This is a genomic window from Streptomyces sp. NPDC057617, from assembly GCF_042800555.1.
In the GTDB taxonomy this organism is placed as follows: Bacteria; Actinomycetota; Actinomycetes; order Streptomycetales; family Streptomycetaceae; genus Streptomyces.
On sequence record NZ_JBHVGV010000022.1, the window covers coordinates 1 to 57,671 of the forward strand.

General features: G+C 70.1%; 41 protein-coding genes and 3 pseudogenes (1 of these 44 running past the window's edge). 18 read left to right on the forward strand and 26 right to left on the reverse strand.

The genetic code is table 11. The features are described 5' to 3' along the window. Positions 1 to 65 precede the first annotated feature (65 nt). The 8 genes from ACFU9P_RS33765 to ACFU9P_RS33800 form a co-directional block, all read right to left on the reverse strand. Positions 66 to 509, reverse strand: a complete 444-nt coding sequence (locus ACFU9P_RS33765; RefSeq protein WP_376385853.1) for a TIGR03618 family F420-dependent PPOX class oxidoreductase — start codon at positions 507 to 509, stop codon at positions 66 to 68. Positions 510 to 697: 188 nt separating this feature from the next. Beyond that, a complete protein-coding gene (locus ACFU9P_RS33770) occupies positions 698 to 2,320 on the reverse strand; it encodes an FAD-dependent monooxygenase (RefSeq protein WP_384088422.1) in 1,623 nt (540 codons plus the stop codon). Beyond that, positions 2,317 to 3,417 carry an alcohol dehydrogenase catalytic domain-containing protein gene (locus ACFU9P_RS33775; RefSeq protein ID WP_384088425.1) on the reverse strand — a complete coding sequence of 367 codons (1,101 nt, stop codon included), beginning with the start codon at positions 3,415 to 3,417 and terminating at the stop codon, positions 2,317 to 2,319. Before ACFU9P_RS33775 ends, ACFU9P_RS33770 begins: the two co-directional genes overlap by 4 nt. 29 nt (positions 3,418 to 3,446) lie before the next feature. Next, on the reverse strand, positions 3,447 to 4,433 hold the full coding sequence (locus tag ACFU9P_RS33780; RefSeq protein WP_384088428.1) for a hypothetical protein: 987 nt from the start codon (positions 4,431 to 4,433) through the stop codon (positions 3,447 to 3,449). A gap of 32 nt (positions 4,434 to 4,465) precedes the next feature. After that, positions 4,466 to 5,212, reverse strand: a complete 747-nt coding sequence (locus ACFU9P_RS33785) for a dienelactone hydrolase family protein (protein ID WP_384088431.1) — start codon at positions 5,210 to 5,212, stop codon at positions 4,466 to 4,468. After that, positions 5,209 to 5,949 (reverse strand): class II aldolase/adducin family protein, encoded by a 741-nt coding sequence (locus ACFU9P_RS33790; protein WP_376385863.1) that lies wholly within the window; start codon positions 5,947 to 5,949, stop codon positions 5,209 to 5,211. The genes ACFU9P_RS33785 and ACFU9P_RS33790 overlap by 4 nt, the downstream gene beginning before the upstream one ends. Then, positions 5,946 to 6,926, reverse strand: coding sequence for a TAXI family TRAP transporter solute-binding subunit (locus ACFU9P_RS33795; protein WP_376385865.1), 981 nt, complete (start codon positions 6,924 to 6,926; stop codon positions 5,946 to 5,948). The genes ACFU9P_RS33790 and ACFU9P_RS33795 overlap by 4 nt, the downstream gene beginning before the upstream one ends. A 327-nt stretch (positions 6,927 to 7,253) precedes the next feature. Next, positions 7,254 to 8,045: a FadR/GntR family transcriptional regulator gene (locus ACFU9P_RS33800; protein ID WP_376385867.1), complete on the reverse strand. Its 792-nt coding sequence runs from the start codon at positions 8,043 to 8,045 to the stop codon at positions 7,254 to 7,256. Positions 8,046 to 8,147: 102 nt separating this feature from the next. On the opposite strand from ACFU9P_RS33800, the gene ACFU9P_RS33805 reads away from it, so the two are divergent. The 3 genes from ACFU9P_RS33805 to ACFU9P_RS33815 are packed head-to-tail and all read left to right on the forward strand — an operon-like array spanning position 8,148 to position 11,199. Further along, positions 8,148 to 9,371, forward strand: coding sequence for an acyl-CoA dehydrogenase family protein (locus ACFU9P_RS33805; protein WP_384088436.1), 1,224 nt, complete (start codon positions 8,148 to 8,150; stop codon positions 9,369 to 9,371). A gap of 34 nt (positions 9,372 to 9,405) precedes the next feature. Further along, complete coding sequence (locus tag ACFU9P_RS33810; RefSeq protein WP_384088439.1) at positions 9,406 to 10,263, forward strand: fumarylacetoacetate hydrolase family protein; 858 nt, start codon at positions 9,406 to 9,408, stop codon at positions 10,261 to 10,263. Between the two features lie 15 nt (positions 10,264 to 10,278). Continuing rightward, positions 10,279 to 11,199 (forward strand): VOC family protein, encoded by a 921-nt coding sequence (locus ACFU9P_RS33815; RefSeq protein ID WP_376385873.1) that lies wholly within the window; start codon positions 10,279 to 10,281, stop codon positions 11,197 to 11,199. Positions 11,200 to 11,392: 193 nt separating this feature from the next. On the opposite strand, the gene ACFU9P_RS33820 is transcribed toward ACFU9P_RS33815, so the two are convergent. Next, positions 11,393 to 12,196 (reverse strand): IclR family transcriptional regulator, encoded by an 804-nt coding sequence (locus tag ACFU9P_RS33820; RefSeq protein WP_384088443.1) that lies wholly within the window; start codon positions 12,194 to 12,196, stop codon positions 11,393 to 11,395. Positions 12,197 to 12,276: 80 nt separating this feature from the next. Beyond that, a complete protein-coding gene (locus ACFU9P_RS33825; RefSeq protein WP_376385876.1) occupies positions 12,277 to 12,771 on the reverse strand; it encodes a VOC family protein in 495 nt (164 codons plus the stop codon). Positions 12,772 to 12,879: 108 nt separating this feature from the next. Here ACFU9P_RS33825 and ACFU9P_RS33830 point away from each other — a divergent pair, with 108 nt between their 5' ends. The 7 genes and pseudogenes from ACFU9P_RS33830 to ACFU9P_RS33860 form a co-directional block, all read left to right on the forward strand. Continuing rightward, positions 12,880 to 13,746, forward strand: a complete 867-nt coding sequence (locus ACFU9P_RS33830; RefSeq protein ID WP_384088447.1) for a fumarylacetoacetate hydrolase family protein — start codon at positions 12,880 to 12,882, stop codon at positions 13,744 to 13,746. A 235-nt stretch (positions 13,747 to 13,981) separates the two neighbouring features. Next, positions 13,982 to 14,353: an antibiotic biosynthesis monooxygenase family protein gene (locus tag ACFU9P_RS33835; RefSeq protein WP_384088450.1), complete on the forward strand. Its 372-nt coding sequence runs from the start codon at positions 13,982 to 13,984 to the stop codon at positions 14,351 to 14,353. A 47-nt stretch (positions 14,354 to 14,400) separates the two neighbouring features. Next, the gene (locus ACFU9P_RS33840; RefSeq protein ID WP_363086208.1) at positions 14,401 to 14,847 is read left to right on the forward strand and encodes a MarR family transcriptional regulator; all 447 of its coding nucleotides are present in this window, start codon (positions 14,401 to 14,403) and stop codon (positions 14,845 to 14,847) included. Positions 14,848 to 15,144: 297 nt separating this feature from the next. Then, a complete protein-coding gene (locus ACFU9P_RS33845; protein ID WP_384088453.1) occupies positions 15,145 to 16,224 on the forward strand; it encodes a pyridoxamine 5'-phosphate oxidase family protein in 1,080 nt (359 codons plus the stop codon). Positions 16,225 to 16,376: 152 nt separating this feature from the next. After that, entirely contained in the window at positions 16,377 to 18,134 is a 1,758-nt protein-coding gene (cofH, locus tag ACFU9P_RS33850) for a 5-amino-6-(D-ribitylamino)uracil--L-tyrosine 4-hydroxyphenyl transferase CofH (protein WP_384088456.1), read from the forward strand. Positions 18,135 to 18,138: 4 nt separating this feature from the next. Beyond that, complete coding sequence (cofC, locus tag ACFU9P_RS33855; RefSeq protein ID WP_384088458.1) at positions 18,139 to 18,792, forward strand: 2-phospho-L-lactate guanylyltransferase; 654 nt, start codon at positions 18,139 to 18,141, stop codon at positions 18,790 to 18,792. Positions 18,793 to 19,266: 474 nt separating this feature from the next. Beyond that, positions 19,267 to 19,893: pseudogene (locus ACFU9P_RS33860) on the forward strand (ATP-binding protein); the annotation flags it as partial. A gap of 111 nt (positions 19,894 to 20,004) precedes the next feature. On the opposite strand, the gene ACFU9P_RS33865 reads toward ACFU9P_RS33860, so the two are convergent. The 6 genes from ACFU9P_RS33865 to ACFU9P_RS33890 form a co-directional block, all read right to left on the reverse strand. Then, positions 20,005 to 20,910: an aminoglycoside phosphotransferase family protein gene (locus ACFU9P_RS33865; protein ID WP_384088461.1), complete on the reverse strand. Its 906-nt coding sequence runs from the start codon at positions 20,908 to 20,910 to the stop codon at positions 20,005 to 20,007. Between the two features lie 319 nt (positions 20,911 to 21,229). Continuing rightward, complete coding sequence (locus ACFU9P_RS33870) at positions 21,230 to 22,864, reverse strand: bifunctional 3-(3-hydroxy-phenyl)propionate/3-hydroxycinnamic acid hydroxylase (RefSeq protein WP_384088465.1); 1,635 nt, start codon at positions 22,862 to 22,864, stop codon at positions 21,230 to 21,232. A 193-nt stretch (positions 22,865 to 23,057) separates the two neighbouring features. After that, positions 23,058 to 23,720 (reverse strand): response regulator, encoded by a 663-nt coding sequence (locus ACFU9P_RS33875; RefSeq protein ID WP_376385892.1) that lies wholly within the window; start codon positions 23,718 to 23,720, stop codon positions 23,058 to 23,060. Continuing rightward, complete coding sequence (locus ACFU9P_RS33880; protein ID WP_384088469.1) at positions 23,717 to 25,000, reverse strand: sensor histidine kinase; 1,284 nt, start codon at positions 24,998 to 25,000, stop codon at positions 23,717 to 23,719. The genes ACFU9P_RS33875 and ACFU9P_RS33880 overlap by 4 nt, the downstream gene beginning before the upstream one ends. Before the next feature lie 36 nt (positions 25,001 to 25,036). Then, positions 25,037 to 27,298: an MMPL family transporter gene (locus ACFU9P_RS33885; RefSeq protein WP_384088472.1), complete on the reverse strand. Its 2,262-nt coding sequence runs from the start codon at positions 27,296 to 27,298 to the stop codon at positions 25,037 to 25,039. Between the two features lie 308 nt (positions 27,299 to 27,606). Continuing rightward, a complete protein-coding gene (locus tag ACFU9P_RS33890) occupies positions 27,607 to 28,443 on the reverse strand; it encodes an undecaprenyl-diphosphate phosphatase (RefSeq protein WP_384088475.1) in 837 nt (278 codons plus the stop codon). Positions 28,444 to 28,753: 310 nt separating this feature from the next. On the opposite strand from ACFU9P_RS33890, the gene ACFU9P_RS33895 reads away from it, so the two are divergent. Both ACFU9P_RS33895 and ACFU9P_RS33900 read left to right on the forward strand, forming a co-directional pair. Continuing rightward, a complete protein-coding gene (locus ACFU9P_RS33895) occupies positions 28,754 to 29,140 on the forward strand; it encodes a BlaI/MecI/CopY family transcriptional regulator (protein ID WP_384088478.1) in 387 nt (128 codons plus the stop codon). A 16-nt stretch (positions 29,141 to 29,156) separates the two neighbouring features. Then, on the forward strand, positions 29,157 to 30,089 hold the full coding sequence (locus ACFU9P_RS33900) for a M56 family metallopeptidase (RefSeq protein ID WP_384088481.1): 933 nt from the start codon (positions 29,157 to 29,159) through the stop codon (positions 30,087 to 30,089). A gap of 197 nt (positions 30,090 to 30,286) precedes the next feature. Here ACFU9P_RS33900 and ACFU9P_RS33905 read toward each other — a convergent pair whose 3' ends face one another. Then, entirely contained in the window at positions 30,287 to 31,519 is a 1,233-nt protein-coding gene (locus ACFU9P_RS33905; RefSeq protein ID WP_384088484.1) for a serine hydrolase domain-containing protein, read from the reverse strand. A gap of 1,182 nt (positions 31,520 to 32,701) precedes the next feature. Here ACFU9P_RS33905 and ACFU9P_RS33910 point away from each other — a divergent pair. Then, the gene (locus tag ACFU9P_RS33910) at positions 32,702 to 34,708 is read left to right on the forward strand and encodes a hypothetical protein (protein ID WP_384088487.1); all 2,007 of its coding nucleotides are present in this window, start codon (positions 32,702 to 32,704) and stop codon (positions 34,706 to 34,708) included. 76 nt (positions 34,709 to 34,784) lie between these two features. On the opposite strand, the gene ACFU9P_RS33915 is transcribed toward ACFU9P_RS33910, so the two are convergent. Both ACFU9P_RS33915 and ACFU9P_RS33920 read right to left on the reverse strand, forming a co-directional pair. Beyond that, positions 34,785 to 39,383, reverse strand: coding sequence for a DUF1524 domain-containing protein (locus tag ACFU9P_RS33915; RefSeq protein ID WP_384088490.1), 4,599 nt, complete (start codon positions 39,381 to 39,383; stop codon positions 34,785 to 34,787). A gap of 286 nt (positions 39,384 to 39,669) precedes the next feature. Beyond that, positions 39,670 to 40,128: a peptidoglycan-binding protein gene (locus ACFU9P_RS33920; protein ID WP_376385624.1), complete on the reverse strand. Its 459-nt coding sequence runs from the start codon at positions 40,126 to 40,128 to the stop codon at positions 39,670 to 39,672. 173 nt (positions 40,129 to 40,301) lie between these two features. Between ACFU9P_RS33920 and ACFU9P_RS33925 the strand changes: the two genes are divergently transcribed. Then, positions 40,302 to 44,060 (forward strand): helix-turn-helix domain-containing protein, encoded by a 3,759-nt coding sequence (locus tag ACFU9P_RS33925; RefSeq protein ID WP_384088494.1) that lies wholly within the window; start codon positions 40,302 to 40,304, stop codon positions 44,058 to 44,060. A gap of 421 nt (positions 44,061 to 44,481) precedes the next feature. On the opposite strand, the gene ACFU9P_RS33930 is transcribed toward ACFU9P_RS33925, so the two are convergent. Then, positions 44,482 to 44,787, reverse strand: coding sequence for a hypothetical protein (locus tag ACFU9P_RS33930; protein ID WP_384088497.1), 306 nt, complete (start codon positions 44,785 to 44,787; stop codon positions 44,482 to 44,484). A 332-nt stretch (positions 44,788 to 45,119) separates the two neighbouring features. Between ACFU9P_RS33930 and ACFU9P_RS33935 the strand changes: the two genes are divergently transcribed. Both ACFU9P_RS33935 and ACFU9P_RS33940 read left to right on the forward strand, forming a co-directional pair. Then, complete coding sequence (locus ACFU9P_RS33935; protein WP_384088500.1) at positions 45,120 to 45,806, forward strand: hypothetical protein; 687 nt, start codon at positions 45,120 to 45,122, stop codon at positions 45,804 to 45,806. A gap of 1,288 nt (positions 45,807 to 47,094) precedes the next feature. Then, positions 47,095 to 47,622, forward strand: a complete 528-nt coding sequence (locus ACFU9P_RS33940; RefSeq protein ID WP_384088503.1) for a hypothetical protein — start codon at positions 47,095 to 47,097, stop codon at positions 47,620 to 47,622. A 1,054-nt stretch (positions 47,623 to 48,676) separates the two neighbouring features. On the opposite strand, the gene ACFU9P_RS33945 is transcribed toward ACFU9P_RS33940, so the two are convergent. The 4 genes and pseudogenes from ACFU9P_RS33945 to ACFU9P_RS33960 form a co-directional block, all read right to left on the reverse strand. After that, on the reverse strand, positions 48,677 to 49,729 hold the full coding sequence (locus ACFU9P_RS33945) for a LacI family DNA-binding transcriptional regulator (RefSeq protein ID WP_384088506.1): 1,053 nt from the start codon (positions 49,727 to 49,729) through the stop codon (positions 48,677 to 48,679). A 26-nt stretch (positions 49,730 to 49,755) separates the two neighbouring features. Continuing rightward, entirely contained in the window at positions 49,756 to 50,736 is a 981-nt protein-coding gene (locus ACFU9P_RS33950) for an ROK family protein (protein ID WP_384088509.1), read from the reverse strand. Continuing rightward, positions 50,733 to 52,427, reverse strand: a complete 1,695-nt coding sequence (locus ACFU9P_RS33955) for a class I mannose-6-phosphate isomerase (RefSeq protein WP_384088512.1) — start codon at positions 52,425 to 52,427, stop codon at positions 50,733 to 50,735. Before ACFU9P_RS33955 ends, ACFU9P_RS33950 begins: the two co-directional genes overlap by 4 nt. A gap of 555 nt (positions 52,428 to 52,982) precedes the next feature. Then, a pseudogene (locus ACFU9P_RS33960) lies at positions 52,983 to 53,390 on the reverse strand (TetR/AcrR family transcriptional regulator); the annotation flags it as partial. A 214-nt stretch (positions 53,391 to 53,604) separates the two neighbouring features. Between ACFU9P_RS33960 and ACFU9P_RS33965 the strand changes: the two are divergent. Next, positions 53,605 to 53,835 (forward strand): annotated as a pseudogene (locus ACFU9P_RS33965) (Tn3 family transposase); the annotation flags it as partial. Positions 53,836 to 54,097: 262 nt separating this feature from the next. On the opposite strand, the gene ACFU9P_RS33970 reads toward ACFU9P_RS33965, so the two are convergent. After that, positions 54,098 to 55,609 carry a GMC family oxidoreductase gene (locus tag ACFU9P_RS33970; protein WP_384088515.1) on the reverse strand — a complete coding sequence of 504 codons (1,512 nt, stop codon included), beginning with the start codon at positions 55,607 to 55,609 and terminating at the stop codon, positions 54,098 to 54,100. Between the two features lie 482 nt (positions 55,610 to 56,091). Between ACFU9P_RS33970 and ACFU9P_RS33975 the strand changes: the two genes are divergently transcribed. Further along, entirely contained in the window at positions 56,092 to 56,511 is a 420-nt protein-coding gene (locus ACFU9P_RS33975) for a carboxymuconolactone decarboxylase family protein (RefSeq protein ID WP_384088518.1), read from the forward strand. Between the two features lie 65 nt (positions 56,512 to 56,576). Here ACFU9P_RS33975 and ACFU9P_RS33980 read toward each other — a convergent pair whose 3' ends face one another. Continuing rightward, positions 56,577 to 57,671, reverse strand: the 3' portion of a protein-coding gene (locus ACFU9P_RS33980) for a CocE/NonD family hydrolase (protein WP_384088521.1). It continues 576 nt past the right edge of the window; the window shows 1,095 of its 1,671 coding nt (coding positions 577–1,671); its start codon lies off the right edge, out of view; it ends in the stop codon at positions 56,577 to 56,579.

Consider the following 57,671-nt stretch of genomic DNA (forward strand, 5'->3'; position numbering starts at 1 on the left):
TGATCGGTCGGCAACGGCCCCGGCCGCCTTGAGGCCCCCTCTCCTTGGGCGGATGGTCCGAACGCCTAGGTACGGCGGTTCTGGAGCCGCTCGGGGCCCATGCGGCTGGGGTCCAGGTCGTGGTAGCCGATCTTCTTCGGCGTGACTCGGATCTTGACGACCGTCGCCTCGGGGGCGACCCTGCCCGCCTCCTCCGGCAGGTCGTACTTCTCGGCGTGGTCCTTGAACGTCTGGACGAGGTCGGCTCCCTTGGTCTCCTCGATGACCGCGGTCCCGCGCACCTCCACATACCGCATGGGGGTCTCGGGGTCGATCGCGATGATGTTGATGCGCGGATCGGCGCGGAGGTTGTCCAGACGGCGGGCGCCGGGGCCCGTGTGGGAGACGAGTTCGTCGCCCTCGATGACAACACCGGCGATGACGGAGTGCGGGCTGCCGTCGGGGAGCAGCGTCGTGATGACTCCGGTGACGCGCTTGCTGAGCAGGGCCACAACTTCTTCAGAGAACATGGCGGATCTCCTCCGGATGGCGACGCGCACGGCGTGCGCGAAGAAACGGGGTGCCCGCGGACACGGGGTGCGCGGGAACACGGGAATCGGGGCGAGAACACCGGGCGCTCACGGACCGGCCCACCCCGAGTGACCGTCCTGTTTTTCAGGGCCTTGCTATCGGAATTCGCAACAATCAGTGATCGAGATCAGTCCGGCAGGTCCTCACCACCGGCCACTCGCAGGCCTCGCCGGAGGACCGCCGCGACCGCCGGGATGTCGTCCGGACCCATGACGGCGGCGATGTAGCGGTCGGGCTTGACCAGGACGAAGCGGTTGCGCGCGGTGCCGAGGGCCTCCTCCAGGCCACGGTCGGCGTCCGCGACGGCGGCCCGCCGGCCCTCGGCCGACGGCAGCCGGTCGCCGAGGAGGACGTCCACGCGCCGTACGTCCAACGCGCTGCCGGGCCAGTCGCCGGTGTCGAAGCGCGCCCAGGCCTCCTCCGTCACGTCGACGCCCAGCAGGGCGTACGACTCGCCCAGCGCCTCGTCCAGGGGGCGCGGGCGCAGACTCGGCGGGACGAGGACCAAGGGCTGCGGCAGCTGGGTGCCGGTCAGCGGATGGTCCCCGACGACGAGCCCCGCCCGGTGCCGGGCGACGGGCCGGAACCGCATCTCGGTGAGATAGTCGCGCCCGGCCGGCACCCGCAGCAGCGCACGGACCGTCAGGTCCCGTACGAGGGCGCGGGTCCGCGAAGTGGTCATGACGACCTCGCCGAGCCGCTCGGAGTAGTTCACCACCGCCGTGGCGTGCGGCCGCCGCTCCGCCTCGTAGGTGTCGAGCAGGCTCGCCGCGGCGGTCCCGCGCCAGACCTGTTCGACCTTCCACACCAGGTTCGCGGCGTCCCGGATCCCCGAGTTCAGGCCCTGCCCGGCGAACGGCGGCATCATGTGCGCGGCGTCGCCCAGCAGCAGCACGTGTCCCAGGCGCCAGCGGTCGGCGACGACGGCGTTGAAGGTGTAGGCGGTACAGCGCTCGACCTGGTCCTCGTCGAGCGTCCGGTAGGGGGCGACGAGCCGGCGCAGCGTCTCGAACCCGGGAGTGGTCCCCTTCTCCCCCTCGCCGGGGTGCAGGAGGAACTCGTAGCGGCAGCGTCCGCCCCGGCCGGGCACGATCACGGTGGGCCGGTCCGGGGTGCCCCGGTGCATGCCGTAGCGCTCGTCGTGCCGGTCCCCCGTCAGGTCGGCCACCAGCCACACCTGCCGGTGGCTGGTCCCGGTCATCCCGATGCCGCACAGCTCGCGAACGGAGGACCGGGCGCCGTCGCACGCCAGGAGCCAGGAGGCGTCGAGGAGTTCGGTGCCGGGGTCGCTGCCGGTCGCCGCGAGTCCGGCGGTGACGCCGCTGCCGTCGGCCCGCTCCCGTACGGTGCGCAGTTCGGTGGCGAACCGGACGTCGGCCAGCGGATGCGACTTCAGCTCGTCCAGGAGGATCTTCTCCAGCTCGGGCTGGGCGAACTGGTTCTTGAACGGGTGGCCGAGGCGGTACGGCCGCGGTCCCCGGGCGTGGAAGAGGGGGCGCCCGCGGCGGTCGTAGTAGCGGGTGCCCGTGCCGGGGACGACGATGTCGAGCACCCGCTGGGCGAGGCCGTCGGGCTGGAGGGCGCGCAGGGACTCGTCGTCCAGGCTGATGGCCTTGGCCTCGTCGCTGGTGGCGGTGTTGCGCTCGACCAGGACCACGGGCACGCCCCGGGCCACCAGGAGGTTGGCGGCGGTGAGGCCGACCGGGCCGCCGCCGACGACGAGGACGGGTGCGCGGCGGGCCCCCGTCACGGGTTGACCACCGCCATCCAGATTGGATCGGTACGGCTCTGGAGCGCGGCGACCGCCTCGTGGGCCTCTGCCAGCGGGTAGCGGTGGGTGATGAGGTCCTCGGCGCGCAGGCTGCCGCCTCCGAGCAGGGCGAGGACCTCTTCGGCGTCGGTACGGGTACAGGCGCGGGTCCCCACGATGCGCCAGCAGTTCACCATGATCGCGGCGAGCGGCACCGTCAGCAGGGTCCTGTTGGCACCCATGTGGACGAAGGTGCCGCCGGTGGCGAGCGACGTCAGTGCCTGTACGGTCGCCGGCCCGTCCGGGATGTAGTCGACGACCGCGTCGGCTCCTTGAGGGGCGAGGGCGCGGATCGCCCGGGTCAGCCCGCGGTCGGCGGACCAGCTCCCCGGCAGCTCCTCCAGCGCGACGGTGTGCGTCTCGACGCCGTCCGCGAGGTGGCGTACGGCCGCGAGGCGTTCGGCGCTGCGGCCGACGAGGATCAGGCGGGAGACGCCGAAGTGGCGGGCGAGTCTGATGGTGGCGGTACCCATGGTGCCGGTGGCCGCGGTGACCACGAGGGTGGCCCCCAGGGGCAGGTCGGCGCACTTCAGGGCGCGGACGGCGTTGGCCAGGTCGTGGACCTTCGCTCCGACGTCGAAGGAGACGTGGTCGGGAAGCGGGTCGACCAGCCAGTGCGGCACGCGCAGGTACTCCGCGAGGCCGCCGTCGTGGTAGCGGTCGTAGAGCGGCATGGGGACGTCGCCGAAGGCGGCGTGTCCGATCATGGCCTGCTGCGGGCACATCATGTCGCGGTCGGACCGGCAGTGGCCGCACTCGCGGCAGTTGAGGTTGGGGTGGACCCGGACGCGAGCGCCGGGGGCGACCGTGGTGACGTCGTCGCCGACGGCGGCGACGGTGCCCGCGGCCTCGTGCCCCAGGGTGGTGGGCAGGTGTCCGAAGGCACCCTGGGCCAGCAGGGTCATCATGCCGGGGGCGAGTCCGGCGGAGGCGACCCGGACCAGGACGTCCGAGGGGCCCGGCTGGGGGACAGCTATCTTGCGCAGGTGCAGCGCGTCGGACCCCTGCTGGGCGCGCGCGGCGAGCATGGCGGTCATATGGGGCTCCTGATCGAGGGGCGAGGAGGTCAGGCGAGCAGGTCTGTCAGCTCGCCGGGCGCGGGGTACGCGGCGGTCCCGGTCGTCCGGGCGATCTGCGGCAGGTCACGGTCGGAGTGGAGGGCGAGGTGGCGGCTCTCCCCGGCGGCGCACAGGCTGGTGTGCGCGACGCCGAGCGGGATGCGCACGAAATCGCCGGGGCCCAGCTCGACGGTCCCGCGCTGGCTGACGAGGGTGCGCCGGCCGCTGATCTGGTACTGGATCTCGTCCGCGTCGAGGGTGCGGCGGTAGATCCGCGGGGTGTCGGGCAGTTGCCGTACGGTGCCGAGCCGGAAGGTGTCGGAGCGGTAGAGCCAGGTCGTGCCGGGCGAGTCCGGGAGCGCGAGCACGCTCAGCCGCCGCTTGTCCCGGTGGACGTGGTCGAGGAGCTGTTGTTCGTCGACGGGCGCCACGGTGATGTCGTGGCCGGGGGTGCCCATGCACTGGGTGATCGCTTCGTTGCGGTCGCTGGGTTCCCAGCCGGGGAAGGGCGGCAGCGCGGCCTCGGACCGGCGCGAGGGGCCGGTCTCCTCGGTGACCGGGGCGGGCGAGTAGAACAGCAGATGGCTCTCGCGACGGCCGTAGTTGTCGTGGGCGACACCCCGGGGGATGCGCGAGAACTCACCGGGGCGGTGCTCCACCACGCCGAGTTCGGTCATGAGTGTGCGGTCGCCCGCGATCTGGTACGAGATCTCGTCGACGTCGCAGTTGCGGTGGTAGAAGGGCTGGCGGTTGTCCATGGTCTGCCACTCGACCCGGATCTGGGCGCTCTCGTACACGCCGCGCGGCGGGGCGAACGGCACGGCCGCGTACTCCTGCGGGTAGTGCACGACGCTCAGCGGCTCCTGATCGCTCCACAACTTCACCGGGAACGGGTTGGGGTGCGGAGGGGAGAGCAGCAGTCGCTCGTCGCGTTTTATGTACACGTCCGCCTGTTCGGAGAACACGGTCGTGAGTACTTCGGTGACGTTCGGCATGACATGTTCTTTCAGTCGTGGGAGGGGGAGGGTCAGACGCCGTCGGGCAGGTGCCGGTCGAGGAAGGCGTGGGTGCGCTGCCAGGCGGTACGGGCGCTGTCCTCGACGTACATGTGCGGCCGGGCGTCGCAGGCGAACGCGTGGCCGGCACCCGGGTAGACGTGGCTCTCGAAGTCGGCTCCGGCGGCGGTGAGCGCGCCGTCGATGGCGGTGACCTGGTCGGCGGGGATGGCGGGGTCCGCCGAGCCGACGTGCAGCAGGACGGGGGCGTCGATCCGGTCGGCGCGGTCCACGACCGCGTGCGGTCCGGCTGCGATGCCGGGGCCGTAGAAAACGACGACGGCGCCGAGTCCGGTGATGCCGGTGGCGGCGGTGAAGGCGGCCCGGCCCCCGAAGCAGAAGCCGTTGACGGCGGTCCGGCCCGCGCTGATGCCCTCCGTCTTCTCCAGGTGATGGAGGACGGCCTGGACGTCGGTGACGATGTCGTCGGGTCCGATCGCGCCGATCAGGGGCATGGCCTCGGCGTGCTGCGTGTAGTCGAGCGTCCCGACACCGTTGCGGTGGAAGAGGTCGGGGGCCACGGCCAGAAAGCCCCGCGCGGCGAAGCGGCGAGTGACGTCCTGGATGTGCTCGTTGACCCCGAACGCCTCTTGGAGCACGATCACGGCCCGGTCCGCCGGGGCAGCCGGGCGGGCCGCGTACACGCGCATGGGTCCGTCGGCGGTGGCCACGGTGAACCAGTCGTCATTGCGAGGGGTGGCGCTGTTCCGGTCAGTCATGGTGCGGGGTCCTCACGGGAAATGGGCGGGTGGGAGGGTGGGAGGGTGTGGGCCGCTCGGCGCAGGAGGTAGTGCCAGCCGGCCTCCAGCTGGCTGTCGGGCCAGCACTCGGCGCGTTTGGCACGGGCCTCGGCCCGGTCGGAGTGGACGCGGATCGTGCCCGCCGCCGCGGCCCGGACCTGCATGGCACAGGCGCGCTCCAGCAGGACGGCGTGCATCACGGCGGACGGGACGGTGCGGCCCGCGCTGACCAGGCCGTGCTTGGGGAGCAGCGCGGCGGGCGCGGTGCCCAGGTCGACGGCGAGCGCCTTGCCGAGCTGAGGGGTGCTGACGAGGGCGCCGGTGGCGCGGAAGCGGGGCACGTCCTCGCCGCCGAAGAGGGCGCCCTCGTGGGACAGCGGGAGCAGCGGGGTCTCGAGAGCGGCGAACGCGACGGCGGCCGACGCGTGGGTGTGCACAGTACAGACCAGGTCCGGTGACGCCGCGAGGAGTCGCAGGTGGATGTGGCACTCCTTGTGCGGGGTGCCGGTGCCGTGCAGGACCGTGGCGTCCCAGGAGACGAGCTGGAGGCGGTCCTCCCGCACCTCTTCCAGGCCCCAGCCCGGGGCCTTGATCCAGATGCCTCGCCCCTGCGGATCGCGTACGGCGGCATGGCCCCAGACCATGTCGCCCTGTCCGGCGGCGGCCAGGGCGTGGGAGGCCTTGACGGCGAGCCGCTGGGCATGATCGGGCGTCATGGCCGGGGCAGGGCACCGTAGTAGCGGGCGGCCCCGGGGTGCAGGGGTACGGGTGACCGGCCCATGGTGACGGGGTCCAGCGGGTAGGTGATGGGGCTGCGCTCGGGCGGCAGGTGGCGGTACTGCCCCTCGATGAGGTGCCGGGTCTCTCCCAGTACCCAGGCGATGGCGTAGGCGACGTCCTCGGGGAGGTCGTCCCGGGTGAGGACCAGGAAGTCGGAGAAGTCGAGGGTGCGGAAGCCGTCCTGGCCGGCGAACCAGCCGTCGTCGACGTACGCGTCGGGCCAGCCGAAGTCGGCCCGCAGTCCGTCCAGCACCTCGTCCTCGACGGCCAGGAAGTTGAATGCGCGGCCGATGTCCTGCCAGGCGGGCAGCATGACCGCTTCGTGGACGATGGCGTTGGCCCGGCCGTCCCTGGCGTGGTCGAGGGACTCGAAGGGCCGCTCGTCCTCCAGCAGCACGCCTCCCCAGCCGGTCACGTCGACGCCCGAGCGCGTGAGGACCTCGTGCGCGGCGAGTCCGACGTGGTTGACGCCGTCGTGGACGGACGTGGCCAGCCGCAGGACGGGCTTGTCGGCCCGCAGTTGGGCGAAGCTGGTGATCTCCAGGTCCTTGTGTACGGCGACGACCAGGCGGTCGCGCTGTGGGACCACGCCGAGGGCACGCAGACCGGGGTAGTGCTCGTCGGTGAAGACACCCCGGCCGTCGAGGGCGGCGGCGGCGAAAGCGGCCGGGGTGGTGAGCGCGACCTGAACCTCGCCGCGGCCGACGGCGTGGACGGCGTCGCTGAAGCCGCGGCTGTTCCAGGTGGCGATCCGGGTGTGCGGGCCGCAGCGGTCGGCGAGTTCCTGGGCGATCCAGCCGCAGACACGGTGCAGGTTCGCGGTCCCCCAGTCTCCGCGCAGATGCAGCGTGAGGGAACGGCCGATACGGGGTTCGGCGGGGCGTCCTTGTCCCGGGTGAGTCGGATCCATCATTACCTCTGTCCTGAATATGAGGAGGCATGTCCTGCTTATCGGTCACCATAGGAGACCAACCGCAGGAAGGCGAGAGTCGATTCCGATTTAACTCTACGACTAGACCTATAATGGTAGAGTCAACCAACCGGAAGTCACCACAGGACGGACGGAGCAATCTGTACGGGCGACCGGGCCCCGGCCCGCGGTCGCATGAGCGGTCCCTCTGCGGCGGGCGCGACTCGCACCCCGACCGCAGCACCGCGAAGTCCTCCACCGGGCGGCCGACGCCGACCGGACACCTCAGCCCCCGACCACCCCGCGGTCAGCCACCGATCCAGCCACTGGTCACCCCTCGATCACCCCGCCGGCCGCCGAATCATGGTCGGCGACATGTCGCATCAGGGCGGCCTCGTCCCGCTTGTCGAGCGCGTCCACCATCGCCGCATGCTGCTGATAGCGGTCCAGGACGTACTCGTCGAGCGACAAGCCCGGACCGGGCCGGACGCCCACGGTATGACTCGCCACAAGATCGAGGAGGTTCGTGTACAGCGACCGCAGGAGCGCGTTGGGCGCGACGTCCGCGACCCGCCTGTGCAGGCTCCAGTTGGCCCGTACGAACGTGTCCGCGTCGCCCGCCTCGGCGGCCTCGCGCATCCCCTTCAGGATGACGCGCAGGTCGCGGACGTCCGCCGGGGAGGCGTGCCAGAGCGCGTCCTGCCACAGCAGCGGCTCCAGCGCACCGCGGATGCGCAGAGCCTCGGTCACGTCGGCCTCGGAGGCGTCCAGGGCCAGGACCGAGTTGCCGAGACGGACCATGGGGTTCTGCTCGGCGGCGAACAGGCCGCCGCCGGACCCCGGCCGGACCGTCACGACCCCGCGCACCAGCAGCAGCCGGAGCGCCTCGTTGAACGTGCCCACCGACACCCCGCACCGCGCGCGCAGCTCGTCCTTGGTACCCAGCCGGGAGCCGCGTTCGACGCTCGCGGCGAGGTGCGCCACGAACTCGGCGGCGCCCTCCGCCCGTGACTTCACGGACGCCTGCCCCCACTCCGCCCGCCGCAGCGCCGGAGGATCGAGATACCCGCCCGCCCCCTGCGCCCGTCCGCTCCGGCCGTCCGTTCCGCCTCGCGCCGCCACAACCGCTCCTGCCCGCAGTCCCCACAACCGTCCGTTCATTGTGGCGGACAGCGTCGCACCTCTTGACACCCGGCAAAATCACCCGACAGTATCACTATAATCATGATGATGAATGGAGTCCTGATGGCCGTCGACCTCGGTGAGCAGGAGTCCCGCGAGACACACGACGAACTCCTGGCCCGCGCCGTGGCCCTGCAACCCCTGCTGCGCGAGCACGCCGCCGCCGCCGAGGCGAACCGTCAGGTGCCGGACGTGGTGATCGACGCCATCGCCGAGGCCGGCCTGTTCAAACTCGCCACCCCGGCGCGCTACGGCGGCCACCAGTCGTCGACGCGGACCATGCTGGACGTGTCGGCCGCGCTCGCCGAGGGCGACGGATCCACCTCCTGGGTGGTCGCCCTCGTCAATGTGTGCAACTGGCTGACCGGCCTCTTCCCCACCAAGGCGCAGGACGATGTGTTCGGCGCCGACCCGGACGCCCGGGTCACCGGCGTCCTCACCCCCACCTCCACGACCGTCCGGGTCGAGGGCGGCTGGCTGGTGTCGGGCCGCTGGTACTACAACTCCGGTTCCGCGCACTCCGGCTGGGCCGTCCTGGGCATCCCGGTGACCGACACCGACGGCACGGTGGTCGACCAGGGGCTGGCGCTCGTACCGCGTACGGACCTGTCCCTGGAGGACACCTGGTTCGTGGCGGGCATGAAGGGCACCGCCTCCAACTGCCTGACCGGGGAGGACTTCTTCGTCCCCGAGTACCGCGTCATCTCGGTGCCTGCCGCCATCGGGGGCCACTACGCCACGGAGCACGAGGACGAGGTCCTCTCCCGCTCGGCGTTCGTGCCGGTCCTGACGCTGGTACTCGCCGGCCCCCAACTGGGCCTGGGCCGGGCCGCGTTGAAATACGTGACAGAAAAGGCCGGCCAGAAGCCCATCTCGTACACCTTCTACGAGACCCAGGCCGATTCGGTCGCCGTGCAGTTGCGGATCGCCGAGGCGGCGCTGCGGATCGACACCGCCACTCTCCTCGCCGAACGGGCCGCCGCCGACATCGACGAGGCGGCACGGCGCGACACCTACCCGGACTTCACCCAGCGGGCCCGCGTACGCGCGTACACCGGCTGGGCCATCCAGAACGTGCTGAAGGCGATCGACATCCTGCTGAACGTGCACGGTGCCGCCTCCTTCGCCGAGGCCAACCCCCTCCAGCGGATCTGGCGGGACGCCAACACCGCCGGCCGGCATGCCATGGCCGCCCCGACCGTGGCCCTGGAGGTCTACGGCAAGGCCCTGCTCGGAGTCGACGAAACGATCACCCCCCTCGTCTGAGGATCCCTGCCCCCGTGGCGAACAGGAGCATTACGTGCGCACCGCCAATCTCTCCGGCCGTCTCGTCCTCGTCACCGACGACGGCCTGGCCGTGGACGTCGAACAGGCCAGCGACGGCCGGTTCGGACCCGATCCGCAGGACATCTACCAGGACTGGCGGAGCTTCCGCGGCTGGCAGACCACCGCCGTCCTCCCGCAAGGGCGTCCCTTCGCCCCCGAGGAACTGGGCGCGCCCGCGCCGCGGCCCCGCCAGGTCTTCGCGGTCGGGCTCAACTACCGGGCCCACGCGGCCGAGTCCGGCTTCGAGGCCCCGACCACGCTGCCGCCGGTCTTCCCCAAGTACGTCTCCAGCATCACCGGTCCCGTCACCGAAGTGGACCTCCCGCCGGACGGCCACACCGACTGGGAGGTGGAGCTGGTCGCCGTCATCGGCGAACGGGCCCATCACGTCGCGGAGGACGACGCGTGGCCGCACGTGGCCGGCCTCACCGCCGGACAGGACCTCTCCGAGCGCATCACCCAGCTGTCCGGCCCGGCAGCGCAGTTCGGCCTCGGCAAGTCCTTCCCCGGCTTCTCCCCGACCGGCCCGTTCCTGGTCACCCCGGACGCGATCGCTGATCCCGACAACCTCGCGCTCGGCTGTTCCCTGAACGGCGAGGAGGTCCAGAAGGGCCGCACCGACGACCTCATCTTCTCCGTCCCCGCGCTGATCGCCCGGCTGTCGGCGATCCTGCCGCTGCTCCCCGGTGACGTCGTCTTCACCGGCACCCCCGCCGGCGTCGGCCTGGGCCGGAGTCCGCAGCGCTGGATATCCGCCGGTGACTCGCTGGTCAGCTGGATCGAAGGCATCGGGGAACTGCGCCAGACCTTCCGTGACCGATCGAGTCTCTGAACCCGGGAGCCCCACATGTCCCTGCACCGTCTGTCCTCCGTCGTCATGGGCGTTCCCGATCCCGCCCGGACGATCTCCTACTACACCGAGTTCGGCCTCACCCCCGAGGACGGAGGCTGGCTGAGCACCCGCGACGGCGGACGCCAGCTCCACGTCGTCCACGCGCCCACCCGCCGCCTGGTGGAACTGTCCATCGGCGTGGACAGCCCCGACGACCTGGAACGGGCCGCCGCGCGGCTGACCCGGCTCGGCGTCCACGCCCACCGGGACGGCTCCACCCTGACCGCGATCGAGAAGACCACCGGGCTGCGCGCCGTGCTGCGGGTCGAGCCACGAGTGAGCCAGCCGGAGACCGCCGCCACGCCCTACAACGGGCCCGGCCGCACCGAGCGCGTCAACGTGCGCGCGCCCGGTCTGCTGCGGGACGACCGCATCCGGCCGCGCAAGCTGGGGCACGCCGTCCTGGGCACCACCGACTTCGCCGCGACCACCGGATTCTTCCGGGACGGACTCGGTCTGAAGGTCTCGGACCTGATGGGCGATTTCGGTGCCTTCCTGCGCTGCTCGACCGACCATCACAACGTCCTGGTGCTCTCCGCGCCCGTGGCCTTCCTGCACCACACGTCCTGGCAGGTCGACGACGTGGACGACGTCGGGCGGGGCGCAATGGCGATGCTGGAGGACCACCCCGAACGGCATGTGTGGGGGCTGGGCCGCCACCACGCCGGCTCGAACTTCTTCTGGTATCTGAAGGACCCGGCCGGCAACTTCTCCGAGTACTACTCCGACATGGACTGCGTGGTCGACGACCAGTTGTGGAAGCCGGAGGTGTTCGACGGCGCCAAGGGACTGTTCAACTGGGGTCCGCCCCCGCCGCCCTCGTTCATCCGGCCGGACGACCTGGCGGGCCTGATGACAGGCTCCCACAGCGGGTAGGCCGGCGACGCCACGGCGGGTGTGCCACGTCCACGGACGCGCACCCGGCAGGCATGTCCCACCCCGCCCGCGCCCTCTGTCGCCACCGCGCCCGCGTCCCCCGACCGGGGGCGCGGGCACGGTGGCTTCGGCGGAAAGCAGGTGGCGGCGCGATGACTGCCGAGCGGGGCGGCCGTGCCGAGCGGGGCGGTCGTCAGCCGATGCCCATGCGGCGTACCTGATCCGACAGTTCGGCCGCGGCCTCCCGTACGGCCTTGACGTAGCGCGGGACCTCGCGGTCCGGGACGCGATGCGAGAGCGCGGCGATGCTGAGCGCCGCCACCACCCGGCCCTGCTCCCCGGTGACGGGCGCGCCGACCCCCAGGACGTCGGGGTCCAGCTCACCGCGGCCGACGACGTACCCCTGTTCGCGGATCTCCGCGAGGTGGGCGCGCAGCCGGTCGGGGTCGGTGTGGGTCGCGTCGGTGTAGCGCGGCAGCGGAAGCGCCAGCAGCTCGTCGAGTTCCGCCTCCGGGGCCCAGGCGGTCAGGGCGAGCGCGGCGGCGCCGGCGTTGACCGACAGCACCTGGCCGCGCTCGTAGGACAGGCGCAGGGCCGAGCCCGTCTCCTCCCGCTCCAGGCAGACCACGGCCGCGCCGGAGCGCCGGGTGAGCAGCACGAACATACCGGTGCGCTCCACCAGTTCCCGCATGACCGGCCGGGCCAGGTCGGAGAGTCCGACGCCCCTGCGGGCCAGGCGGGCGAGATCGAGGACACGGGGGCCGAGCCGGAAGCCTGAGCCGTCGTTCTCCTCCAGGAACCCGTTGGAGGTGAGGCTCTGGAGGTACCGGTAGGCGGTGGATCGTGCGACGTCCAGGCGCGCGGCGACCTCCGCGGCGGAGAGGTCGAGCCGGTCGTCGGTGAACATGAGCAGGATGTCCAGGGCCCGGTCCGCCGTGGAGTTGCGTCCGCGGTACCCCTGGCCGCTACCTGCCTCACGCGGCGTGATTCCTGACATACAGGAAACGTATCAGGGTTGCCCCCGGGAACCGGCCGGTGCCGTCGGCGCCGGCCTGCCTCCGCACCGGTCGGTACGGCCTACTGCACCGGCTGGTAGGGGTTCTCCCCGTCGGCGAGCAGCCGGTCGGCCTCGGCATGGATCTCCTCCGCCGGGAGTCCGAAGTCGATCGACTTGCGGAACGGCTGGCGGACGTCCCGCTCGACGCGGAGATAGACCTCGTTGCGGTTCCCTTCCGGGTCGAAGAAGTAGATGCCGAAGGCATTGCCGTGGGTCACCTCCTGCTGGACGTCGACGCCCTCCGCGGCGAACCGCGCATGGAAGGCGCGCAGATCCTCCAGCGATTCCACCCGCCAGGAGATCTGGTGCTGCTGCTTGTCACCGATCGCGGCGGTCCGGCCGCGCTGGAGGACGAACTCGTGGTGCTCCTCGTCGGGCCGGGCACTGAAGAAGACGATCGCCAGCCCGTCGTCGGCGTCGGTGACCGTCAGCCCCAGCACCCTCTCGTAGAAGTCGCGCATCTTCTCCAGGTCGTACACCCAGAGCCCCGTGTGGCCCAGCCCGGTGATCGCCACGATCCACTCCATCTCTCGCGTCTCGCTTTGCAGGACACGTATCCTGCAAATCGCTACTAGCGTACGATCGCCCCTGCGGCAGGTCAACGACGAAAGATGAGGTGCACCGTGCGACTCGCCACACTGCGTGTACGGGAACAGACCTTTGCGGCCCGCTTGGACGGGGATTCGTACACCCTGCTCCCCCAGCCCGACGTGGGCGCCCTGCTCTCCTCGGGTGCCGACTACCGGCAGACGGGAGCCGACGGCCAGTGGGGGCGGGTGGCCGTGGGGGAGGCCAACTACGCGCCCCTCGTCCCCCACCCGAACAAAATCATCTGCCTGGGCCTGAACTACGCCTCCCACATCGAGGAGATGGGGCGCGACACTCCCAAGTACCCGACGCTCTTCGCAAAGTACGACGGCTCCCTGATCGGCGCCCGCGACGCGATCGTGCTGCCGCGTGTGAGCGACCGCGTCGACTGGGAGGCGGAGCTGGGCTTCGTGATCGGCCGGCCCGGGCGCCATGTGACGCGCGAGCGGGCCCTGGAGCACATCGCGGGCTACACGGTGGTCAACGACGTGACGGTCCGCGACTACCAGCGCCGTACACGCGAGTTCCTCGCGGGCAAGACGTTCGAAGCGACCACTCCGATCGGCCCGGAGCTGGTCACGGCCGACGAGTTCGGGGGCCGGGAGCCCGACCTGGAGATCAGGTGCGAGGTCGACGGCGTCGTGATGCAGCGATCCCGCACCTCCGACCTGCTCTTCGGGATCGCGGACATCGTGGCGTACGTCAGCGAGATCGTCACGCTCCTGCCGGGCGACGTGGTCTGCACGGGGACGCCGGGCGGCGTGGGGGACGGCCGCAGCCCCCAGGTCTACCTCCGGAAGGGACAGGTGCTCCGTACGGTCATCGAAGGGCTGGGCGAGACGCGCAACGAATGCGTCCAGGAGGAGCCGTACAGCCTCGGCGGACATCCGGGAAACTCTTGACCTGCGGCAGGGATGCGCTTCATAACCTCTAGTAGTAGAGTCAAATTCGAGGTGGTCGAAGGCGACCCGCACGAGCGGCCCGGATGCCTCACCCCGGAGAACTCCCGCCGGACACCTCCCGTCGGTCCTTTCCGCAGTACCCGCGCCGGACGGCGCGCCGACGGTACGTCACCTCCGGCGCATCCGGCGTCCTCGCCCGGCGTACCCATCCAGCACCCGGAACGGAGAGCACACCATGATGGAAATCAGGAACATCGACGAGAGCTGCCCCTTCTTCACCCAGGTCGAGCAGTCGGACGACAGCCCCGTCACCGTCATCAACACCTTCATCGCCCCCGAGGGGGGAATCGAGGCGTGTCTTGAGGCGTGGGCCAAGGAGTGCGAAGTGATGACGGCCCAGCCCGGCTTCATCTCGGCGCAGCTCTACCGCGGTGTCGGCGACAGCAGGGTCCTCACCAACGTCGCGGTGTGGGAGTCGGGGACCGCGCTCAAAGCGGTCTTCGCCCGCAAGGACTTCGCGGACTCCCTGATCCTCCCGCCGGAGGGCTCGGTCGCCTACCCGGTCCTGTACCAGAAGATGGCCATGCCCGGCATCTGCGCCGCCTGACCAGGCACCCGTGTGGCCCCTCGCGGGGCAGGAGGTACAGTCCGGTCATGCCGCACCAGGACCTCCCCACCGACCTCGCCCGCCTGGTGTGGACCCTGCACCGGACGCTGCTGCAGGCCACCCGGACTCCGGTCGGCGAACACGTGCGCCCCCCGGCGCAGGTGGAACTGCTCCAGCTCGTGACCGACAGGCCCGGGGTCAGTGTCAGGGAGGCCGCGCGGATGCTCCGCATGCAGCCGAACAATGTGAGCACCCTGGTGACCCAACTGGTGAAGGACGGGCTGCTGGAGCGGTCCCCCCATCCCGACGACCGGCGTCAGGCTCAGTTGCGACCCACCCCCCGCATGCTCGCGGAGGGCCGGGAGGTCAACGCCGGCATCTACCGCAACGTCGAGGCCGCCCTGAGCACGCTCAGCCCCGCTGCCGTCGAACGGATCGCCGCGGCACTGCCGGACCTGCACGACCTCGCCGAGGCCGCCCACCAGGCTCCCTGAGGGCCCGCAGCGGCCCTGACGTCCCTCGGGCACGCGGTCACCGCGACACACTCTTCCTTTCCCACTCCGCGGGACAAGACGTCTGACACAAAGGACTCGGCCGGCCGAAGCGGCTGGCCTCCTCCCCCATCAGCGGCCCTGTTCCCCTTCCCCGGCCGGCTCACCGAACGCCCCGCGGATCCCCGGGCCCAGCGGACGTCACGGGTCCCCGGGCCCCGACCACATTCCACGCCTCATGAACACGGACTGCCAGGCGCTCCCCAGTCGACGCGCCGGGCACGCACCCAGGGAGTAACCATGTTTCCTCCAGAAGCCGCAGCTCTCCTCAGCACGAAGACTCCGGCCACCTTCACCACCCTGCTCCCCGACGGCAGTCCGCACTCCGTGGTCTCCGGAGTCGTGCTGGAGGGTGACCAGTTGGTGACGAACACGGCTCCGACCGCGAAGCGGCTGAACAACCTCCGGGCGGACCCCCGGGTCAACGTCCTGATCATCGACCCCGCCTCCCCCATGCGGTACGTGGAGGTACGGGGGACGGCGACCATCCATGAACTCCAGCAGGAGCAGAAGGCCCGGCTTCTCCAGGGGCACGCGCGGGAGGGCGGCACGTCCGCGCCCACCGACCAGGAGCAGGCGGCCGTCACCGTCCTCCAGATCCGTGTGACGCCGTCCAAGGTCACGTACCACAGCTTCGACCCGCGTCAGCTCGGTCCGGCCGCCCGTCAGCGGCCGGGTGGCCGGCCGGCCACCGGCGGCGCCGCGGCCGGTGACGAGGTCCCGCGCACCGCCCCGGACGGCGTCGTCCGGGAGGACGAGGCGGGCCGGTGGATCGAGTTCGAGCGCCCGGTGTCCCATTCGCCCGAGGCGGTCTGGGCCGCGCTCACCGAGCCGGCCCGGCTGGTGCTGTGGCAGCACCCGGTCGAGTTCCTCCCCGAACTGCGCGAGGGCGCCACGGTCTACGCCCATCTCAACCCGCAGGCCAAGGCGTTCGCCCTCGGCAAGGTGACCCGGGTCGAGCCCCCGCACGCCCTGGCCTTCCGGTGGACGACGACGCACCCGGCCCTGTCGCCGGACGTCACGCTCTCCTACGTCCTCACCGACGGCGTACTCAAGGTCTCTTACGGCCCCTTCGGCAAGGACGACGCCGTACTGCCGATGATGGCCTCCTTGCACATCCACCTGGACCACCTGGACCTGGCGATCACCACGCCGGACAGCGAACTGCCCGCGCCCCCGTGGCCCGAGGTCAGCGTCGTGTCACGGTCCGGCCGTATGCAGTCGACGATCGGCGAGTACGCGAGGGCCCGCCCCGAACTGGGCGGTGGCCCGGGTGGACCTGGCGGACCAGGCCGCCCCGGCGGACCCGGCCGTCACTGACACCCGGCCCCGCCGCCTCGCCCGAACGGACCGTCGCCCCGCCCGCCTGCCTCGCCCAGCCGCCGGGCGGGGCAGGCGGTGCCGCGGACAGAGCACCGGGCCCCGTCCCCGGCACCCCACCTCCCAGACCTCGGGCACGTCCAAGGAGCGGCATGAACGGTCACGACGATGCCCCGGCAGCCGACAGGCCGACGGCCACCGTCCTGCGCCGGGCCCTGAAGCGGGCGGCCGACGGAGTGCCGCTCGACGTGACGGAGGCCGCCGTACTGCTCCAGGCCCGCGGTCCCGACCCGACCGCTCTCACCGGGATCGGCGAGACCTACCGGGAGCGCGTCGAGTCGCTGTTCGCACTGCGGGCCGTGGCGCGGGAGCACAACGGCGTGCAGGAGGTGATCGTCCAGAACTTCCGGGCCAAGCCGGGCACCGCGATGCGCGGAACACCGCACGCGCGCCTCGACGAGCCGGCTGCCACGATCGCCGTCGCGCGCGTCGTCCTGGGGCCCTCGGCCCGGATCCAGGCGCCCCCGAACCTGGTGGGAGACGAGCACGCGGCGATGCTGCGGGCCGGGATCGACGACTGGGGAGGCGTCTCCCCGCTCACCCCCGACCACGTCAACCCCGGACATCCCTGCCCGGGGATCGGGGAGTTGGCGCACCGGACGGCCGGGGAGGGCTTCACGCTGCGCGAACGGCTCACGGCGCACCCGGAGTTCGTCCGCCGGGGCGACCCCTGGATCGACCCGCGGGCGCTGCCCCATGTGACGGCGCCGGCCGACCCGGAGACGGGCCTGGCCCGGGAGGGCGTGGTGCCGCGAGGGCTGCCCTGGCAGAGCGGGGGCGCCTCGCTGCCCTTGTGCGGCCGTACGGACCTGAACCGGACCGTCGACGCCGACGCGTACACCCTCTCCCTGTCGGAGGTGGCGGACCGGGCCGAGGAGGCCTGGAACGCGGGCGCGACCGAGGTGTGCGTTCAGGTAGGCATCCATCCCGACCTGCCGGGCACCGTGTACTTCGACATCGCCCGCGCGGTGAAGGCGCGGGTGCCGGATCTGCATCTGCACGCGTTCTCCCCGATGGAGGCGGCGAACGGCGCGGCCCGCGCCGGTCTGTCGACGCGCGAGTGGCTGACGGCGGCGAAAGAGGCCGGGGTCGACAGCATCCCCGGCACCGCGGCCGAGATCCTCGACGACGAGGTGCGCTGGATCCTCACCCGGGCGAAGCTGCCGGCCGCCGCCTGGATCGAGGTGGTGGAGACGGCCCACGAGGTGGATCTGCGCTCCTCGTCGACGACGATGTACGGGCATGTGGACCGGCCGGACCACTGGCTGCACCGTCTGCGCGTACTGGCAGACGTGCAGCGCGGGACGGGCGGCTTCACCGAGTTCGTGACGCTGCCGTTCATCCCGACCAACGCGCCCGTGTACCTCGCGGGGGTTGCCCGGCCGGGGCCCACCGCGCGGGAGAACCGGGTGGTCACCGCGATGGCGCGGCTGCTGCCGCACGGCCTGGTCCCGCGCATCCGGACCAGTTGGGTGAAGCTCGGCACCGAGGGTTCGGCGGAGATGCTGTGCTTGGGCGCCGACGACATGGGCGGCACGCTGATGGAGGAGACCTTCTCGCGCATGGCGGGCTCGCGGCACGGCTCGTACCGGTCGGTGAGCGGCCTGGAGGCCATCGCCAAGGCCGCCGGCCGGCCCGCCAGGCAGCGCACCACCCCGTACGGTCCGGTGCCGGCCGAGCGGATCGCGGCTGCCAGGACCTCCGACGGCGTCCTGCCGGAACCGGACGGGGCGGCGCCGGGGAAACTGCTCCCGCTCTTCCCCACATCTCCGTCCGCTCCTGCGGCCGCGTCCGCTCCGGGGTGCCCGTCCGCCTGCCGGGGCGGCCCGGCCGTCGCCCGGCCGGAGTGAGACGGTGCCGACGGACTGGACCGTGCTGCTGCCGGTCAAGCCCTTCCACCGGGCCAAGTCCCGTCTGCGCTGTCCGGATCCGGGCACCCGCGTGGCGCTTGCCCGTGCCTTCTTCCGGGACACCCTCGACGCCGTCCTCGCCGCCCCCGGGGTCGGCGCGGTCCTGGTGGTGACGAGCGACGGCGAAGCGGCGGCCGACGCGCGGGCGGCAGGGGCGGGAACCGTGCCGGACCGGCTCTCCGCCGGGCTGAACGCGGCGATCAGCACCGCCGCGGCCGAGGTGCTGGCGGCTGGGATGTGCGGCCCCGTGGCGGTGCTGACCGCCGATCTGCCCGCGCTGCGCAGCGCGGAACTGGGCGAAGTGCTGGCCGCCGCCGCCCGGCATCCGCGGTCCTTCCTCGCCGATCAGGCGCGCCGGGGCACGACGCTGCTCGCCGCGGGGCGCGCGCAGGATCTCGCCCCGGCCTTCGAGGACGCCTCACGTGCGCGGCACCGGCGGAGCGGCGCGTACGAGCTGACCGATCCGGTGGCGCTCAGCGTCCGGCTGGACGTGGACACCCTCGACGACCTCAGGTCCGCCCACGCCCTCGGCACGGGGCGGCACACGCGCCCCCTGATCCGGGACGCTCTTGGCGACGCCGGTCCGCTGCCCGGGTAGTCCGCGCGCCCCGGCACGTCGGGAGCATCGGCCGACACGCGATGGCCGTCCCGCCGTCGGCGGTGGGGCGCCGGGGGTGGTCTTCTACGTGGGAGCTGACACCACTTGTCGCTCAGAGCGGGGAACGCCCGGTTTCGCCGGAGGGCGATGTCTGTGAGTTCTGGCAACGCCCAGGGGCTTGCGGTAGGAGCATGGACGTGCCCTGCGGGATGAGGCTGCGATGGCGCCACCGAAGTCCAAGGTCGACTTGTACGCGGCGATCCGCCGCGATGCCCGGGCAGGGATGTCGTACCGGGCCTTGATGCGTGAGTACGGAGTCGGGTTCCGCACGGTGAAGGCCGCGTTGGAGTCGGTCTGGCCGGAGCCGCCGTCGCTCCGGAGGCCCGGAAGGCGGCCGAAGCCGACGAGGTCGCGGCTCCGGATGCCCCCACCGAGCCGGAACGGACGAACGCGACCTCGCTGACCGAACGGCGGCTGGCCCAGCTGCCGCCCGACAGCCAGCCGCTGCCCTCGGTCGCAGCCGTCGACCAGGCATGCCGCATGCTCCGGCTGCCCACCATCCGGGCCCAGTTCCCCGAACTGGCCGAAGCCGCCGCCCGGGACCAGATGTCCTATCGCGGCTTCCTCGCCGAACTGCTGATGTCCGAGTGCGACGACCGGGCCCGCCGCCGCTCCGAACGGCGCATCAAGGCGGCGCAGTTCCCGCGGGAGAAGTCACTGCGGGCCTTCGACTTCGACGCCAACCCGAACATCGACCCCGCGGTCATCCATACCCTGGCTACCTGCGAATGGGTCAAGAAGGGCCTGCAGCTCTGCCTGATCGGCGACTCCGGCACCGGCAAGTCTCACCTGCTGATCGCGCTCGGGACCGAGGCCGCCATGGCTGGCTTCCGTGTCCGCTACACGCTCGCCACCAAGCTGGTCAACGAGCTCGTCGAGGCCGCGGACGAGAAGATCCTGACCAAGACCATCGCCAGCTACGGACGCGTCGATCTCCTCTGCATAGACGAACTCGGCTACATGGAGCTGGACCGCAGGGGCGCCGAGCTGCTGTTCCAGGTGCTCACCGAACGCGAGAAATCCTCCCGACTCGCCAGCGCCAGGGCCGCCCGGGCCCAGGACACAACCGCGGGATGAAGTACTGCGAAAGAGACAGTGATTGCACACGCCCCCATCAAGATTTCCTCACCCGCGACCAGCAGCTGCTGCAAGTCACGCGAGCGACTTGTCCGCCAGGATACGTTCCAGGGATCGTTGACCCATCCGACTCATGGCCGGGTTGCTTTTGACGTAGTACCAGACCAACCCCATCGCTTGAACGAAAGCCCACGCCTTGCCTCGCTCCCATTCAAGGTCGTCGCTACCCAGGTGATCACGGAGCACCTGCCGCGGCCCGGCCTCGAGCAAATGCCACGCACTCACAAGATCCAGCGATGGGTCAGCCGGCCCGAAGCCGCCAACGTCGAGAATCCCCGCAAGCCGGCCAGCGGACACGAGCACGTTGTCAGGAATCAGATCGCAATGGGCCATGGCGTCCTCAGCTGCACCTCGCGGCAGATCACGCAAAGTTGCCCAGATACGGCGCAGCCGAGGGACATCCAGGAGTTGCTCACTGTGTCTGAAACAGGTCTCCATCCACGCGTCATGGGACTGCAGGTCGCCTCCTCGACCTGTGCCGGCGAACGTGCGGCCATGCGTGTCGATCGCGCGCAGGTCGCCGATGAGATCGGCCAGGTCACGGGCAAACACAGACGATTCGCCCAGGTCCTCGTTGGCGGCCACGACGCCGGGCAGCCACGTCTGCACCGACCACGGAAGCGGGTAACCTGCCCCAGGTTCACCAAGCGCGACCGGCTCGGGCGTGGGGAAACGCGTGCGACCTGCCAGCTCGCGAGCCGCTTCCGCTTCGGACTCCAGCCGGCGCCGCGTCGACTCGACCTCTGCGGACTCAAGAGGGAATCGGGCTGCGAACCGATCGCCAATACGGAAGATGGCGTTGACCGTACCCTGCGCCGCGATGCGCCTGACTGGCAGGCTCCGCCACTCAGGAAACTGCTGCTCTACCAACATGCGCACCGTCTCAGGTGACACCGTCAGCTGGTTGGCGTGCATCTTCATGGTGGAAGCATCCGCCTCACGATCTTCAACTGCAACCCATTTCTGTCGCGCAACGTTGCCTGCTGGAAGTCCGGCACGTGGTGCGGTGCCCCTGAATGCCATAGCGGGTCATGCCATGGCGGTCACCGAGACCAGACAGACGGCCCCCGCAGCGGTGCGACCCATCAAGAACCGTTGTCGGATCTCATCGACATTTTCGAGCTGGCTGATCGCTAAGTGCTGCCCAAAACCGTCGACAAACGTTCCCTACTCTCGCGTACAAAACCACGGGGGATACCGCCGACGGCGGGGGGGGGAGGCGCGGTTCACGGAAGGACGCCTACTCCTCGGCGACGGCCGCAAGTGGTGCCGCTGCCGGTGTGCGGTGGGCAACTGGGGTGGGCCTCCGCAAGTGCTGCCGCAACTGGACGACCAGGTCCTTCAGTCCCGGCCCGTCGACGGCGGCGCCGAACAGGTAGAAGTCCGGCCGGATGACCGCGGCGACATGACCGTGCTCGCGCATGTGGGAAAGGTAGCCGTCGGGTCCGTCGAGGTAGCCCTCGGGCGGGGCATTGTCGGCGTACAGCGGGACGACGGTCGCACCGATGTCCGAGAGGAAGTCGCGGTCGGCGGCGTCCAGGGCGTCGAGCGGGGCGGGTCCGTCGGTGAGGACCGTGAACCCGCCGCTGGTGTGGTCGTCCGACAGAGCGGTGCGGCCCTGATGGGTGACCTCGTGCTGCGGGGTGAGGTGGCCGACGTTCGGGGCGCGGGTGCCGTTGGGCGCCGATTGGAGGACACCGTCGCCGAGGACGGGCGGCGGGGCGGCCGGGAGCGCGTGCCGCGGGTCGGCGCCGGCGGCGATCATGCGGGCGTCACGCGCCGCGGCGGTGTCCTGATCGAGTACGCAGATGACCTGCCCCAGGGCCATCGACATGCCGATGGCGTGCTGGACGTGGTTGCTGCGCTCGGAGGTGTAGGTGTCCAGCAGCGATGGGGCCGCCCGCTCCGTCAGGACCAGGTCCAGTTTCCAGGCCAGGTTGATCGCGTCACGCATCCCTGAGCACATGCCCTGTCCCGCGAACGGCGGCATCTGGTGGGCGGCGTCACCGGCGAGGATGAGTCGTCCGTCGCGCCAGCGGTCCACCCATCGGGCCTGGAAGGTATAGACGGTGTGCCGCTCGATCGTGGTGTTCTCCGGTGTGCGTCCCCACGGCTCCAGCAGGCGCCACGTCGTCTCCCGGGTGTTGAGTTCCTCGACGCTTTCGTGCGGCAGTCGCAGGAACTCCCAACGGCGCCGGCCAGGACCGCCGGAGACGATCGTGGTGGGGCGCTCGGGGTCGCACAGCTGCCAGTTCATCGGAGACCACTCGGCCCGCTCGTGCGGAATTGTGTCGACGATCAGCCAGTCGTAGAAGAAGCCGAGGTCGGTGATGGAGGTGTCCATCCTGTCGCGGACGAAGCTGTTGGCCCCGTCGGCGCCGATCACATAGCGAGCCCGTACCTCCCCCGCGCCGTCGTCCCCACCGGTGGTGAGGCGGACGGTTTCCTCGTCCGGTCGCAGGTCGGTGACCTCGCAGCCGCGGCGCACGGTGACTGTGGGCTGTCTCCCGGCGGCCTTGGCGAGGACGGCTTCCAGTTGGGGCTGGTGGAAGAAGCTGGCGGTGGGCCAGCCGGACGGACCGTCGCCTGACCAGTCGATACGCACCAGCGACTCACCGGCCGCGTTGCGCCACTCGTAGTTGTCGGGCACCGGGTCAGTGATCTCACGCACCTCCTCCCCCACTCCCGCGGCCTGAAATATGCGGCCGATCTCGTGGTCGAAGTGCACCGCCCGGGGCAAGTCGTAGGAATCCGGCCAGCGCTCGAGTGCGATGACGTCATGACCGGCCCGGCCGAGCAGCAGGGCCAGCATCTGGCCGACGGGACCGAAGCCGACGATCGCGACGTCGTGCACCTTCGAGGGACTTCTGCTCACGGCTCTCCTCGGCTCGCTGTGGGTTCTCCGTCACCAATCGGCGAAGTGCGTCGACAACGGCACCCTTGTCTGGTCATCAATATTCATCATGATGATTATCTTGATGCTGCATTCGTGCGGGCCAGAGCGTCAAGAGGTGTGAGCGAAATGACCATGATGAATACAGTGAACCTGAGCGGCGACGGGGCCGGGGTTACGGCTGGACCAGCCCTGACTGGTACGCGATGACGACCAGCCGGGCCCGGTCCCGGGCGTCCAGTTTTGTCATGGCACGTTGGACGTGGCTCTTCACCGTCAGGGGGCTCAGGCAGAGGTCCTTGGCGATCTCGTCGTTGGACAGTCCGGCGGCGACGTGTGCCACGATCTCCCGTTCGCGTGAGGTGAGGGTGTCCAGGGCCGCGGAAGACGCCATCCGGCCTCGCACCGGGCGGGTCAGGAATTCACCGATCAAGGACCGGGTGGCGGCGGGCGACAGCAACGCGTCCCCCGCCGCGACCGTACGGATGGCGTCCAGGAACTCGCCGGAACCGATGTTCTTGCCGAGGAACCCGCTGGCACCCGCGCGCAGGGCCTGGGCGACGTACTCGTCGATCTCGAAGGTCGTGAGGATCAAGACCTTGGTGTCGCGCAGACTCTCGTCCCGGCAGATCTCGGCGGTCGCGGCAAGGCCGTTGACGCCGGGCATGCGGATGTCCATGACGATCACGTCCGGATGCGTGGCGCGTGCCGCGGAGACGGCTTCCTCCCCGTTGCCGGCGACCGCGACCACTTCCATGTCGTCGCAGGAATCGATGAGCATCTGGAACGTCCCCCGGAGCAGAGCCTGGTCGTCCGCGAGCACTACCCGGACGGTCACGAGAGCACGTCCTTCTCATCGGGTCCGCCGGTCCGGCCCGGGTTGTCGCTCTGCAGGGGGAGTTCTGTGGTCACTTCGAATCCGCCCTGCGGGCGACGGCCCGTGAAGAGTTCACCGCCGACGGACCGCACCCGTTCGCGCATGCCGATGAGGCCGTACCCCGCGGGCCGGGTGCCCGGGTCGTGGGACTGCCCGTTGTCGGACACGGTGATCGTGAGACCCCGGCGGGAGTAGGCCAGCCGTACGGTGGCCTCGCCGGTGTCCGCGTGCTTGACGACGTTGGTCAGCGCTTCCTGGACCACACGGTATGCCGTGAGGTCGACACCGGGGGACAGCGGCTGCACGACCCCCTGCGGCGAGACGGTGACGGCCAGGCCCGCCGCCTCGAACGCCGCGATGAGATCGGGGAGTTGGGCGAGGCCGGGAGCGGGTTCGAGCGGGGCGTCGGGTCGGTCGGTCCGGCGCAGCAGGCCGAGGGTCGCCCTGAGTTCGTGCAGCACGGAGGATGTGGTGTCGGTGAGATGGCCGAGCAACTGCTGGGCCTGACGGGGGTCGGTGGGCAGGAGATGCGCGGCGGCGCCGGCCTGGACATGGGCGAGCGCCATGTGGTGGGCGATGACATCGTGAAGATCCCGGGCGATCCGCATACGTTCCTCGCCGACACGCTGGCGCGCCTCTTCTTCGCGGGTGCGCTCGGCCAGTTCCGCCCGGGCCTCCACGGCGCTCACATAGTCGCGCCGGTTGCGGACCGCGTCGCCGATGGCGCCGGCGAGCAGGACCCAGGGGACGAAGCCGAGCCGTTCGTGCCCCAGGATCGCTCCCGTCCCGGACGTCAGCGAGGTGATCAGCAGCAGGCTCACAGCGGTGACCGTGAAGACCTGGGCCGTGCGGCGCTCGACGTGCTGGGGCAGGAGGTAGACGGCGGCGAGCACCGGGGCCATCAACAGCGGGCTGAATACGGAACCCATGACTCCCATGGCAATGGTGCAGAGGGTGACCAGCACGACCACCGTCCGGGGGCGAGTTCGGTACCACACCAACATGCCGCACGCGGCTGCCATGAGCACAAGGCCGGACGGACCCAGATCGTCGGTCACGGAGAGGCCGGCGATCGAGACACCGAGCAGACCAGGAGCGAGAATCCAGTCGCCCTTGGTCGGCGGACGTCTGTCCGGATGGTGCCGGTCGGTGGTCATGCTGGACTCTTCCTTCTTGGTCCCCATCGTCTGCGATGGAGAGGCGCCCTTCTCGTCATGGAGGAGGGCCACGCGTGTCGCCACGTGCGGCCCTCCCGCTCGCGTACGGGACTCCTGCTCTCAGACGTGAACCGCTTCGCGGCCCTGCTCGTCCAGGTGTCCCGGAAGGGCCTGGCCGGGCTGTCCCTGGCCCAGCGCTTCACCCTCCACATCCACGTTGGGCACGATCTTGCCCAGCCGGCGCGGCATCCACCACGCCTTGTCGCCCAGGAGGGCCAGGGCGGCGGGGACAATGGTCATGCGGACGACAAACGCGTCGAAGGCAACGGCGGAGGACAGCCCCACACCCATCATCTTGACCAAGGATTCTCCGGATCCGATGAATCCGGCGAAGACGGCGATCATGATGACGGCCGCCGCGACGACGACGCGTGCGCTGTGCCGGAATCCGGTGACGATGGCCTGACCGGTGCTTTCGCCGTGGATGTACGCCTCACGCATCCGGGTGACGAGGAAGACCTCGTAGTCCATGGCGAGTCCGAAGACCACGCCGATCAGGAAAATCGGCATCATGCTCATCACGGGACCGGTCTGTTCGACACCGACGAGACCGGCCAGCCAGCCCCACTGGAAGATCGCGACGATCACTCCGAAGGACGCGGCCACGGAGAGCAGGAAGCCCAGAGCGGCCTTGAGCGGTACGAGGACGGATCGGAAGACGATCATCAGGAGCAGGAAGGCCAGGCTCACCACCACCGCCAGATACGGCACCAGGGCGTCGGTGAGTTTCTGCGACACATCGATGTTGACCGCGGTGGTGCCGGTGACGAGCATGGTCGCCCCGGTGCCGGCCTTGAGGCCGGCCCTCTCCTCACGGAGGGTGTGAACGAGATCCTTGGTCCCTTCTTCGCTGGGGCCGGTGGAGGGTGTGGCACTGATGATCGCGGTGTCGCCGGACTTGTTGAACATGGCGGGCGACACGGAGACGACACCGTCGGTCGCGGCCAGCTTCTTGGCGACCTCCTCCGCCGCCGCCTTCGGGTCCTGCGCGCCCTTCGCGTCGACGACCACGGTCAGGGGACCGTTGAAGCCGGGCCCGAAGCCTTCCGCCAAGGCGTCGTAGGCACGGCGCTGGGTGGTCGACGTGGGCTGTGCCTCATCACCGGGCAGGCCCAGTCGCAGGTCGAGGGTCGGCACCGCGAGTATCCCCAGACCCACGATGCTCAGCAGAAGTACCGGCAGGGGCCGGCCCACCACAAAACGGGCCCAGCGAGTGCCCATATTGGGCTTGGCCACGGGAGCCGGCTCCGTACCCCGGGGTGGCCGCGGGCCCGACGCTCCGGCGCCGTGCCCGACGCCGCCCTGTCGAGCTTTGCGGACCTTGCGGGGAAGGACGGCCTTCGGCGCGAAGCCCAGGACCGCGGGCACCAAGGTCACCGCGATGAGGACGGCGATGACCACCGTCGCGGCCGCGGCCAGGCCCATCTTCGTGAGCGTGGGAACGCCGACCACGGACAGTCCGGCGAGCGCGATGACCACGGTGAGACCCGCGAACACCACGGCGGAGCCGGCCGTTCCCGCGGCGCGGGCCGCCGCCTCCGCGGGACTGTGGCCCGCGTCTCGTTCGGCGCTGTAGCGCGAGACGATGAACAAGGCGTAGTCGATGCCGACCGCCAGCCCCAGCATCAGGGCGAGGGTGGTGGTCGTCGTAGAGAGGCCCACGGCGACGATCCCGGCCACACCGACGCCGATGCTCAGCAGCGCCGTGAGCAGCGGCAGACCCGCCGCTGCGAGCGACCCGAAGGTGATGACCAGTACCACCGCGGCGATGGCCACGCCGATGATCTCGGTGGTCCCGCCGAACTCGGGCGCGACACCCAGCGCGGAACCACCGATCTCGACGGTCAGACCCGCCTCGCGGGCGTCGTCGGCCGCGTCCGTGAGCGTCTTCTTCGTGGCGTCGGTGAGATCTTCGGCCTTCTCGCCGTACGAAATGCTGGAATACGCCGTCGAGCTGTCCTCGCTCACCGCGTGAGCGTCGAACGGATTGAGGGCGGTCGCGACCTGCCCGCCTTCGGCCACCGCGGTGACGGCCGCGTCGATGGCTTCTTTGTACCGCGTCGCGGTGATCTGCTGGCCGTCCGGGGCGACGAAGACGAGGCGGGCGTCCGCGCCCTCGGAGTTGCCCGAGGGGAAGCGCTGGTTCAACAGGTCGAATGCCTTCTGCGACTCCGTGCCCGGCATCGCGAACCCGTCGTCGGGCGCCGCGGGGGCCTTGACCGCGGCGAAGACGGTGGCAGCGAGGATCGCGACCCACATCAAGGCCACCCATCGCCGTTTCCGGAACGCCAGATGACCCAGTCGGTAGAGGAAGGTAGCCACGAAAGAAGCTCTCCTGTCAGTAATCGAGACGACAGGGGCGATGCCCCGTTGGGGCTGACCCGCCGGCATTACGGCCGGCCCCTGCCAATGTCCCGATTGTTCGCCTCCCGACCGCTCATCGTCGTCGTCCGCCGACACGCTCTGCGCCGTACTGCGGCGGCAGTAGGAAGTCGCGGCAGGCGTGGTCCGCAGGTAGGAAAAGCCCAGGTAGGAGAGTTGATCCCGCCCCGCCGCGGCACGTCATGGCGCGGCGATGCCCGCGGTGCAGTGATGGACGCCGGGCGGGGATACATGCAGGGCGGTGGCTGTCAGGCGTGCAGGGCGCCCGTTCCCAGCAGGCCGAACAGGAGGACGCCGATGATGATCCGGTAGAGGACGAAGGCGTTGAAGGAATGCTTGGCGACGAACTTGAGCAGCCATGCGATCGAGGCGTAGGCGACCGCGAAGGACACGGCGGTGCCGACGATCAGTGGGAGGGTGTCCACTCCGGTACCGAGGGCGTCCTTCAGTTCGTACAGGCCGGCGCCGGTCAGTGCCGGGATGCCGAGGAAGAAGGACAGGCGGGTGGCGGCGACACGTTCGAGGTCGAGGATGAGGCCGGTGGACATGGTGGCGCCCGAGCGGGAGAAGCCGGGGAAGAGCAGGGCGAGGATCTGTGAGGAGCCGACGAGCATGGCGTCCTTGAGGGAGGTGTCGTCCTCGCCGCGCTTGTGGCGGCCCATCTGGTCGGCCGCCCACATCAGGCCGCTCCCGACGATCAGCGACGCGGCCACTACCCACAGCGATGCCAGCGGGCCGTCGATCAGAGGTTTGGCCGCGAGTCCGACGACCACGATCGGGATGGTGGCGTAGATGACCCACCAGGCGAACTTGTAGTCGTGGTGGTGCCGCTCCTCACGGTTGGCCAGCCCCCGTCCCCAGGCTGTCACGATCCGCACGATGTCTTTGAAGAAGTACAGCAGTACGGCCGCGATCGCCCCGACCTGGATCACCGCGGTGAACGCGACCACAGCCTTGTCGTCCACCGGGATACCCATCAGCCCTTCGGTGATTTTCAGATGTCCGGTGGAGGAGACCGGCAGGAACTCCGTCACCCCCTCCACGACACCCAGGACGACGGCCTGTCCCACACTGATCGCGCTCACGTGCTTTCACCTTCGGTTGGTTGGACGGCGCCGGCCTTCCGGCGGCGGACAGGGAGAGGGACATCCCGAGCGGCTCGGGCCGCCGGGACATCGGTGGCACCGTGGCCTCCGCCGTGCCCCGCGTCATCCGGAGGCTTCGACGGCCCACTGCTGCCCTGCTGCCGCGCCCACCGTGCGTGAGGCATCCTGTCGGCACAGGCCGGCGCGGCGGCAGAGCCGGGAGTCGTGGAACACTTGAGGGACACAGTATCTTCTATTCGCGAATAGAAGATACTGGTGACTGTAGACGACGTGTGGAGGGAGGTCGACCGTGGGCGCTCACGAACGGCTCCCCGGGCCCGGCGGCAGACGGCGGGCGAACGGCGCCCTGGAGGCCGAGATCCTGGCCCTGCTGCACACCGCCGACCAGGCGCTCACCCCGGGCGAGGTGGTCGAACGTCTGGCCGCCCCCCTCGGCCACACCACGGTGGCCACCACCCTGGCCCGCCTCCACACCCGCGGTGTGCTGGAGCGCACCCCGCGGGGACGCGGCTACGCCTACACCCCCGTCACGGACGAGCCGGGACTGACCGCCAAACACATGCATCAGGTCATGGAAGGCGGAAGCGACCGCGCGTCGGTCCTGACCCGCTTCGTCGGCGAACTGTCCGACGACGACGAGGATCTGCTGCGCCGCCTGCTGGGCACCGAGGAGTAGAGAGCCGCCTTCAGCCATGCATCTGGCCGTCTACCTGCCGCTCCTCTTCCCCGCCCTGGCGGGCCTGAGCGCCGGCCCGCTGGCCCGTCGGCTGGAGCCGCGCCTCGCGACCTGGCTGCTGACCGCCGCCGGCCTGGTCCTCGCCGCTTCCAGCACCGCGGTGCTGGGCCTGCTCGCGTTGGCCGGCCTGGTCCGTATCCCGCTCGTCGCCGCCCTCAAGGGCTATTCGCCAGAGGTGATCGACCGTCAGGACCCGGCCGCATGGCCGGCCGCCCTGGCGGGCGCCGTTCTGCTCGCTCTCGCCGTCCTCGCTGCCGTCCGCATGGCCGCACGCCGGGCCGGAGCCCTGTGGTCCGCAGCCCTGGAAGCCGCCTGTCTGCCCGGCCCCGGCCCCGTTGTCGTCATCGACGACCCCGGCGCCGACGCCTACGCCATGCCGGGCCTGCCCGGCCGCATCGTCATTTCCCACGGCATGCTCGACGCTCTCGATGCCGCCGGACACGAGATCCTCCTCGTCCATGAACGCGCTCACCTCGACCACCACCACTACGCGTTCGTCTCCCTCGCGCAGCTCTCCGCCGCCGCCAACCCCCTGCTGCGCCCCCTGGCCGACACCGTTGCCTACACCGTCGAACGCTGGGCCGACGAGCACGCCGCGCACCACACCGGCGACCGTCGCGCGGTCGCCGAAACCGTCGCGCGGGCCGCTGTCGCCGCCAAACGCGGCCGGGGCGGACGCCACCTCCCCGCCGCCGCGCTCGGTGTGCTGGGCCGCCGTACCGCCCCGGGCCTCGTGCCCCGCCGCGTCGCCGCCCTCCTCGCGCCCCCGCCGCAGAGCCCGCCTCTGCTGCTTGTGGCTGCCGCGGCGCTGCTGGCGGCCAGCAGCCTCTGCGCCCTGGAAGCCGCTCGTGACCTCCACCAGTTCCTGGAACTCGCACACCTCCGCTGAGGCCACGCGGGTTCACACGCACGATGCGTCTGGGATACCGGGCACACCCGTCCAACGGGAGAACGGACAGGGACGCGGGCCACTACTGGACAACGCCCGCCGCTACTCGACGCACACCGTCGTGATCGAGTGCACGGCGATGCACGGTGCCGTACGGGTGACCGTCGCCGACGACGGACCCGGAATCCCCCGGCAGCTCAGCCGCCCGATCCCCCGCCGACCGGGGCCCCGGTGATGGCCTGCATCTCCTGCCCGATCATCTCTTGCAAAGGCACGCCGTTGCGATTGCTGAGGATGACACCGACCCAGCCGGTGTACGGGTAGATGTCCCAGTTGGCGCCGACACCGGGGTTGCCACCGGCGCGCTGGTAGATCCACTGGCCGTTGGCGATGGAGACCGGAATCCCGTACGCCCCGAACGACGCCGGTCCATGGGGGATCTTGGCAGCGGTGAGCACGTCGGCCCAGGGCCGGTCCAGCACCGTGCCGTCGCCCAGCGCGTGCGCGAACCGAACCAGATCCGGTGCGGTGGCGAAGCCGCCGTCCCCGGGGGCATCGATGAAGGCGCGGCCCGGATTTTTGCCGAGTACGTTCGGGTCCGGGCTGCTCTTGTCCAGGTTGCGGACGGCGTCCACCACGCTGCCGTCGGCCAGCTCCATGTACGGGTGCGCGATGTGCTCGTCGGTGAGCCACTGCCGCCTGGTGTAGAACCCCGAGCCGGTCATGCCGCAGCGCCCGAAGACGTTCTCCTGCACGTAGTCCCAGTACGTCTTGCCGGTCACGGCCTCCACGATCAGCGCGGAAATGGTGACCCCCGCCTCCTCATGGGTGGTGCCAGGGACGCCCGGGACGCCCACCAGTTTCGCCTGCCGGGCCCGCTGCTCGTAGTACTCGTGCACCTCATCCCGGCTCTGGAAGACGCGTTGCACGTCCTCCTCCGGGCTGTCCAGCCCGGAGGTGCCGGACAACACGTGGTGGATGGTCACCCGCTCGGCGATCTCCTTGGCGAAGCCCTTCAGATGGGTGCCCACCGTGTCCGACAGCTTCACCTTGCCCTGCTGCGCCAACTGCAGGACGGCCACCGCGCCGAACGGCTTGCCCGCCGAACTGAGGCTGAACGCGACGCCCTCGTGGTTGGCGATCCCCCTCTCCTTGTCGGCCATGCCGTAGCTGCGGGACAGCACCGTCCGGCCCCGGTGCGACAACAGCACCACGCCGGAGAACTTGCCCTCGGCGGCCAGCTTCGCCACATACCGGTCGTAGGCCCCGCCAGGCCGGGTGTCCGGCGGGACCGGGTCGGTTGGGGCCTGCGCGGCGTGGCCGGGCTGGGCGCCCACCAGCGACGCGCCTGCCACCACGCCGGCGGCCGCCACCCCGCCCCACCCGAGCAGCCCCCGCCGGTCGATACCGCGTACGGAATCCGAGCCCATGATCACAGTCCTTTCCCGATGGACGAACTGACCGTTGACGCACTGTGGTCCATGGCTCCACTCAAGACGGGAGACCGTTGCCGTGGCGTATGCGATTTTCGATACGTCCGCGACACACGTTCCGGGAAGATCATCGGTCGTCGTACCGAGGCCGGCCCGGCGCGAACGACCCGCGCCGAACGTCAACGGGACGACGTGCCCGCTGCGGTGGAGGCTGTCGGCGGGCACCTCATAGCCTGGGCCGACGAACCAGACACCCGATGAATCTGTGCCTGTGGGCAGTTCAGGTGGCGCTGTAAGCGCCCGGTGACGACCGCATAATCAACACCCTTGCTGGAACAAAGCGTTGATGCTGCACGCTTGCGCAGGCCCTTGACGGAAGGGGCAGGCAGCCCGACTATCACCAAACATTGGATGTAAGCGCACGGTCCAGGCCTTCAGCCCGCCGAAGGCACGTCACACACCAACCCTCCGGTCACTCGGAATCACCTCATCTCCGTACATGGGAAGGACCCACCCGTGTCACCACAAGGTTCGTTCACGCGGAGGCTGTTGCGCCGCGTAGGCCCGATCGCGGCAGCCCTCGGTCTGATTCTGACGGCACCCGTAGTTCAATCCGTCGCTGCCGCGCCCTCCGTGACGCTCTACGCGTCGCCGTCCGGGGCGGGTTCGACCTGTTCCTCCTCGGCCCCGTGTTCCCTGTCCGGTGCCCAGGACGCAGTTCGAACCCATCTCGCAGAGGGTTCGGCGGACGTCACCGTACTGCTGGCCGACGGTGTGTACCGCTTGTCGAGGACCTGGTCCCTCGGCCCGGCGGACTCGGGCACGCCGGGCCACCCGGTGGTGTGGAGGTCCGCGCCAGGGGCTCATCCGGTGATCTCGGGGGCCTCACAGGTCACCGGTTGGACGCAGCGCGGATCGAGCGGTGTGTGGTCCGCTCCGGTACCCAGCACCAGCAACAGCCGTCAGCTGTACATCGACGGCCATAAGGCCCCGGTAGCACAGGCGACCCCGGCGAGCCTGGGATTCCGGGGCTCGTGGACCGGTACGTCGACGGGCTACACGATCTCCGGCGACCAGGCGGCGATGGCGTGGTTCGGTTCGCTGACCGCAAGCCAGGTGGCGGGAGTCGAGTTCGCCTTCCCCGGTGGCAACGGACCGTGGACCGAGTCGAGGTGCCGCGTGGCAAGCTTCTCCGCGGCGGCCGGAACGCTGAGGATGAGCCAGCCGTGCTGGACCAATGTGACCGCCCGGGCGTCCTACGCCCAAGCCAGCGGCGGCCTGCCGTCCATGTCGCCCCACACGATGCCCGCGCGCGTCGAGAACGCGCAGACCCTGCTCGGTTCCGGGCAGTGGTTCCTGGACGGCGCCGGCGGCACGCTGTACTACAAGCCTTCCCCGGGCCAGCAGATGTCCGCCCTCGACGTGGAACTGCCGCGCCTCGAAACCCTGGTCCAGGGCGCCGGTACTCTCGCCGCGCCCATCCATGACATCACCTTCAGCGGTCTTCAGTTCTCGTTCGCGACCTGGAACGCTCCCTCCGCCGGCTCCGGGTTCGCCGACGTGCAGAGCAATCTGCGGATGACCGGCGCGAACAACCAGGGCATGTGCACGTTCTCCAACCCCGCGGGAAGCTGCCCCTGGGGATCGCTGACCCAGCCCCTGGCGAACGTCTCGTTCACCGGTTCCAAGAACATCACGCTCACCGGCAACCGCTTCACCGGACTCGGCGGAGCCGGACTGGGCGTGATGTACGGAGCGGCCAACACCCTTATTCAGGGCAACGAGTTCACCGACATCGCCTCCACCGCGATCCTCCTCGGCTGCACCTACGACCCGCTGCCGACCAACCCGGCCGACGCCGCGGGGATCAAGCAGAACTGCACCCCCAACGGAGCAAATGAAACCGCCGCGATCGGCACCAACGAAATCCTGACCGGTACCACCGTGGCGGACAACGTCATCCATCACATCGGTACCGACTACTCCTCGGCCAGTGGCATCACCCTGCTGTTCTCGCAGCACACGACCATCACCCGGAACAACCTGTACGACCTGCCCTACACCGGCATCACAGCCGGAGTCATCCAGGGCCACGTCAACCAGGCGAGCACCCCGCAGAACACCACGAACATCAACAGCTCGAACACCATCAGCAACAACATCCTCCATGACTACCTGTCCGTCCGCAGTGACGGCGGCGCCGTCTACGTCGAGGGACACCAGGCGCAGTACGTGTACCAGGCGGACGGGACGACGATCGACCCGGTGCGGACTCTGGCCAAGGGCCTTCAGGTCACCGGCAACATCGCCTACAACGGCCCCACGACCAACTTCACCTACTACAACGACGCCGGCTCGGAATGGATCAACTGGCAGGGGAACATCGCCTTCCGCGCCGGTGACAAAGCACACGGCGGCTGCAGCCCGACGGGCCACTTCTGGATCACCGGCAACTACTTCTCCGCCGGCATCCAGTCGTACCCGTGCGCCCAGCCGGTCGACACTCACGCGAGTGGGAACACGACCATCCCGGCAACCCCCAAGCCGGCCGATCTTCCCAGCGCCCTGCTGCGCGCCGCGGGCACGGGCTCCGGCTCCTTCACGCCGGTCCTCTCCGTCCCCGCGAGAATCTTCTACGTGTCGCCCACGGCCGACGCGACGGAGGTCCTCGTCGCCGGCGAGGGCTTCGGCCCGGCAACGCCGGTCTACATCGGCACCACCCCGGTCGCCAATGTGACCCGCCTGTCCAGCGGATTCATGATCGTCCCGATTCCGGCCGGCACCTCGGCCGGGCAGATCTCCGTCACTCCGCAGGTCCCTGGATCCATCCGGCTCAACGACGACGACAGCACAATCACCTACAACGGATTCGCGTACGCGGGCGGCCGCTCATACGGCGACTACCAGAACGATGTCCACTACGCGACGGCGAACGGGTCGACCGCGTCGCTCACCTTCACCGGCACCAAAGTCACGGTGTACGGCGAGCAGAACACCGACCAGGGAAACATCGGCATCAGCATCGACGGCGGACCGCAGCAGGTCGTCAGCACACTTCCGAGCGACGGCGTACGGCATGCGAACGTCGCGGTGTACACGTCCGGTCCGCTCTCCTCGGGCAGACACACCATCGTGGTGACCAAGCTGTCCGGTCAGTACAGCACCCTCGACGGATTCACTGTGTGAAGGCGAGCGAACCGGTTGTGACCTCTACAAGGCCGGCCGCCCGAGGAGCGTGTGCTCGGGCGGCCGGCCGCCTGGTTCAGCAGCGGGTGCTGAGTATCTCGGCGAGGGTGTCGTACTCGGGGTCGGTGACCGACAGATGGTAGATGTGCTTGGTGTGGATCCACGATCGGGCGTAGGTGCACCAGTGCGAGAGCGCGGGCAGCCAGACGTTCGGCGGCCGCTCCCCCTTGGAGGAGTTGCTGCTCACCGAGACCGACAGGAGCTGTGAGTGCTCCTGGTCATTGGCGAAGGTCCGCCGCTGCTCGGGTGTCCAGCGGCTGGCGCCCGACGTCCAGGCCTCCTTGAGCGAGACAACGTGGTCGATGGTCAGTGTCGTTGGACTGGTGTGCGCGGTGCCGTCGTACGGACTGGACCACTGGCCTGCTGTCACGGGACAACCGGTTGCCGGGGTGAGGCCCGTACCGTCCCTCCGCAGCACCGCGTGCCGTACCTCGCAGGGGCCCTCGGTGGTGAGCCAGTGCTGGAACAGGCTGCGTTGATAGCCCGAGGACGAGCCGGGCTGATTGCCCCTCAGGTCCTGGAGCTCGGCGGCAGCGACCTCCTTGCTCGGCGGTACGGGCATCCCCTGCCCGTCCATCCGGGCACGCAGCGTGTTGACGAAGGCGTCGGCGTAGTTCCGCGCGCCCGCGACGGTCGGATGGAAGGACTGGGACGAGGCACTCGCGCCGGGATCCTCTCCCTCGGTCTTGCGGAGAATGATCCGGTGAATGGTCTCGTTGAACGAGCACACGTTCTCCAGCTCGAATTCGTCACGCGGGTCGGAGTACGAGACCGGAATGCCGGTGTTCGAGAGAGCCACCGCGTGTTCGTGCAGGACGTCGTTGAGCAGGTCGCTCATATCGTTGAGGAAGTCCAGCTCCAGTTCGTTCAGCCCGGTCAGGATCATGCAGTCGGCGTTCCGCGTATACGGGTCCATGGCGCGCGGCGGGGCCAGCCGGGGGTATCCGGACAGGACGATTCTGGCGTTGGGCGCCTGCTGGCGGATGTTCCGCAGGACCGTCGCGATGGACTCCTTGACCTTTCCGTTGATGAGCATCGGCAGGATCTGTCCGAGGTCCCCCGCGACCGGTTCGCCCAGCCAGGGTTCGGTCACCTGCTGGTACTGGCAGAAGTCCAGCGGATTCGGTGTCTCGATGGTGCACATCCTCATCACATCGGCGAAGTGTGCGTCATTGCCGCCGATATTGAGGGTGACCAGTGTGGTGTTGGCGTCGAGGAAGCCGCGGTCGAGCTGTGACAGCTCCCGGTGCTGGCCCCTGCCGCTCTCGCCGAAGGCATTGCTCACCCCGGCGGGCAGCAGATTCTCCGTCTGGGCTCCGGAACAGGCCAGCAGGTGGTAGTCCATCGACGGGTCCAGCCGGTCCACGCGGGCACCGACCGACTCCGAGGTGCCGGGCAGAACGGCCTGCCGGGACCAGGCGTGCCGGGAGCGGTGGCAGCCGTTCCGGTACGCCGCGCCGCCGGTGCCGCTGTCGTCGGTCTCCTGGTAGTAGTCGGTCGGCGCGTTCTGGGACGCGCCCTCCCCCGAGCTGTACGAGTCGCCGAGCGCGACGATCTGGCCGGCCGGCTTCTGCGCCAGGGGCTGGAAGGCCACCGCGTCGTAGGCGATGTCCTGGGTGCCGTCGCCGTCCGCGGTGACGGAGCTGAGAGACACCGAAGGGGTTCCGGCGAAGGGGAACGCCCCGAGGGACACCCACTCGTGACGCTGTGTCTTCTGGAGCACCACCCGTTTCTTGGTCTGGCCGTTGCCGAGGTGGACGTTGTACGCGGCCTGCTGGGTGTGTGCGCCGTGGTCGGGCATGTGCACCAGCACCCGGGCCCACTGGTTGAGCGGCTGGTTCAGGGTCCAGGTCCCGGTGACTCCCCAGCTCCGCGCCGCGCTGTCGGCGGCCTTCCGCGAATGGGTGAACCAGAAGTGGCCGCCGAATCCGCCGCCGATCTGATGGAAGTCGACCTTCGAGTGGTACAGCCCGTCGGAGTGCTGCGCGAACGACAGCGCGAAGGAACCCGAACTGGTCCAGGACCGGGCGCAGTTGTTCCGTACGACGGGCACCGTGTCCGGTACGTCGTCGATGAGCAGCGCGCCGGCGGGCAGACCTGTCGAGCATCTCGGCGCATAACGGGACCGCTGCTCGTCGGGATAGGCGCCGGCGGCGTCGGCGTCCGGCGGCTCCGGTGTGCCCGGCGAGGTGAGGACGTCGGCCTCATGACCGCAGCCTTCGCCGTTCTGCCCGCAGTTCTTCCACGAGACGGGCGCGTGCCACCAGCAGTGCGCGTCGGCCCGGGTGCACGGGTTGGGGCCCTGGCCGATGTTGTCGGGGTTGCAGCGGTTGCCGTCGGTGGGGTGCAGGGAGCAGAACGTCTCCAGCGGCGGCTTGGCCCCGGACCTCAGCTCCTCGGTGTTCCACCAGGCCTGTGCGTACCCCGCCTCGTAGTTGTCACCACCGGTCGTCTTGACGATCGGGTACGCGGCCCAGCCGATGACCTTCTCCGGGTACGGCCACCACTGCGGGTTGCGGGCGTCGTCGTACGCGTTGTGGTCGAGGAACGGCGCCCGGTCCGGCGGGTAGTCGGGCCTGGCCGGGTTGTTGGTCCACCCCAGACCGTAGTTGCCGTCCGCGTCGGTGCAGGTGGGGCTCGGTGTACAGCCCGAGGTGTTGCCCGTACTGGCCTGGGGGTTGATACCGCTGTTGTACGCCCACAGCGCGGCGAACCACGACTCGATACGGGCCGGATTGCCGCCGTTGACACGGAGATTCATCTGGTACGTCTGGTTCCACTTCTCCTGGAGGATCCGCAGACCGGCGGCGATGTTCGTGGCGTAGTCGACCCCCACCGCGAGCTGCTTCTCCGGAGCGAGCGGAGTCTCACCGGGCTTCTGCCGCCCGGCCAGCCGCATCCCGTCCGTCACCTGGGCGACGCCGTAGCCGCAGTCGGCCTCGCCCCAGGCGATGCCCCAGCCGTCCCCCACCCCGTAGTAGTTGCCGATCAGCGGATTGCCGGTCACCCCTTCGGCGACATGGAACGACGCCTGCCAGAGGTTCGACTCCTGAGCCAGCACACCGAGCAGGATCTGGGCGGGTACCCGTCCGCCGCCGGCCAGGTCCACCGGCGGGAACATCTGCTGCGGCGACCAGGAGGCGGGCATCCCCGACTGCTTCCAGTTCGCGGGCCGGGTCGTGGTGAGGGCCTTCTGCACCGCCAGGTCGGCGGCCCACTCCACCTGGCTCCAGTGCGGCTGGTACACCTGCACCCTGGAGTCGTTGCGCGCGATCGCGCAGGTACGGTCGTGGTCGACCGGATCGCTGGACGACTCGGCGGCGATACCGGCACCGGCGCGTCCCGCCGCACGGCCCGGGCCCGCGGTCGGCGCGACAGGACTGGGCGCGCTGCCCTGGGCGGCATACCGGCCGACACGCTCGGCGGCGCCGACCGCGAAGTCCACCGCCGCTCCGGTGGCCGTCACCTTGGCGCGCAGTACGGTGCCCTCCGCGGTGCCGGGCCCGGCACTCTCCTGTGCCGTACCGCGCCGCGCGGCCCCGGCAGCCGCCTTGGCCCCCGGCGCGGGCGCCTCATGGGTGAAGGAGAGCAGCCCCGCGGTGGACACCTCGGCCGCCGCCGGAACCTTCAGCCGTACGACCTGCTCCGGCAGGTCGCCCACCCTGCTCGGGGTCCCGGTGACGAACACGCGTCCGCCGCCGCCCGGCCGTACCTTGACCCCGGTCAGCGGCCCGCGAGCCAGCTCCCGTACCTCCGCCGGGCCGGACAGCCGCTTCACCACCGCCGACGAGCCATGGCGTTCGGTGAACACCACCCCGTTCTCGGCGTCGGGATGTATCCGGTACGGCACGCCCTTCGAGGACGCCAGGGTCCGTACGTCACCGGAGCGCCCCACCTCGACGAGCCGGGCACCCGACGCCGCCACGATCCCGTCCCTGCCCGGGACCGCGGACGTCACCTCACCGGCGACCTCGTGCGACCGGACGACCGTGCCGCGCGCGGAGTCCACCACATGCAGCCGGGTCCGGCCCCGGTCGACCACCGCGGACTGGGTCAGCACCGCGCTCTCACCGGCCCCGCACCCGGGGTTGTAGTACGCCAGCGACACCGTGACGCCGAGCTTCTTCACCGCGCCGGTCCTCAGGTCCACCACGGCGGCGAAGGCCCCGCGGTCGAAGAGATGGGCCCTGTTGGTGAAGTGACGGGGCGCGTAGACCACCACGGCCCGGTGGCCGGACGCGGTGACACACGCGTTGCCCACCCATGTGTCGCTCTCGATCCAGGGCTCGGACAGAGTCGCCGCCGTACGCCAGGTGTAGCCCGTCCGCGCCTCGGCCACCAGCAGATGGAAGCCGGTCGCGTCGCCGTCCGTGGTCCAGGCCAGATCGGAGGAGGTACGCCAGCCACGCGGCAGGGCCTTGTCGCGGAGGGCGGGCGAGACGGTCGACGGGTCGGTTCCGTCCTGCCCGGCGGTCGCGGGCCCGCGACCGGAGAGCCGTGGTGTGTCCGACGGGGGCGCGCCGGCCACGGCCGGGGGTGCGGACAGCAGACCGGCCCACAGCGCCGCGCACACCCCCCATATCAGTGTCAGAGTCAACTTCTTGGATTTCAGCACGTCGAAGCACCTTCTCAGCCGGAACGACAAAGGCCGGGAGCGGACAGCGACGGTGAACCGCGCTCCGTGAAGCCCGCCGGTGGGGTCACGGGACCGCGACCCCACCGGCGGGCTTCCCCCCGTGGTGAATGGCGCGCCCGACCAGCCGTGCGCGCACTGCTGGTCGGGCGGTGTTGGTGGTCGGACAGCACTCATGGCCGGACGGGCGCCGTGGTCAGACGGGCACCGTGGTCATATGGGCGGGCGCCGTGGTCATACGGGCACCGTCGTCAGACCGCGCTCATGGTCAGACGGGCGAGTGCTGGCACTTGTTCGTCATCGTGTTGGCCGGCCAGGTCCACACCGGGAACTGGATCCAGTTCTTGGTCTGCGGGCCGTAGCCCCCGTCCTCGGAGATCCCCGCGCCGAAGGCGTCGTTCGCCCATCTCTGGGTGTCCAGGACCGCGGCCCTGGTCTGCGGTCCGAAGTCCCTGTCGACGGAGATGTCGTAGCCGCGGCAGTAACGCAGCCCCCGCTGCAGTGTGGTGACCGCGTCACCGTAGTTGCCCTGCTGAAGCAGGCAGTTGACCGTCCCGGTCTGGTAACCCGCGCTGGGGACATGCACCACGAAATCGGTCGTGCCGGTGGCGTAGTAGGTGGTCCAGCTCGTGCAGGTGGGCGTCGCCGCCTGCGCGGGAGCCGCCGACACGGCGCTGGCTCCGGCGGCGAGTGCGAACGCCGCCAGGAGGGAGTTGAGTTTCCGCATGATGAGCCCTCTCGTCACTTGGTCATGACCGAGGGGCGCGGATTCGCCGCACACGGCGTTCACCCCCCGGCACCGCCAGCCACAGGTATAGTCACCGCCGGGTTGTCCAGCACGGGCGTGTCCTGCTGGACAAACAACGGCTTGTCGGTCGGGCTGGGTTCGGACGGTGGGGTGTGGGGCGTCCTGAGCGTGAGCTGGATCCTGAGGCGGGGCCGCTTCAGCGATTCGCATCGGAATTACGCCGGTTACGGGCGGCGGCGGGGCTGAGCTACCGCGAACTGTCCAAGCGCGCCCACTTCTCGGTCACCGCGCTCTCCGAGGCGGCGGGCGGCGAACGGCTGCCGACCCTCGCCGTCACCCTGGCCTACGCGGAAGCGTGCGGAGGCGAACGCGCCGACTGGGAGGAGCGCTGGCGGAGGCTGAGCGCCGAACTGGCCCCGGAGGCACCCGTTCCGGACCGGGGCACCGAGGACGCCCCGTACCTCGGGCTCGCCACCTTCGGTGTCGCGGACGAGGAGCGGTTCTTCGGCCGGGGGGCGCTGATCACCGAACTGCGCTCCAGGCTGGTGGAGTTGCCCCTCCTCGCGGTGTTCGGGGCGTCCGGCGCGGGCAAGTCCTCGCTGCTGCGGGCGGGCTTGCTGCCGGCGCTCCACAAGGAATCGGCCACGGGCGGCGGCACCTGGCGAACGGTCCTGCTCACTCCCGGCGACCACCCCGTGCAGGAACTCGCGATCCATCTCGCGAACCTGCTCCGCGTCCCGGCGAGCGTGCTGCACGACACCGTGCGCGACAGTCCGGAGAGCCTGCGGATCACGGTCCGTCAGATAGTCGCCGATCACCCGGGCCCCGCCCAAGTGCTGATCCTGGTCGACCAGTTCGAGGAGATCTTCACCCTCTGCCAGGACGCCGACGAGCGCCGCCGCTTCATCGAACTGCTGCTGGCCGTGACCGGCGAACCGGCCGTACGGGTCGTCCTTGGGATCCGCGCCGACTTCTACGCCCGGTGCGCCGAGCACGACGGACTCGTACAGGCCCTGGACGGCCACCAGTTGCTGATCGGACCCATGGACGCCGCGGATCTGCGGCAGGTCGTCACGGGCCCGGCCAGACAGGCCGGGATCAAGGTCGAACCCGAACTGGTCGAGACCGTGGTGGCGGAGGCGCAGAACCGGCCGGGCGCGCTGCCCCTGGTCTCGCACGCGCTCCTGGAGACCTGGCGGCGCCGCCGGGGCGCGGCACTCACCGCGGCGGCCTACCGCGCCGCCGGCGGTGTGCACGGCGCGATCGCGCAGAGCGCCGAGGCGGCGTACGGCGAACTGGACGCGGCGCAGCAGCGGATCGCGGAGGAGATGGTCCTGCGCCTGGTCGCGCCCGGCGACGGCACCGAGGCCACCCGCTGCCGCGCGCCGCTGGGCGAACTCCTCGGCGGCCCCGACAGCGCGGCGGTGTCGGCCGTACTCGACCGGCTGATCGCGGCGCGCCTGGTCACCTCCGACAGCCAGGGGGTGACCATCGCCCATGAGGCGGTGATACGGAAGTGGCCCCGGCTGCGCTCCTGGCTGGCCGAGAACGAGGAACTGCTGCGGGCGCAGCGGCGGTTGACGGTGGACGCGCGGGAGTGGGACCAGCACGGCCGGGACACCGGCTTCCTCTACCGCGGAGCGCGGCTGGCCTGGTGGGACGGCCGCGAAACCGCCCGGTTCAACACGACGGAGTCCGCGTTCCTGGAGGCCGCGCGCCGGGTGGAGGCCCAGGCGCGGGCCGGTGTCCGGCGGCGCACCCGGTTCACCCTCGCCGCCCTGGCCACCGGGGTCGTGGTGGTGAGCGCGCTGGCGGGGGTGGCACTGGCGCAGGCGGACCGCGCGTCGGCCGAGCGCGCCACGGCGACCTCCCGGCAGCTCGCCGCCGAGGCGAGGGCCCAGCTCCTGGCCGACCCCCGCCAGGCCCTGTCGATGGCCAGGCGTGCGTACCGGACCGCGCCGACCCGCGAGGCCGACGCCGTACTGCGGCAGGCCGTCGCCGACGACCGGCAGATCGCGGTGGTCCCCGGCGAGCGGGGCCGGGCGCTGGGGGTGGCGTTCAGCTCGGACGGGCACTGGCTGGCCGACACCAGCACCGACGGCACGGTACGGATCTGGCGCTGGTCCCGCGCCGGTGTCTCCGGGCACGAGCCGGCCGCGGTGCTCCGGGGCCATCGCAGCGAGGCGTGGAGCCCGGTCTTCAGCCCCGACGGACGGCGCCTCGCGACCGCCGGACTCGACGGCACCGTACGGGTGTGGGACGTCCGTGGCCGCGGGGTGCCGCTGGTGCTGCGCGGGCATCGCGGACCGGTGTGGAATGTGGCGTTCAGCCCGGACGGATCCCGGATCTCCAGCGCGGGCGACGACGGTACGGTACGGATCTGGGACGCGGGCGGCCGCGGCGCTCCCACCGTTCTGCGCGGGCATCAGGGGCCCGTCATCGGTGTGGCGTTCAGCCCGGACGGGCGGCAGGTCGCGAGCGGCGGCGAGGACAGCACCGTACGGCTGTGGAACACCTCGGGCCGGGGCGGCCCCCGGGTGCTGCGTGGCCATGAACAGGACGTGAAACGCCTGGCGTTCAGCCCCGACGGAACTCTGCTGGCCAGCGCCAGTGTGGACGGGACGGCCCGGATCTGGCCCACCGCCGGCGGTGGCGCACCGCTCGTACTCCGCGGCCACGACGGTACGGTGGAGGGTGTGGCGTTCAGTCCGGACGGCACCCGGCTGGTCACCGCCAGCGACGACGCGACGATGCGCGTCTGGAATACCTCGGCCGCCGCCGTACCGCTCGTGCTGAGGGGGCATCAGGGGACCGTCTGGTCGGCCCAGTTCAGTCCGGACGGACGCTGGCTCGCCAGCGCCAGCGAGGACGGCTCGGTCCGTGTATGGGATCCCAGAGGACCTGGCGACCCCGTCGTACTGCGCGGTCATGACGGACCGGTCTGGGCGGCGGCCGTCCTGTCGGGCGACACCTCCTCCGGGGCCCGCCCGGGCGGACCGCGGGTGGCCGGCGGCGGACAGGACGGCATGCTCAGGATCTGGCACACCGCCACCGGCACCCACCGAGTGCTGCGGGGTCATGAGGACGAGATAGTCGGCATGGCCGCGGCACCGGACGGACGCCGGGTGGCGAGCGCCGGCCTCGACGGCACCGTACGGGTCTGGGACACCACGCGCACCAGCCGTCCCGTGATCCTCCGGGGGTACGAGAGCGGCGCCTGGTCCGTTGCCTTCAGCCCCGACGGGCAGCGGATCGCGGGGGTCGACGGCGAAGGCGCGCTGCGGATCGAACCGGCTGCGGGCGGACCCTCCGAGCGGGTCCTCCGGGCGCCGCGCGGCCTCTTCCGTACCGTCGCGTTCAGCCCGGACGGGCGCGTGATCGCCGCGGGCGGCACCGACGCCGTCATCAGGATCTGGGACCTGGGGCGGGCCGGAGAACCGCGACTCCTGCGCAGCCACCAGGGCTTCGTCTGGTCCGTGGCCTTCAGCCCGGACGGCCGCAGGATCGCCTCCGCCGGGAGCGACGGCACCGTACGGATCTGGGATCTGGAACGGCCGGGCGATCCGGTGGTCCTCGACGGCCACCAGGGCTTCGCGTGGTTCGTGGTGTTCAGCCCGGACGGGCGGTGGATTGCCAGCGCGGGCAAGGACGGCACCGTACGGCTCTGGCCGTCCGGCACCGCCTCGGAACCGGTCACCTTCGGCGGGTTCGGCGCGTCGGTGGAGAGCGTCGCCTTCACCCCCGACAGCCGCCGGCTGGTCACCGCCCACGACGACGGTACGGTCCGGCTGTGGACCTGCGAGGTCTGCGGGCCAGCCGAACGAATCCTGGCACTCGCGGACGCACACCTCGCGGGCCCGGCGGGTCCGACCGGCCCGGCCAGACCGACCAGACCGGACTCCACGGAGTGAAGCCCGGACCTGCCAGGGAGCGCGCGCAGCTGTCCGGTGCGGCGGGTGCCTGGGGTGCCTGCGTGGCCTGCCTCGACGACCTCTCCACGCTGTTCTCCAGGCCAACACGAACGGCCGCACAACCCCGTACGAGTCCGAAGCACACCACGAACACGGATTGCTCACCGCGAGGCCGAAGCGGTGATCGCCGACCGATCCGGCGAGGTCGCCGCGCCTGGACGCGGTTTTCCCAGCGGACCGCGTTGATCCGGGCGGTCAGCACCGCACGCCGGGAGACGCGCGGAGGGACTCACGCCGGCTCGCGCGCATCGTCTGCGTACAAGCGCGTGAGACCTGTCCCGGACGGCCCGAGAGGGGGCCTTACCTTCCTGCCGGTGTCCGGCACGCCCTGGGGCGCGCCGGACACCGGGGAGTGCACGAGCTACGTCGTGACCGCTTCCCATTCCGCGCTGTAACGGCTGCTCAGCCGCAGCAGCTCCGCCGCTGTGGCATCCTCCGCCTCGCGTGCGCGGAGAAGGTCGCGGAGTTCGACGCCGCTGCGCCGCGATTCGATGACGTAACGGAGTACGTCATCATCCTCGACCCACATGGCGTACTCCGGCCACAGCAGGCCGAGAAAATCATGGAACTCTCCAAGGTCCTCCTTGGATTCATTCCACTTGTCGTGGTAGCTGTCGATGTCTTCCAGGCTCACCCGGCCGGAAAGCACATCAGAGACGAAGGTCACGGCCTGATCTTCCTTCCCTTGACCTTTGGCTTGTAGATGTGGCCACCAACGGGATCGGCGCGTGCTGCCGACCCGCCTTGATCATCCTGGACACCTGCGTGATACGCGCTACGGGACTTGACGGCAGCGACGCGCTGTTGCTTCGCGCCATCTGGGAGACCGGGAGGGAACGGGCAGGGGTGCCGTGGATGGTCCTGCGGTCGGTCGGCGCCATGCGTGTGCCTGTGGGCCACTCCCGCGTCCCATCCGGTCAAGCAGTCGCCGGGCACCTTGTCACCGCATCGAGTCGGCGTCAGGATGGGTGACCGCGCCGGCTGGGGGACGGAGACGCAATGGGAGACCATCCAACGGCCCCGGACAACGGCCGATCCGCTCAATCGGCGGCGGAGGACGAGAACCCGCTCGGCGAGGTGACAAACACCCTCTGGGGCTCGCTCATCGCTCTGGCGGGCCTCCTCACTGTCCTAGGCATGAACAGTGACAGGCTCTTCGTCGCGCTGAACAACAATACGTGGCTGACCCTGCTCGCGCCCGCGCTGGCCATAACCGCCGTCGCTCTGAGCTTCTACGCGTACTTCGCCCGGCAGAGAACGCTCCTGATTTTCGGCAGCACGGCCTATGTCGCCGCCCTCGTGGCCTCCCTGCTCGTCGCCACCCTCGCCGCTGCCGGGAACGGCAGGCCCACCGTGACAAGCGTGAGCCTCACGGGCCAACGGCCCCATATTTCCCTGACATTCACCGTCCACGCGGTCGGTGTCGATCGCAATGATCATGTGGCCGCGTTCGCGCGGTCACTCTTCAGAAGCGATGGCAAGTTGGGAACCACGGAACTCTATTCAGGCTCGCTCAGGCCCGATGACATGGGGCAGGTGAACCAGAAAGTCACCATTCCGCTTACGCTGAAGGACAACGAAACGCATCTCACGATCAACGTCTCCAATAGTGGAGACAAGGGCAAAAGCCAGTGCACGACCCGTTCCCCAACTGCCCCTGCCTGTGTGACGGTCAAACTGCCGTAAAAGAATCGAGCATGGCCGGCCGGGCTGGGCGGATGCTCTGCGGATGTCCCGGTCCGTCCCGCCTTTTGTCCACCTCCACGGACTCGACGAGCGCCTCGTACAAGCAGCAGCCCGGTCAGTGATCCTGCCGGAGTCGATGGTCTGCGATCACGGCATGGTGTTCGTCTCGGACAGTTTCCGCTCCTTGTGCCGTTGGCTCGGCATCGACTTCCAGCCCGGCCACCTGGGCACTTCCACCGACAAGCCACACATCGAGCGAGTGATCGGGACGGCGGGGACACAGCTCCTGCAGTACGTTTCGGGCTCCCTCGGCTCCTCGGTGGAGCACCGGGGCCGGGACGCCGCCGTACAGCCGTTGTGGTCACTGCCTGAGCTGCAGGGGCCATCAACGCCAACGGCGTGGAGATCAGCCATCGCGTCTACGACGACGCCCAGCTGAACGGACTGCGACGCCAGCCGTCGGGAGTCACCGATCGCAAGGATCTGTGGGAGGTCCGTACCGACCCCTACGACGTGACACGGATCCGGGTGCGGAAACACCATCACGGCGGTTGGATCACCCCGTTCTGGAAACATCTGTCCACAGCCCGGGCCCCGTTCGGCGAACTGCACTGGAACAACGCGATCAGTGAACTGCACGAGAGTGGCGTCACGGATCCCGCTCAAGACGAAATCGCCGCGGCGGTCGGCAAGTTGCTCCAGCGTGCACACGACGGTCCGCCCGGAGCCTCCACGGAGAAGACTCCACCCCGGCGCAGGCAGCGGCGCCCCAACGCGCTTGGCCGTCCCGTTGTCCTCGATACATCCGCCTCGCGCGCCCGCCCCCGGACGAGGTGGCCCGTGCCGAGCGCCGTCGCCAGACCGTGGCGACCGAGGCCGCCGCCCTGCGCCGCGCCCGTACGGAACGCGCTGCCCGGCACGCCGGGGCGGCGACCGCCGCTGCTGAGCCGCTCAGCGGCATGTGGAGCCGGGTAGCGGCTGGGCGCGGATCGGCCCGCCAGGCCAGGCCAGGCCAGGCAGCATATGGCGGATCTGAGTACCGGAATACTCACGACATGAATCTGCCTCGACGATAACTTTCAAAGCGCGGCACGTGGTATCCGAGAGCGCCGCACCATCCCACTTGGCACCGGCTGCGCCCAGCGCCCCGACGCGAACCATGCGGTGGCTTCAGAACGTCGGTCGGCGGTCACGCGCAGAGGTTCCCTTCGTCATCAGACGTGTCCGCGGGTTGCCCAGTCTTCACAGACTGCGCCCGAACTCCTCCGCCAGACTGGAAAGGGACATCATGGCCCGACGAAAAACGCTCCTCCTCGGCCCGTTGGCCGCCCTCTTCGCGCTGGTGCTCACTGTGGCGCTGCCACAGTCGGCGCAGGCGTACAGCTTCACCGGCATCGTCAAGGTCAGACAGACCGGATCCTACTGTGTCGGGGACCAGGCGGGCATCGACCACATCACCCCGGGTACGTTCTCGGGGAACCTGGCCTACGCCAACGCCTATGCCTACAAGGGCGACTGCGTCACGCCCGCGGTGATGGAGGCCAGGTCCCGGCTGGAACTGCGGTTCTGGAACGAGGCGCAGGGCGCCTGGACCACCTGCCGGAGCACCGACTGGACGTACGGCACGACGGGCAGCGACATGTGGGGGCCCACCGGCCCCTCGACCCTCCTGGCCTACGGCGGCCCGGTCTGCGGGGTCGGCTGGTATGCGACGCGGGCATACGCCGAGGTCTGGAACCCCTACGTCATCGGCGGTGGGTTCTGGACCGGCGGCAGCACCACCTCCCCTTACGAATGGGTGGACATCAGCGGCTGACCACATGCCACCACACCGAGGACGCGGCCGCCCGTCCCGAACTCCGCCCAGCCGCTTGCCCCACGCCCCCGTCGTCGTGCGGGATCCGTGGGCAGCGGCTGGGCGCTGGCGCAGGGCGTCCGGGACCGCGGCCCCTTGATCGCCTCGGCCCGCGTCGCGCCGTCATCCGTCCACCCCTTGCCAGCGACGACGGCCCTGCCAGGCGGATCACGCATCTCCCGCCCGGTCTTGAGGAGTCGACACCCGCTACGGCGATCCACCGACTGGATCGCCTCGCTACTCGTCGGCAGTCTTCGCCCTGCTGACGGCGCCACCTACCCCACAGCCCTTGTCCGCGGAGGCCTGGCCTTCGCGGGCAGCGCCAGATCTCGGCTGCCTGCTCAACCCCCTGTCGGCCGGGGGTTCGAGCACACTCTCGGAGGCGATGACAATCCGGTCCGCTCGCTTCTCCATTACTTCGCGTCAGCACCAGACGGATCCGGTCCCCACTCCCCGGGCGCCCCCCGCCGATGTCCGCCACACCGTCTCGCGGCCGAAACACCGCTCGCACCCGTCCCCCCTCCTCTGCCGACCTCCATCTGGCTCCCCGCGCCCGACCAACCGAATGCCGCGCCCGGCCCAGGCATCGTGCTGCCGGACCGGGCCGTTGAGAAGATCCGTACCGGGTTCACCCGTCGGCCCGGGCACCTGCCCGCGCGGCGAACGAAGCCGCACCTGGAGCGGAAGTCCCGTCCCACCCCGCGCGGTTACGCACTCCGTGGCCCCTCACGACAGAGCAGATCAAGCGCATCGTCACCAGCCTGGGCGACATCAAAGACCGACTCCTCGCCGCGCCACCCGAACGTAAGCACCCGCTGTACGAGAGTCTCGGAGTCAGTCCGGGAGGACCTTGTTCGGCCGCAAACACGAGGCTGGGCAGGAGCCACAAAATGAGCCTGGTCGCGCTTGCGGTGCTGATCCGAGATGTGTCCAGGGGCGATGGCGGCGGGACGATCTCGGCTCATGCCGGTCACCGCGCGGTCGTGCCGCCGCTCCGTCTCCGTCACGGGGCAGATCACCGCCCGTACGCGGGCTCCGGTGGGCCATAGTGCACGAGCGTCGTCGGCACAACGGTGCGCCGGGGCGGGGTAGTCGCGCCGGCTCTGGTACGTGCAGTGCCCTCGCTCATACGGCTGACGAGCAACCGACCGGCTTCCCGGCCGAGTTCGTCGCTGTCGTAAGCAACGATGGTCAGTGGCAGGCCGAGCGCGTCGGCGAGTTCGAAGTCGTCGAAGCCCGCCAGTGCGGTTGTCGTCCCTGCGCGGCGGATGGCGCGGAAGGCGCCGATGGTGTTGCGGTTGTTGGAGCAGAACAGGGCGGTCGGCGGTTCTGGCAGGTCGAGCAGTTCCGCGGCCGCCTGAGCGGCCTCGCCGGTCTGCTGCTGTCCTTGGCGTATGTAGGTGGGGTCGTAGGGCAGACCCGCTGCGGCGAGGGCGTCGGCGAAGCCGCGCAACCGCTCGGTGCTGGTGTAAACAGCAGGCGGTGAGCCGAGGAAGCCGATCCTGCGGTGTCCGCAGGCAAGCAGTCGTTCAGTCGCGGCGCGAGCGCCGCCGTAGTCATCGACCAGCACGCAGTCGGCAGCGAAGCCCTCCGGTGGACGGCTGGCGATCACCACGGGCACGCCTTCGGCTGCGGCAGTGGCCAAGTGCCGCTGGTCGGCACCGGCGGGTACGGCGATGATCCCGTCGACACGACGGACGGCCAGGTCCTCAACAAGGCCGCGCTCGCTGTCGAGGTCCTGGCCCGTGTTGCCGATCACGGTCTTCAGGCCGTGCTGGGCGACGAAGGAGTCGACCCCCAGGGCCAGCCGTGAGTAGAAGGGGTTGGCCAGGTTGGTGACCACCAGGCCGATGAGGCCGGTGCCGCTGCCCAAGCGCAGGCTGCGAGCCATTTCATTGCGGCGGTAGCCGAGTTCGGCGACGGCCGCGCGTACGCGGGCGGCCGTGGCCGGCAGCACCTTCGGGTCGTCGCGCAAGACCCGGGAGACGGTCATGGCGCTGACCGCCGCACGCTCGGCGACGTCACGCACGGTTGGCTGCGCGTCTTTCGACCCACGTGTGTCGGGCATGCCGGCCGTGCCTCCCTTCGTCGGTCTCAAGCGGTCGCCGCGTGTGCCGCGCGTGCCGCGCCAATGAGTGCGGCCTCCCCGTCTGTGCTGGCGGGCTTCATCGCACGAGTATGCCGTGCAACGGCCGCCGAGACGCGACGCGGATCGGAAGAGGCAGGGCCGGCCGGAGGCCGCGGGCCGGCGCCGAGGGCGGCGGCGTCCGGTGCCCAGCCTCCGGTCACAAGTCCGATGCGCAGAGCGGGAGCGACGAGGTCCCAGGAGCGGGAGATGGAGCCTCCGACGACCAGGACGGTCGCGCCGAAGTCCGTCAGACGCGGGCCGAGTGCCGCACCCAGCTTGGTGTAAGTGTCGTCCAGCACCCGATGGGCCCGTTCCTCCCCTGCTCTGGCACGCTCGGCGATGTCGTGCACGTCGGCGGCCGGATCGCCGTAGCGGGCAAGGATCGCCTGGCGGGAGACGGTGTCCTCCAGTGGCCGGCCGTCGATCTCGGTAAGGTCCATGCGCCCCTCGGGCGGTACGCCGGCGCCGTCCCCACAAATGCTGCCGCCGTCCCCACAAATGCTGCCATCGGCGAGAAAGGCCGAGCCGACACCGGTGCCGAGCGTAATGCCGACAGCACGACGATGACCGCAGGCCGCTCCCGCGAACCACTCGCCGGTCAGGAAGGCATGAGCGTCGTTGACGAATACGACGTCGCCAGGGGGCTGCCACAACCCGTCGCGGAGTGCCGCTCGCACATCTATTCCGTACAGAGCGTCGAACTTGCCGACACCCGCGAACAGCGCGATCCCCGCCGCGTAGTCGAACGGCCCCGGCACCGCCACGCCCCACCGCGCGCCCGGAGGCGCCGGCAGCGGTTCAGCGCAGCGCCGTACGGCGTCGAGTATGTCCTCGGCGGCGCCGTGCGGGTCGAGCGGCCTGCGGGTACGGCTGGTGATGCGACCGTTGCGCAGGTCCACGAGGGCCGCGGTGACATGGGTGCCGCCGATTTCCAGGACGGGAATCAACGGACGAGCGCTTTCACGACCCGCACCGGGCCGTCACCGGTCGCCCGCAGGGTATAGCGCCCAACTGCGGCCGGAACGGTCAGCGTCTCCGCGTACGCCAGATCGTGCCGGTCTCCGGCGGCCGTGTGGACCGTGACGCCCTCGCCTTCTGCCACGTTCAGCACATGGAAGCGCCCGTGGGTATCGTCGTCCGCCTCAGCACCGGCGTCGAGCACGTACCTCCTGACCTCGTAGAACACCTCGTCCAGCGCGCCGATGACCTCCTCCCGCCAGCCGTTGCCCTCACGCAGGGTGCGCGGCTCCTGAACGAGGTCACGGGTGACGGCCTCGCCGCGTCGCTCCGTCTCCAAATTGGCAAACCCGTGCTCGTACGGCAGCGGTCGCGGACTGCCGTCGGTGCCGGGCCGCAGCCAGTCGTAGAACCGCAGGCTGTACAGGTACGGGGTGGCGCTGATCTCCAGCACGAGGTTGCCCGCCCCGCTGGCGTGCGGGGTACCCGCGGGGATCATGAACAACTGTCCCTGCTCGGCGGGGAAGACCAGAACGTGATCTTCTGGGTTCATGGGCACTCCGTCGGTGACGGACTCCCGTACCTCCTTGCGGAACAGATCGACGTCGGCGTCCTCCCGCAGGCCGAGGAGCACCTTGGTGTCAGGGCCGCCGAGAGTCAGGTAGTACGTCTCGTGCTGTGTGTACGTCCAGCCGAAACGCTCACGCATGTACGGCTCCTTCGGGTGACAGTGCACCGAAAGGCTTCCGCCACCGACCGTGTCGAGGTAGTCGAAGCGGATCGGGAACGATGTGCCGAAGCGGGCGTGTACCTCCGCTCCCAGCACGTTCTCCGGCTCCAGCACACACATGAGCTGGAACGGCACTTCGACTTGGGTCTGCGTCCCGGGACCGATGAGGATGCCGGCCTCGGGCGCGATCAGTTCGTAGCCGAGCGCGGTGTTGCGGGCGCCGGGGTCGAAGCCGAGTTCGCGCTGCGCCCAGTGGCCGCCCCAAGGAGTGGAGTTGAAGTAGGGGCGCGTTCGAACAGGCCGGCGTGCCAGAATCGCGTAGGTGGCACGCAAGCCCGCTCCGTCGATCAACGTCGGCTGTTCCGGACGCTGCATGTCGAGCCAGCCGTCGAGCCGGTGCGCGAGCGCGTCCCGGTGCCGGTCGAGCATCGGCCAGTCGATGTAGAACAGGCGCCTGAAGTCGGGCTTCTCGCCCGGCAGGCCGAGATTCACCCCCGTCTCGCCGGCGCCGGCGGCGGCCTCTGCGTACCGCTTCGGCACATCGGCGTACCACAGGAGGTCGTGCTCCACGAGTGCGGAGCCGGGCCCGTGGACAAGGAGCAGTCCTTCTTCAGGCACTGCGGGCCGCGGGAGGGCGTCGAAGAGGTCGTTGAGGGGGTTTTCGGCGAGCTTGCGGTAGTAGGGGTCGTCCGCGTCCTCCGGCCGTTCGGTACGGTGCCTGATGCGGGCCGGCGGTGCGTAGTGCTCGCGTACGTCAAACAGCATGACAGGGGTGCCACGCGCGGTCAGTTCGCGTTCGAGGCGATCGCCGAATTGGCTCCAGTCCACGGAGGGCGGTCCCTCGACCGCCACCACCGCCGGTCCATCGGGGAGTTGTGCGGCTATCGCTTGCCATCCCGTGCTGAGGTCGGCCTGCGGGGCGGGGGCATAGCGCGGATCGAGCCGGTACACACGGTCTCCTTCTGGAACGGGACGGACAACGGCGCCCGGGAAATTCGCCTGCCGACTGCTGGTGGACTGACAAGGCCGGCGGCGCTCCTGGCCCCTGAGACGGCTCCCGGGCGGGGGATCGATGTTATCGTTAACACGATTCGGAGGCAGCTTGACCGCCGGACACGGTCGATGTCAACACCTGTACTGGATGAAAGTGGTCCGGAGACGTGCATGCACCCTGTCCGCGATTGACGCGAAGCCTCGCCGACCCACCCTGCCGGCCTGGCAACCGCGGCCAGGCTGAGCCGGCCTCAGCAGAGGCAGCCGGAGTCCCGTTCCGGCGCCGGCGCTGACGGCGGCCCGCTGCACCGCGATGTCGACGATCAGACCGGGTCCGCCCCCGCCCCGGAATACTTCACGGCCCACGGCGAGGAGGTGAACGCCCAGCAAGCGTCCGCCGAGAAGCCGTGTGGTCCGGCACTCGCTGTCCAGGGGTGAGATCGCGCCCTGTCCGTACTTCGCGCGCCGCGTGGGAGCACCAGTGGCACGCGTCTGCCGCCAAGGCGGATCAGTCGTCCAGGAGGCCCCTCTGGCAGGTACCGGCTGAGCCCCGTCCAATGCAGCGCGGGTGATCTTGTGATGTTCGAGCAGGAAGGCGATGCGAACTCGCCCGTAGGCGATCAGGCGCTCGACAGGTGCCGCGCCCGGCCCGAGCGGCGGCGGGCCGCCCAGCACCTGTTCTTGGAAGGCGCGCTCTTCCTCATTCAGCAGGGCGTCAAAGATCCCCGCTCTCGTGCGGAAGCGGCGGAACACGGTGCCTTTGCCAAGGTTGACCCGCTCGGCGAGCCCGTCCATGGTCACCTTCTCGGCGCCGACCTCCGCGACCATCTCCCGAGCCGTGACCAGCAGTCGCTGACGGTTGTGAGCGGCGTCGACGCGCTCGCCACGAGGCTCGCCGAGCTCGTCGCTTCGCTCAGCCATCTGGACGCCGGGGTGACCACGGTCGTTCCGGCCGGTCGTTGATGGCCAGTCGTTGATGGCAGTGCCGGGCGGCGGCCGGGCCCGCCTGTCGGTGGACAAACTCGGCGCGCTGGGCGAGCCGGAGTTGCTGACCTGGCTGAAGGTCACCACGGAGGCGATGCTTCCCAGGATCGACCTGCCGGACCTGCCGTTCGAGGTGCACTCCTGGACCGGGCTCCTGGATGGCGGGCGGGGCCGGATCCGCCAGGCGTACCGGGAGGGACAGGAGGGCCGGCTCGCAGCCCTCGGGCTCGTCCTCAACGCCGTCGGGCTGCGGAACACGCGCTACCTGGACGCCGCCGTCGCCCAACTGCGTGCCGAGGGCCACGAGATCAGGGACGAGGACGTTGCCCGCCTCTCCCCGCTCAAGGACCGGCACGTCAACTTCCTGGGCCGCTACCTGTTCCACATCGGCGCGAGCGGCCCCTGCGCGACCCGGACGCGGCCGACGACGAAGAGACCGAACACCGACCATGTCAGGACCGGGTACGGCGCCACGGTTTGTCATGCAGGCCGCCGCACATGGTGCACGAGGCGGTGTATAGGGCGGCTGTGTCACCTGCCCCCGGTCCTGGGAGTCTCAGCAGGTCGAGTGACCACCGAGGCTGAACACAATGCTGAGCCCACCCGGTCGTGGCGGCTGCGGGTTGGCCGTGCAAGGGGCGGCGTCACGAAGCGGGTGAGGTTCCGGTTATCAGGTCCACGGCCTTTTCGGCTATCGCGAGGACGGTCGCGTTGGTGTTGGCTTCGGGCAACGTCGGCATGATCGAGGCATCGACGACCCGTAGGCCCTCGATCCCCTTCACTCGCAGGTGCTCGTCGGTCACCGCGGCGGCGTCAGTCCCCATCCGGCACGTGCCCCCGGTATGACCGTACGAAATGATCCCCTCGCACAGGTAGGCATGCAGGTCGTCGTCGCTCTGCAGCGCCGGACCGGGGAGCACCTCGTGGTCGCGCCAGGGCTGGAGGGCCTTCGCGCTGCCTGCCTGGCGTGCCTGGCGCAGACCGGCGATCATGCGGTCGACGTCCCGCTGGTCCGTGAGGAAGCCGGGATCGATGGCGGGCGCGACATCCGGGGCTCCCGAGACCAGGGTGACGGAACCACGGCTGTACGGCGACAGCAGGCCGACAACCATGGTGTAGCCACTGGCCAGGTCGGGCGGTGCCAGCGGCACGTCCATGAACAGGATGTGCAGGTCCGGCCGGGAGATGTCCTCGCTGCTGCGTACGGCGGCGAAGACATCGATGTGGTTGCTGTCGCCGGGGGTCATGTCCGCCGCGTAGGTGACCGCTCCCACAGGGTGGTCGGACAGATGGGCGCCGACCGCGGGCAGATCCTGGACGACCTCGATGCCGTGCTCGCGGAGCATGTCCGCAGGTCCCACCCCGGACAGTTGCAGGAGGTGCGGCGAGCCGACAGCTCCGGCGCTCAGCACCACCTCGCGGGTGGCCCTCGCCTCGGACTCGACCCCGCCTCTGACGTAGCGGACCCCTGTGCACCGATCGCCGGAGAAGGTCAGCCCCACCACCAGGGTGTCGGTGGCGAGGGTGAGGTTGGGGCGGCCGGCGGCGGGTGTCAGGTAGGCGTCGGCGGCGGACTGCCGGACCCCGTCGGCCGCGGTGAGCTCCGTCCAGGCGATGCCCTCGGGGTCCGCACCGTTGATGTCGTCCGATACGGGGATGCCGAGGTCCCTGAATGCCTCGAAGGCCGCCTGGGCCGCGGGGTGGGGGACGTCCACGGGCCTGGGGCGCACGGGCCCTCCGGTTCCCCGGTAGGCAGGGTCAAGTCCCTGGGTGTGCTCACTGCGTCGGTAGTACGGCAGCAGATCGGCGGATTCCCAGCCGCGGACTTCCCACGCGTCGAGGGCTGCGGGATGGCCGCGTACGTGCATCATCGCGTTGATGGCGCTGGAGCCTCCCAGCACCTTGCCGCGCGGGTAGACGATTTCCCTGTTGTTCAGCCCCGTCTGTGCGACGGTCTGGAACCCCCAGTCCACCTCACTCCCCCACAGGCTGGGCCAGGCGTGCGGAACAGACATCGCCGGAGGCCCTTCGGCCTGTCCCGCCTCAATCAGCAGCACCTCGACGGACGGGTCCCGCGACAAACCCGCCGCCAGTACGGAACCCGCCGTTCCGGCCCCCACCACCACGAAGTCGAATTCCTGCGCAGCTTCAGTCATGAGCACGTTCCCTTACCCTTTTACGACTTGCTGACCTATCCCCTTGAGGCTCCAGCGACTCGGCTGCGGATCGGACAACGAACCCACGCTAACCCCACGACCCCTAAATAGTCCCACTATTCCCGACTTTGCAATAGAATCATCATTTGTGGGAGGTTTGGGCCGCGCCGGGGTCGGCGGGAGCGGTGCCGGAGTTGGATCCCCACTCCGTTCTCTTCTCTCGAACACGCCTAATGACAGGAACCTGCTCAAGGACCGGGTGGCACGCATGTGGGCGGTCTTGCCGTCCACGGTCGGCGACTGAGCGCCGACGGGATCGACACCAGTCAGGTCGGCGGACTACCGGGGCGGACCAGGGTGATGACCCGACCTTTTCTCCAGCAGGTTCCATGAACTCACGCGCGACCATGCGACGGCGGGGTGGCAGCGCTCCGGGGCTTCCGGTGCACTGCCACCCCGCCGTACGGGTGCAGAATCGCGGTATGACCGAGCACACCCCCGACTACACCCGCGCCCTGGACAATGCCGAGCGGATCCTCGGCTTCAGCCTGGCGCCGTTCGTCGACCCCCGGCCGTCCGAGCCGGCCAACGCCTACGACTTCACCCGGATCGCGACCGAGCATGCCTTCAAGGACGCCTGGCCCCGCACCGATCACCTCGACCTGCGCTCCCGCGCGCTGGTCTCCGTCACCATCACGGCGAGCCTGGGAATCCTGGAGCCGCTCCGCGGCCAGCTTCGGATCGCGCTGCGCAACGGCGTGACCAAGGAGGAGATCGTCGAGGCCTTCATCCAGATGGCCGTCTACGCGGGCGTCGCCCGCGCGTTCGACAGCTACGCCGTGGCGCGCGAGGTCTTCGCCGAGTATGACGAGGCGGGCGGCGCGGCCCGCGACCAGAGCTGACGCGCCGCCGGATCACCAGCAGCGGCTGCTGCGGCGGACGGTCCGGCTCCCCGGTCGAACTGCCTCTACAGCGTGAGGACTGACAGATGCGCCGTGTCGTGGTGGATGAGGTGCGTGGTGGTTCGGGTCTTCGTACCGGTCCCGGGGGCCTCGCCGCTGCCGAGGTTGCGGGCGAAGCGAGGGAACGCGCCACCGGAGACCTGTAGCCGGACGCGGTGCCCGGCCAGGAACCGGTGGGCCGCCGGGTCGATGGTGATTCGTACCGTCCTGACATGGCCCGGGGCCGTGTCCTGGGCGGTGCAGCGGACGATCCTGTCGGTGACGTTGACCGAGCGGCCGGCTGGGTCGACATCGCAGATCCGGGCGAACAGGTCGGCGTCGGCATTGTCCGAGGTGATGTGCAGTTCCACGACCGGCGCGCCGTGGAATTCGAAGGGAGCGGTGAGCGGATCCGTCGTGAAGACAAGGACGTCGTCGCGCGCTTCGAGCTTCCGGTTGTCCTGCGCGCCGCCGCTGAGCGCCATCAGGCGGCCGCCGACCGAGGGTGTGGGGTTCTTGGGGTCGTAGCGGAAGCCCGTGGTGCTCGATGCCGCGGTGGGCGGGGAGTCCGCCAGCCTGCCGTCCTTCCGCAGGTACCAGGTCGTCCTCCGGCCGCCCTCGGGTGGCCAGGACTGGTGGTCCTGCCACTGCTTGGCGCCGCCCACGAATACGCGCACCGGTGCGTCACGGCGTACGGGCGCACGGCCCGCGGCGTGGGCGTCCAGCCACGCGATGGCCTGCGGCATGGCGATCTTGTTGTCGACGTCGAGATGGGTCCATGGGCCGACAGTCAGTGCGACGTCGACGTCGCGCGAGCGCAGCGACTCGTACTGCTGCAGCGTCTGGGTCAGGAAGAAGTCGTGCCAGCCGCCGATCAGCAACGTGGGCACGGTGCTTCGCTGGAGGGCGTCAGCCACGCGGTACGGCTCCCAGTACGGATCGTTCGGGTCCGTGTGGTCGACCCATTCGTCGAACCACGGTGTGGCTTTGCCGCTGGTGTCGTCCATCGCGCCGCGCAGCGGCAGCCGGTTCAGCACCGGGGCCAGTCGCCGTTCGGCCCGCACCATCCTGAGCAGGCCCCGCATCGGGCCGACCTGTTCCTGGTGCGACAGCAGATCGCA

Bases quoted from the DNA above. Each gene is read 5' to 3' on its own strand.
- ACFU9P_RS33765 (WP_376385853.1), bottom strand. From the start codon at position 509: ATGTTCTCTGAAGAAGTTGTGGCCCTGCTCAGCAAGCGCGTCACCGGA.
- ACFU9P_RS33775 (WP_384088425.1), bottom strand. From the start codon at position 3,417: ATGACCGCCATGCTCGCCGCGCGCGCCCAGCAGGGGTCCGACGCGCTG.
- ACFU9P_RS33780 (WP_384088428.1), bottom strand. From the start codon at position 4,433: ATGCCGAACGTCACCGAAGTACTCACGACCGTGTTCTCCGAACAGGCG.
- ACFU9P_RS33785 (WP_384088431.1), bottom strand. From the start codon at position 5,212: ATGACTGACCGGAACAGCGCCACCCCTCGCAATGACGACTGGTTCACC.
- ACFU9P_RS33790 (WP_376385863.1), bottom strand. From the start codon at position 5,949: ATGACGCCCGATCATGCCCAGCGGCTCGCCGTCAAGGCCTCCCACGCC.
- ACFU9P_RS33795 (WP_376385865.1), bottom strand. From the start codon at position 6,926: ATGATGGATCCGACTCACCCGGGACAAGGACGCCCCGCCGAACCCCGT.
- ACFU9P_RS33805 (WP_384088436.1), top strand. From the start codon at position 8,148: ATGATGATGAATGGAGTCCTGATGGCCGTCGACCTCGGTGAGCAGGAG.
- ACFU9P_RS33815 (WP_376385873.1), top strand. From the start codon at position 10,279: ATGTCCCTGCACCGTCTGTCCTCCGTCGTCATGGGCGTTCCCGATCCC.
- ACFU9P_RS33820 (WP_384088443.1), bottom strand. From the start codon at position 12,196: ATGTCAGGAATCACGCCGCGTGAGGCAGGTAGCGGCCAGGGGTACCGC.
- ACFU9P_RS33835 (WP_384088450.1), top strand. From the start codon at position 13,982: ATGATGGAAATCAGGAACATCGACGAGAGCTGCCCCTTCTTCACCCAG.
- ACFU9P_RS33840 (WP_363086208.1), top strand. From the start codon at position 14,401: ATGCCGCACCAGGACCTCCCCACCGACCTCGCCCGCCTGGTGTGGACC.
- ACFU9P_RS33845 (WP_384088453.1), top strand. From the start codon at position 15,145: ATGTTTCCTCCAGAAGCCGCAGCTCTCCTCAGCACGAAGACTCCGGCC.
- cofH (WP_384088456.1), top strand. From the start codon at position 16,377: ATGAACGGTCACGACGATGCCCCGGCAGCCGACAGGCCGACGGCCACC.
- ACFU9P_RS33865 (WP_384088461.1), bottom strand. From the start codon at position 20,910: ATGAAGATGCACGCCAACCAGCTGACGGTGTCACCTGAGACGGTGCGC.
- ACFU9P_RS33900 (WP_384088481.1), top strand. From the start codon at position 29,157: ATGCATCTGGCCGTCTACCTGCCGCTCCTCTTCCCCGCCCTGGCGGGC.
- ACFU9P_RS33905 (WP_384088484.1), bottom strand. From the start codon at position 31,519: ATGGGCTCGGATTCCGTACGCGGTATCGACCGGCGGGGGCTGCTCGGG.
- ACFU9P_RS33920 (WP_376385624.1), bottom strand. From the start codon at position 40,128: ATGCGGAAACTCAACTCCCTCCTGGCGGCGTTCGCACTCGCCGCCGGA.
- ACFU9P_RS33935 (WP_384088500.1), top strand. From the start codon at position 45,120: ATGGGAGACCATCCAACGGCCCCGGACAACGGCCGATCCGCTCAATCG.
- ACFU9P_RS33940 (WP_384088503.1), top strand. From the start codon at position 47,095: ATGGCCCGACGAAAAACGCTCCTCCTCGGCCCGTTGGCCGCCCTCTTC.
- ACFU9P_RS33945 (WP_384088506.1), bottom strand. From the start codon at position 49,729: ATGCCCGACACACGTGGGTCGAAAGACGCGCAGCCAACCGTGCGTGAC.
- ACFU9P_RS33970 (WP_384088515.1), bottom strand. From the start codon at position 55,609: ATGACTGAAGCTGCGCAGGAATTCGACTTCGTGGTGGTGGGGGCCGGA.
- ACFU9P_RS33975 (WP_384088518.1), top strand. From the start codon at position 56,092: ATGACCGAGCACACCCCCGACTACACCCGCGCCCTGGACAATGCCGAG.